This window comes from Actinophytocola sp. (assembly GCF_050699915.1).
In the GTDB taxonomy this organism is placed as follows: domain Bacteria; phylum Actinomycetota; class Actinomycetes; order Mycobacteriales; family Pseudonocardiaceae; genus Actinophytocola.
Genome location: NZ_JBOHGA010000014.1, coordinates 1 through 54,695, shown reverse-complemented (window position 1 = coordinate 54,695; position 54,695 = coordinate 1). Strand labels below are relative to the sequence as shown.

Here is a 54,695-nt window from a genome sequence, read left to right as displayed (position 1 = left end):
GCCCCGGGCCGTTGCGCGGGCCGACCGGCACCGGCGGCACGGCCCGCGGCATCAGCGCCTGCCGGGCGGCCGCGACCAGCTCGCGGCAGTTCGCGTACCGGTTCTTCGGGCTCTTCGACATCCCGCGGCGGATCACCTCGTCGATCGCCGGCGGCAGCTGGACGAACTCGGTCAGCGCGGGCACGTCGCGGTTGAGGTGGCCCTGGATCACGTCGGGCACCGGGCCCTGGAACGGCGGCCGGCCGGCGAGGCACGCGAAGAGCACGCACGCCAGCGAGTACGCGTCGGTGCGGCCGTCGACCGGTTCGCCGCGCAGGTGCTCGGGCGCGGCGTAGGTGGGCGAGCCGAGGAAGTCGCCGCCGCGGGTGCGGTGGCCGGTGGCGCCGCGGCGGGTCAGTCCGAAGTCGGCGACGTAGATGTGCTCGCCGGCGGACTCGCGGCTGGTCACCAGCACGTTGGCCGGCTTGACGTCGAGGTGCACCAGGCCCCGCTCGTGCAGGTTGTCCAGCGCCTCGGCGACCTGGCCGAGCAGCGCGAGCGCGCGCTCGGGCTCGAGCGGGCCGCTCTTGATCAGGCTGGCCAGGTCCGAGCCGTCGACGAGCCGCATGGCGATGTAGAGCAGGCCGTCGACCTCGCCGAAGTCGTAGAGCGGCACGACGTTCGCGTGGTCGATCGCGGACGTGTTGCGGGCCTCGTCGACGAAGCGCTCGCGGAACTCGGGGTCCTCGGTGAGGTGCTCGGCGATGACCTTGAGCGCGACCTTGCGGCCGAGGCGGATGTCGGTGGCCTTGTACATCACGCTCATGCCGCCCTTGCCGAGCACACCGTCGATCCGGTAGTGCCCCAGGCGACGCCCGGTGAGGTCCTCGGCCACCACTCATCCATTCACTCGTCGGGGCCGGTCGCGCCGACCGGACACCCCGCAGCCCGGCCGAGAGAAGCGACCGTCCCTCGCCATGGTCGAGCCTAACGTTCGACGTCGCAGCCGTGCGTGCGGTTCGGCCCGATCCGGGACCTGGCCGTTACCGGCCGCCGCCGTTTCCGCCCAGCCAGGACGCCATGGTCCGGGCGTTGCGGGTCTGCACGAGCAGCTGCCCGGGCCCGGCGAAGTCCAGCAGCAGACCCTCGCCGGTGCGCACCGACTGCGGCAGCTGCGGGCTGACCGCGCGCAGCCGGCACTGGGTCTGCTCGCTGTAGGCCAGCAGGTAGCTCGGGTCGACCGTGACGAGCTCGCCCGTCTCCAGCGGCAGCACGTCGAGCGAGCCGCAGCACGCCAGCACCAACGCGCCGTCGCCGGACAGGTGCTCGAGGAAGCCGACGTCCGCGCCGAACAGGCCGCGAAACCCCGGCCACTGCGCATCGGTCCGCACGGTCGCCGTGGCCGCGAGCCAGCTCCCCCGTGCGACGCACCAGCCGCCCATCCCGTCGAGCTCGATCGTGTGCACGTCCCCGGGCAGCGCCGGCGCGACGTCGACCCAGCCGCCCTCGGCCGGCGCGGTGAACACGGCCCGGCGCGGCTTGCCCCGCGAGCTGGCGCGGGCCGGCGCCACGGCGATCCCGAAGCTCGAGGCGAGCATCGCGCCGTAGTCCGCCTGCACCGCCTCGCCGGGCGCCAGCAGCAGCCGGGCGACGCCGAACGCCGGGGTGTGCCGAGTCCGGACCTGCACGAGCCACCCCTTACGAAACGTGAGTCGTCCACCGAGTGATGCGCAGTCTGGCACGCGAGCCACGGGCGCGGCCGTCGTGCAGGATTCAGGACGTGACTGCTCCCCTCTCGGTCGACGAGTACCGCCTCCGGCTCGCTTCGCTGGTGCCGGCGGCGCCGGTGGTGCCGACCCCGCTGGCCGAATGCGTCGGGCGGGTGCTCGGCGAGGACGTCGTGTCGCCGGTGGCGCTGCCGCCCTTCGACAACTCCGCCATGGACGGCTACGCGGTGCGCGCGGCCGACGTCGCCGGCGCGGACCGGGGCGCGCCCGTGCGCCTGCCCGTGCCGGAGGACATCCCGGCCGGGCGGACCGACGTCGTGGCGCTGCGGGCGGGGACCGCGCACCGGATCATGACCGGCGCCCCCGTGCCGCCCGGCGCGGACGCGATCGTGAAGGTCGAGGACACCGACGGCGGCGAGCGGGAGGTGACCGTGCGCGCGGCGGTCGAGCCGGGCACGCACATCCGACTCGCGGGCGAGGACGTCGCCGAGGGCGTGACCGTGCTGCGCGCGGGGACCGTGCTCGGCTCGGCGCAGCTGGGCCTCGCGGCGGCGATCGGGCGAGCGGAGCTGCCGGTGCACCGGCAGGTCCGGGTGCTGGTCCTGTCGACCGGCTCCGAGCTCGTCGAGCCGGGGAAACCGTTGCGCCACGGGCAGATCTACGAGTCGAACAGCGTGCTGCTCGCCGCCGCGGTGCGTGAGGCCGGGGCGGCGCCGACCGTGCTGCGCTTCGTCCCGGACGACGTCGACGCCTTCCACGCCACCATCGCCGCGCAGGAGGGCGCCGACCTGCTGGTCACCTCCGGCGGAGTCAGCGCCGGGGCCTACGAGGTCGTCAAGGACGCGCTGGCCGGGCAGGGCGTGGAGTTCCTGCGGGTGGCGATCCAGCCCGGCGGGCCGCAGGGCTGCGGCCGGCTCGGGTCGCTGCCGGTGGTGACCCTGCCCGGCAACCCGGTGTCGACGGCGCTGTCGTTCGAGCTGTTCCTGCGGCCCGCGCTGCTCGCCGCGATGGGCCACCGGGACGTGGCCCGCCCCCGGGTCCGGGCGACGACGACCGAGGCGCTGCGGTCGCCGCGCGGCAAGCGGCAGTACCGGCGGGCGCATCTGGAAGGCACGTCGGTGACGCCGATCGGCGGGCCGGGCTCGCACCTGCTGGCGTCGTTCGCGGCGGCGGACTGTCTGCTCGAGGTGCCGGAGGACGTGACCGAGCTGCCCGCAGGGGCGGAGACCGACGTGCTGTTGCTGCGCTGAGCTGGGGCGGCGACAGTCGGTGACGAGTCCCCTACGGTTCGCCATTGCTTACCAGGCGCGCACGGCCGTACACTCACCGATGCCCGTAGGTCCACCGGCCGGCGGTGCATGTCGTCGGGGGATGCACCGGCCGGCCGGAGTGTCGACCCGGTGTGGATCAAGTAGCTCCCCAATCGTCACATTCCGTGCACGGCGTAGCGTGGTGCGCATCCGATGACCGCACTCATGCGAGGAATGTCCGGCCACAATGACCGAATCTCCTGAGCCATCCCGTGAGTCGCAGGGCGATGGCAGACTCGCCCACATCATCGCGCTGACCAGGAGCGTCGTACCGCCCATGCATCCGGCGGGCCGGCCGTTCGTGTTCGGCGCCGCCGCCGCCACGTTCGTACTGCGCCGGCTCTCGCGCCGGCTCGGGCTGGTGAGCGGCGTGCTCACCGCGGCGATCGCCTGGTTCTTCCGCGAGCCCAAGCGAGTCACCCCGGCCCGGTCGAACCTCGTGGTGGCCGCCGCCGACGGCACCGTCTCGCATGTCGTGCTGGCCGCGCCCCCGGCGGAACTCGGCGTCACCGGCGGCGAGTGGACCCGGGTCAGCGTGTTCCTGTCGGTCTTCGACGTGCACGTCCAGCGCGCGCCCGTCTCCGGCGAGGTCCGGCGCGCGGAGTACCGGCCGGGCAAGTTCCTCTCCGCCGACCTCGACAAGGCCAGCGAGGACAACGAGCGCAACTCGCTGCTGCTCGCCACCCCCGAGGGCCAGCAGGTGGCGGTCGTGCAGATCGCCGGGCTCATCGCGCGGCGGATCGTGTGCCAGGTCGACGCCGGGGACAAGGTTCGCGCCGGCGACACCTACGGCCTGATCCGCTTCGGCTCCCGGGTGGACGTCTACGTGCCGGCCGACTCGCGGGTGCTGGTCGAGCCCGGCCAGCGCACGATCGGCGGCGAGACCGTCCTCGCCGAGCTCCGGACGGTGGACTAGTTGGGCCCGCCGCCCGGCGTACGGCTGCTGCCCAACGCCATCACGGTGCTCGCCATGTGCGCGGGCCTGTCCGCCGTGCAGTTCGCCCTGTCCGGCAACTACCCGGCGGCGATCGCGGCGATAGCGGTGGCCGCGGTCCTCGACGCCCTCGACGGCCGGATCGCGCGGCTGCTCGACGCCACCAGCAAGATGGGCGCCGAGCTGGACTCGCTCGCCGACGCGATCTCCTTCGGCGTCTCGCCGGCGCTGGTGCTCTACATCTGGAAGTTCGACGGCAACCGGCTCGGCTGGGTGATCGCGCTCGTCTTCGCGGTCTGCGCGATCCTGCGGCTGGCCCGGTTCAACACCTTGCTCGACGACACCGAGCAACCGCCGTACGCCAAGGAGTTCTTCGTCGGCGTGCCCGCACCGGCCGGCGGGCTGCTCGCACTTCTGCCGCTGATCCTGACGATGCAGGTCGGGCAGGACGGCTGGTGGTCGACGACGCCGGTGGTGATGGGCTGGACGGTCGCCATCGCCGCGCTGCTGATCAGCCGGATCCCGACGCTGTCGGTGAAGACGGTCCGGGTGCCGGCCCGCATGGTCGCGCCGCTGCTGGTGCTCGTCGGGCTGGCCGCGGCCGCGGTGATCACCTACCCGATGCTGGCGCTGGCGTGCGCGCTCGTGGTCTACCTGGCACACGTGCCCTACGCGGTGCGGCGCAACCACTGGCTCGCCAACCACCCCGAGGCGTGGGACGTGCCGCCGAAGGAGCGCCGGGCGATCCGCCGGGCGCACGGGTCGAACCGCCGGCTCGGGTTGCGGCCGCCGATGCGCAAGGTCGCGGGCGCGGCCCGGCGCGCGGTGTCGGCGGCCCGCCGGGGCAACGGCTCGGGCGACGGTCACCGGGGCGGCACCGTGCTGCTCCCGACCGACTCGAGCCGGGTGCGCCGCGCGGTGCTTCGCGGCCGCGGCTGGCGGCGCACGGGCCTGCGCCGCAACCAGTCCCGGCCCGGGTCCGGCGAGCAGTAATCTCGGGTCTCATGTCACCACAGATCACGCTCACCGCTCGGCTTTCGCCGTCGGCGTTGGACACCCGCCGCGGCGTGGTGCGGCTGCATCCCGAGGTGCTCGACGCGCTCGGGCTGGAGGCCTGGGCCTGCGTGCGGCTGACCGGCGCCCGCGTGAGCGCCGCGATCGCCGCAGAGGCCGACGGGGCCGGCGCGCCCGGTGTGGTGCTGCTCGACGACGTGACCATGTCCAACGTTGGCGTGACCGAGGGCGCGGAGGTCGTGGTGGAGCCGGCGGACGTGGCGGCCGCGCGCACGGTCACCGTCGCCGGCTCGCGGCTCGCGGCGACCTCGCTGCCGCCGGAGACCGTGCGGCTGGCGCTGATCGGCAAGGTGCTGACGGTTGGCGACGCGGTATCGCTGCTCCCGCAGGACCTGGCGCCGCCGCCGGGCTCGGACCTGCCCGCCGTGCGCGGCAAGCTGTCCCGGGCCATCGGCATGACCTGGACGAACGAGCTGCTGACCGTGACCGCGACCGAGCCGCCCGGTCCGGTCGCCGTCCAACCGTCCACTGTGGTCGGCTGGCGGGACGGGGCGCGGACCGGCGAGGCCGCCCCGGTGGCTCAGCTCGCCGGCCCCGGCGGCACGGTGTCGGTCCCCGCGCGGGAGCCGGTCGCCGAGGCCGCGGGGATGGACACTGCGTCGCCGGTCGCGCCGCCGCCCCCGGTCACCGACCTGGTCGGCGCGCGCGAGGCCGCGGACCGGCTGGCCGAGTGGTTCGAGCTGGCGTTCAACCGCCCGGAGCTGCTGGCGCAGCTGGGCGCGGCGGTGCAGCTCGGCGCGCTGGTCACCGGGCCCGAGGGCGTCGGCAAGACCACGATGGTCCACTCGGTCGCGCACTCGGTCGACGCCGAGGTGGTCGAACTGGCCGGGCCGACGCTCGCCGCGCTGGAGGCCAACGCGGGCGCGCGCCGGCTGTCCGAGGCCATCGCCCGGATCAACGCCGGGATCGGTGCCGACGAGACCCCGCAGCGGCCGTCGGTGCTGCTGATCACCGACCTCGACGCGCTGCTGCCGGCGAGCAACCCGCCGCCGGTGGCCACCGTCGTGATCGACACGCTGCGGACCGCGATCCGCACGCCGAAGCTGGCCATCGTGGCGACCACCGCCCACCCGGAGGCGCTCGACCCGCGGGTGCGCGGCGTGGACCTGCTGGACCGCGCGCTGTCGATTCCGCTGCCGGGCGCCACGACCCGCACGGAGCTGCTGCGGGTGCTGTTCCGGGACGTGCCCGTCGAGTCCGATGTGGACTTCGGGGAGGTGGCCGAGCGGACGCCGGGGTTCGTCACCGCGGACCTGATCGCCCTGCGCCGTGAGGCGGCCGTGCGCGCGGCCGTGCGGGTGAAGGCGGCCACCGACCCGGTGGTCACCGGGGCGGACCTGCTCGGCGCGCTGGAGACCGTCCGCCCGATCTCGCTGTCCACTTCGGACAGCCTGCAGACCGGCGGGCTGACGCTGGACGGCGTCGGCGACATGGTCGAGGTCAAGCAGGCGCTGACCGAGGCGGTGCTGTGGCCGCTGCGCTACCCGGACTCGTTCGCCCGCCTCGGTGTCGACCCGCCGCGCGGGCTGCTGTTGTACGGCCCGCCCGGCGGCGGCAAGACGTACCTGGTCCGGGCGCTCGCGGGCACCGGCAAGCTGAACGTGCTGTCGGTCAAGGGCGCCGAGCTGATGGACAAGTGGGTCGGCGAGTCCGAGCGGGCGGTGCGGGAGCTGTTCCGCCGAGCCGCGGAGGCCGCGCCCGCGCTGGTGTTCCTCGACGAGGTCGACGCGCTGGCGCCGCGACGCGGGCAGTCCGCCGACTCCGGCGTGACCGACCGGGTGGTCGCGGCCCTGCTCACCGAGCTCGACGGCGTGGAGCCGATGCGCGACGTGGTCGTGCTCGCCGCCACGAACCGGCCGGAGCTGATCGACCCCGCGCTGCTGCGGCCGGGCCGGCTCGAGCGGTTGGTGTACGTGCCGCCGCCGGACGCCGAGGCGCGGGCGGAGATCCTGCGCGCGACGGCCCGGAACACCCCGCTCGCGGACGACGTGGACCTCGCCGAGGTGGCCCGGGAGCTGGACGGCTACTCGGCGGCGGACTGTGCGGCGCTCATCCGAGAGGCCGCGCTGACCGCGATGCGCGAGTCGCTGGAGGCGTCGGTCGTGACGGCCGCCCACCTGGCGACGGCCCGCGGCACGGTGCGCGCGTCGCTGGACCCGGCGCAGCTGGCCGCGCTCGAGGCGTACGCCAAGGCGCGGTAGCTACTTGCCAGTGCTACTTGCCAGTGCTACTTGCCATCGTTCTCGCCGCCGAGGCCCTCGTAGTCGTTGGTGACGATGACGATCACGCCGGCCGCGAAGCCGCCGATGCCGCGGAAGCGTTCCTCGACCCGCATGCCGAAGTCGCCGGCGATGTCCTCGGCGGCCTGCTGCTCGGCGGTGCCGGACCGGTAGTAGACGGTCGTGGTCGGGATCGTGCCGTACGGGTAGTTGTCGACCTGGACGACGTTCCAGCCGACCGCACGCAGGTCCTCGGCGGCCTGCGACGCGAGGCCCTCGACCGTGCTGTTGTTGTAGATGCGGACCGGCTGGGTCTTGCCGGGCTCGCCGTTGCCGTCGCCGCCGGGCGGCGGGGCGGGCGGTGAGTCGCCCGGCCGGGTGGTGGTCGTGGTCGGCTCGCCCGTCGGCGAGGAAGACGTCGGCTCCGACGTCGAGGTCCCGGACGACGTCGGCGGCCGCTGTTCGGACGAGCCGGGCTCGCTCGGCGACGTCCTCGTGGGTGGTGGCTGTGCGTTGTCGTCGCCGTTGCCCGTGCCGCCGCCGAAGACCGAGATCAGACCGATCACCAGCGCGATCACCGCGAGCCCGAGCAACGCCATGCCCGCGACCCGCAGCGGGCGCGTGGGGCTGGGCGACTCGGGTGAGCTCATCGACCCAGCCGCGGGGCCGAGCGGGCGCGCTGGCGGCCGCTGCGCAGCCGGCGCAGGCGCTTGACCAGCATCGGATCGGCCTCGAGCGCCTCACGCTTGTCGATCAAGCGGTTGACCAGCTGGTAGTAGCGCGTCGGCGAGACGCCGAACAGCTCGTGGATCGCCTGCTCCTTGAGACCGGGGTACTTCCACCACTGGCGCTCGAACGCGAGGATCTCGCGCTCCCGCTCCGTGAGGCCGGCCTCGGTCGGTGCCGCCGCGCGGGCGTGCGGATCGGAGGGCTGTGCCGGCAGCTCTGCGGCGTCCATCTGGCTCCTCGCCACGGGTCTTCTCGCGAATCACACGCCTGTGATTCGCCTCCCTCATTACATCACGCTACCCACTGTGGCGGCCCGCCATGTCGGCGAGAGTCGCGCGATCTTTCCTCCCGCGGACGTGGCTTAGGGTCGGCGCCATGGCCATACGCCCGATCGTGATCGTCGGTGAGCCGGTGCTGCACCAGCCGACGCGCCCGGTGGAGACGTTCGACGACGAGCTGAAGACGCTCGTGGCCGACATGTTCGAGACGATGGCCGCCGCACCCGGCGTGGGCCTCGCCGCGAACCAGGTGGGCGTCGACCTGCGCGTGTTCGTCTACGACTGCCCGGACGACGACGGCGTGCGGCACCGCGGGGTCCTGGTCAACCCGGTGCTGGAGACCTCCGAGCGCCCGGAGACCATGCCGGACCCGGAGGACGACCTCGAGGGCTGCCTGTCCGTGCCCGGGGAGCGCTTCCCCACCGGCCGCGCGGCGTGGGCGAAAGTGACCGGCCAGGACGTGTCCGGCGAGCCGGTCGAGGTCGAGGGCACCGGCTTCCTCGCGCGCTGCCTGCAGCACGAGACCGACCACCTCGACGGGCTGCTGTACCTGAACCGGCTCACCGGCCGGTACGCCAGGGAGTCCAAGCGGATGCTCAAGTACAACGGCTGGGGCGTGCCCGGCCTGTCGTGGGACCCAGCCGTGGAGACCGAGCCGGGCGAGGAGTAGCGGCCCGCGGCCGGTTCGCTCGCGGCGAACTCGGAACATCGCCGCCCGGCGCACACTTGCAGTAGGTGCAACTGGCGCAAGGGGCGGTGATCGCGTGTCCGAGGACGAGCTCGACGCCTACTCCCGAACGGTGAGTGCCGTGGCGAAGATGCTCACCCCGCACGTGGCGAGCGTGTCGCTGCGGCGGGGCAGCGGCTCGGCGGTGGTGTTCACAGATGCCGGGCACCTGCTGACGAACGCGCACGTGGTCGGCGGCGGCAAGCGCGGCACGGCGACGTTCTCGGACGGTACGGAGACGCCGTTCGAGGTGGTCGGCTCCGATCCGCTGTCCGATCTCGCGGTGCTCCGCGCGGCCTCGGACGCACCACCGCCAGCGGACCTCGGCGACGCCGACGAGCTCGTGGTCGGTCAGCTGGTGGTGGCGGTCGGCAGCCCGCTGGGCATGGTCGGCTCGGTTACCGCCGGCGTGGTGAGCGGGCTGGGCCGGTCGCTGCCGGTGCGCCAGGGGCAGGCGGCGCGGGTGATCGAGGACGTGATCCAGACGGACGCGGCGCTCAACCCGGGCAACTCCGGCGGCGCGCTCGCCGACTCGCGCGGGCGGGTCGTCGGCGTCAACACCGCGGTGGCGGGCTTCGGCCTCGGTCTCGCGGTCCCCATCAACCGCACGACCCGGCGGATCATCGACACGCTGATGGTCGAGGGCCGGGTGCGGCGGGCCTACCTCGGCGTGGTCGGCGTCCCGGCTCCGCTGCCGGACGAGGTGGCCGAGCGGACGGGCCAGCGCGCGGGCCTGCGGGTGCTCGAGGTCGTGGGCGGCGGGCCCGCGGACCAGGCCGGCCTGCGCAAGGGCGACCTCGTGCTCACGGTGGCCCGCGAGCAGGTCCACGACGCGCAGGGCATCCAGCGGAAGCTCTTCGCCGAGGTGATCGGCACGAACCTGGCGGTCACGGTGCTGCGCAACGGCGCGATGGTGGACGTCTACGCCCGCCCGACGGAGCTCACGGTCGGCTAGCCGCCAGCCGCTCGACCTCCCGCCGGACCAGCGCCACGCGCTCGGGCAGCGGGCCCGCGGGAACGTCGACGAGCTGGAAGCCGAGCCCACGGTAGGTCCGCTCGTGGAGCCGCTCGAAGACCAGCGAGTCCGCCAGGCTGATCCGCCTCGCCTCGGTGTGCCGGACGAAACCCAGGTTGCGGACGAAGAACACCGTCGGCTCGTACTCGTCGCCGGCCACCGCCCGTTCGACCTCCGCCACGAGCACGGGCGGCGTCGCGAAGCCGAGGTAGTGGCAGAGCGCCAGCGTGCACACCGGGGAGCGGTCGAAGAAGACGTCGGCGTCGCCCGCCACCCGAGCGGCGTCCCGGCGCCGGCGCTGCAGTCGCACGACCTGGTCGACGAAGGCGGGCTCGCGCCAGGGTTCCTCCTCACCGCACGCGTTGGCGAGGGCGATGGTGTCCGTCGCGGCCTCCTCGACCACGCGATGACCATCGAGCTCCAACTGACGCAGCACGGCCGTCTTCCCGGAACCCGGGGTGCCGGTGAGGATGTATCCGGGCATGGGCGTACTCCGATCGCACCGAGGGAAATGGTGAGCGGTGGGGTCCGCCGCGAACGTCTGGTGGCTAGCCCGAGACGGCTCGCCAGCCGGGTGGCGGATCCTCGCCGACCCGGCCGTCGACGGCCTCCCGCAGCAGGTCGGCGTGGCCGGCGTGCCGGCCGTACTCCTCGACCAGGTCGTAGACGAGCCGGCGCAGGCTGGCGTGCTGGCCGTCCGGGCCGGAGACGTCGGCGTCCTGGTCCAGCCCGCCGTCGGCGAGGGCCGCGGCCAGCCGCTCGCGGGACCGCTCGACGGCGTCGTCCCAGCTCGCGTAGAGCTCCTCGGGGGTGTCGGCGGCCGCGGAGGTGAACGGCCAGTCGGCGCTGTCCCACTCGTCGACGCGCCACGGCGGGCCGAGCGGCTTCCCGTCCAGCTTGGTGGCGAAGGTGTGGTCCTCCACGACGGCGAGGTGCTTGAGCAGGCCGCCGAGCGTCAGCGACGAGGCACCGATCCGGGTCGCCAGCCCGGCCGCGTCCAGGTCGTCGGCCTTCCAGCGGAACGTCGTGCGCAGCCGCTCCAGCGCGCCGACCAGGTGCTCGGTCTCGGTGCCGGCCAGAGGCGGCTCCCAGGGACTGTCGGTCATAGCGTGACCGTAGTCCGGCGCCACGGCAGCAGCGGCAGGTTCACCAGCTCGACCAGACGGTCCAGCGCCGCCAGCTCGGTGTACCGGCCGGCCAGCACGGCGGCGCGGACCTCGCGGACCTCGGCTCTGGACACCGGCACGCCCGCGAGCACGAACGGCAGCACCAGCCGCAGCGCCGACACCACCGGCACCCGGCGACGCTGCGGCGCGCGTAACGCCAGCGCCGCCGCGCGCAGCAGGTGGTCCGACTCGGCCCACGACCGCCACCGGGACGCGTCCGCCGCCGCGCAGCGCAGGCACACCGGGTCGCCCGCGCCAAGCTCGCCGCCGCACTCCTCGCAGCGCAGCAGGCGCAGCGACCAGTCGACGCACGTCCAGGGGTACGCGTCCGGCGTGGCCGACAGCACCTGCGTCGCGAGCTCCCGTTCGGACTCCGCGCCCGCGCTGGCCCGGGAGGCGGCCAGCAGGTCACGCCAGTCGACGAGCCAGCGCGCCTCGACCTCCTCCGCGCAGCCCAGGCACGACGGGTAGCCGCGGCCGGCCGGCTCGGCGCAGCTCGCGCACGGCGTCACCGTCGGCGTGTCCACCGACCGGTCCGGCACGAGCGCGTCCACCACGGTGGCACCGTACTTGGCGCAGCGGCGCAGCGTCCTCAGCATCGCCCTTGGCATCGCCGCGTCGGCGTGGCTATGGTCGAAGGCACGAGAACTCAACATCTTTAGCGGGAGCTCGCGCCACAGCGGGCTGAGAGGGCAAGTGGTGTCCGTTCGCAGGACCCGGCCTTGCCGACCGCCTGAACCTGACCGGGTAATGCCGGCGTAGGGAGGCTTTCCATGACTGCTCTCGAGGACCGTTCCGTTCAGCCGAGCGTGACCACCGGGCCCATCACCGGCTCCACGAAGGTCCACCGCGACGGCGTCCCGTTCCGGCGGGTGCACCTGACGAACGGTGAGCACGTCGACCTGTACGACACCTCCGGCCCGTACACCGACCCCGAGGCGACCATCGACGTCCACACTGGACTGCCGAGGCTGCGGCAGGACTGGGCGCTGGAACCGGTGAACGGCGCCGTGACCCAGCTGGCCTACGCCAAGGCCGGGATCGTCACCAAGGAGATGGCGTTCGTCGCGACGCGGGAAGGTGTCGAACCGGAGCTCGTCCGCGACGAGGTGGCCCGCGGCCGGGCGGTGATCCCGGTCAACCGCAACCATCCCGAGTCCGAGCCCACCATCATCGGCAAGAAGTTCCTCGTCAAGATCAATGCCAACATCGGCAACTCGGCGGTCTCGTCCTCCATCGAGGACGAGGTGGAGAAGATGGTGTGGGCGACTCGCTGGGGCGCGGACACCGTGATGGATCTGTCGACTGGGAGACGGATTCACGAGACTCGCGAGTGGATCCTGCGCAACGGGTCCGTGCCGATCGGCACCGTGCCGATCTACCAGGCGCTGGAGAAGGTCGGCGGCGACCCCGCGCGGCTGTCCTGGGAGGTCTACCGGGACACCGTGATCGAGCAGTGCGAGCAGGGCGTCGACTACCTGACGGTGCACGCCGGCGTGCTGCTGCGGTACGTCCCACTCACCGCGAGGCGCGTCACCGGGATCGTCTCGCGCGGCGGCTCGATCATGGCCGCCTGGTGTCTAGCGCATCACCGGGAGTCGTTCCTGTACACCAACTTCGTCGAGCTGTGCGAGATCCTCCGCCGCTACGACGTGACGTTCTCCCTCGGCGACGGGCTGCGTCCGGGCAGCATCGCCGACGCCAACGACGAGGCCCAGTTCGCCGAGCTGCGCACGCTCGGCGAGCTCACCCACGTCGCCCGCGAGCACGACGTCCAGGTGATGATCGAGGGCCCGGGTCACGTGCCGCTGCACAAGATCGCGGAGAACGTCCGCCTCGAGGAGGAGCTCTGCGGCGAGGCGCCGTTCTACACGCTCGGTCCACTCGCGACGGACATCGCGCCGGCCTATGACCACATCACGTCGGCCATCGGCGCGGCGCAGATCGGCTGGGCCGGCACCGCGATGCTCTGCTACGTCACGCCGAAGGAGCACCTCGGCCTGCCCGACCGCGACGACGTGAAGACCGGCGTGATCACGTACAAGATCGCCGCGCACTCCGCCGACCTCGCCAAGGGCCATCCGCGCGCGCAGGAGTGGGACGACGCGCTGTCCAAGGCGCGCTTCGAGTTCCGCTGGACCGACCAGTTCAACCTCTCGCTCGACCCGGACACCGCGCGGTCGTTCCACGACGAGACGCTGCCCGCGGAACCGGCGAAGTCCGCGCACTTCTGCTCGATGTGCGGGCCGAAGTTCTGCTCGATGCGGATCACCCAGGACGTGCGTCGCTACGCCGAGGAGCACGGACTGTCCACTGTGGAGGCGATCGAGGCCGGCATGGAGGAGATGGCCGAGCGGTTCCACGACCACGGCGACCGGGTCTACCTGCCGGTGGCGGACGCGTGAGCACGACACCTCCCCGCGTCCTCACCATCGCCGGGTCCGACTCCGGCGGCGGTGCGGGCATCCAGGCCGACCTGCGCACCTTCTTCGCCTGCGGGGCACACGGGATGACCGCGGTCACCGCCGTCACCGTGCAGAACTCGCTGGGCGTACGCGGCGTGTCGGTGCTCCCGGCGGACGTGGTGGCCGCCCAGATCGAGGCGGTCGCCGAGGACATCGGCGTGCAGGCCGCGAAGACCGGCATGCTGGCCACCGCTGAGATCATCGCCGCGGTGGCCAAGGCGTGCGACAAGGTCCACATCGGACGCGACGGCGAGGTCCCGTTCGTCGTCGACCCGGTGGCCGCGTCGATGCACGGCGACCAGCTGCTGCGCGACGACGCATTGGACGCGCTGCGCACCGAGCTGTTCCCGCGCGCCACGCTCGTCACGCCGAACCTGGACGAGGTCCGGCTGCTCACCGGCATCACGGTGCGCGACCGGGCCGGCGCACGGGAGGCGGCGCGGGCGCTGTTCGCGCTCGGCCCGCGGTGGGCGCTGGTCAAGGGCGGTCACCTGCACGACGACCCGGAGTGCGTCGACCTGCTCTACGACGGCTCGACCTTCCTGGAGCTGCCGGCGGCCCGAGTGGACACGAAGCACACGCACGGCGGCGGCGACACGATGGCCTCGTCGATCACCACGGCACTCGCCCGCGGCATGGACGTACCGGCGGCGGTCCGGTTCGGCAAGACGTTCGTGACGCGGTCGGTCCAGCACGCCTACCCGCTCGGCGGCGGCGTGGGCCCGGTGTCCCCGTTGTGGCGGGTCAGGCCGATTTCGGACATATAGCACCTTCGACAAAACCGTCCCCACCAGCGATGGGCGGCGTTTACGCTTCCCTGACGTCGGTCGGTGTACTCGGGAGGGGGCCGGTGGAGATGACCCGTGACCGGGTGCGCGCCCTGGTCGAGCACAGGCGCTTCCAGCTGGTCATCATCTGGGTCATCGTGGCCAACGCGGTGACGCTCGGCCTCGAGACGTCGAAGTACGTGACGGACAACTTCGGCGGCCTGCTGCACGTCGCCGACAGGGTCATGCTCGGCGTCTTCGTGGTCGAGCTCGCGCTGCGGCTGTTCGCCTACCGCCTGCGGTTCTTCACCGACGCCTGGAACGTCTTCGACTTCCTCGTCGTCGGCATCTCGCTGCTGCCGGCCAGCGGGCCGTTCTCCGTACTGCGGGCGCTGCGGGTGCTGCGCGTCTTGCGGCTGATCTCGGCGGTGCCGGCCATGCGCCGGGTGGTGTCGGGCCTGCTCGCCGCGGTGCCCGGGATGGCCTCGATCGGCGCGCTGCTCGGTCTGATCATCTACGTCGCGGGGGTGATGGGGACCAAGCTGTTCGGCGACATCTCGCCGCTCTACTTCGGCGACCTGGGCACCACGCTGTTCACGCTGTTCCAGACGATGACCGGCGAGGGCTGGCCGGACGTGGCGCGCGAGGTCATGGAAGAGGCGAAGTTCGCCTGGATCTTCTTCGTGATCTACATCCTCGTGTCGAGCTTCGCGGTGCTGAACCTGTTCATCGCGGTGATCGTCAGCGGGATGGAGAAGCAGGTCACCGACGACCTCGTCGAGGCGGAGGACCGGCACGCGGCCGACCAGGCGGCGTCGGACCGGCAGATCCTGGACGAGCTGCGGGCGCTGCGCGCCGAGGTCGCCGAGCTGCGGACGGCGGCCTCGCGGGACGCGTCGGAACCGGCCTAGCCGATGCTCACCCGGGAGCGGGCCCGCGCGCTGGTCGACAGCGCGTCGTTCCAGCGGGTGGTCGTCACCGTGATCCTGGTGAACGCGGTGACGCTCGGGCTGGAGACGTCCGACCGGCTGTCCGGCACCTGGCTGCACGTCGCGGACCGGCTGGCGCTCGCGGTGTTCGTGGTCGAGCTGGCGCTGCGGCTCTACGCGGCCGGGTGGCGGTTCTTCCGGGATCCGTGGAGCGTGTTCGACGCGCTGGTGGTGGGCGTCGCGCTGGTGCCGGCGACCGGGTCGCTTTCGGTGCTGCGCACGCTGCGGGTGTTGCGCCTGCTGCGGCTGGTGTCGGTGGTGCCGTCGTTGCGCCGGGTGGTCGCCGGGCTGCTGGCGGCGGTGCCGGGCATGGCGTCGGTGGCGGGGCTGCTCACACTGGTGATCTTCGTGGCCGGAGTGCTGGCCACCGGGTTGTTCGGCCCGATCGCGCCGGGTTACTTCGGGGACCTGGACACCACGTTGTTCACGCTGTTCCAGGTGATGACCGGGGAGGGCTGGCCGGACGTCGCGCGCTCGGTCATGGCGGTCCAGCCGGCGGCCTGGATCTTCTTCGTGGTCTACATCCTGGTGTCGAGCTTCGCGGTGCTGAACCTGTTCATCGCGGTGGTGGTGAGCGGGATGGCGGACCAGGTCACGGACGACCTGGTCGAGACCGGGCAGCGCAACGCGGACGCGCAGGCGTCCTCGGACGCGACGATCCTGGCGGAGGTCCGGGCGCTGCGCGAGGAGGTGGCGTCGTTGCGCCGGGTCACGAGGGGGCGTTGATGGGGGCTTCGCTGGGCGCGAGTCCGGTTCGGGCGCGGGCGAGAGCGCTCGCGGACGCGCCGTGGTTCAGCCGGCTGATCGTCGGCGTGCTGGTGGTGAACGCGATCGCCATCGGCCTGCGCACGGCGTCGTCGGTGTCGAAGTCGCTCGATCCCCTGCTGGTGGGGACCGAGATCGCGGTCGTGGTGATCTTCGTGGTCGAGATGATCATCAAGATCATGGGCCACGGGCGGTCGTTCTTCCGCGAGGCGTGGAACTGGTTCGACCTGATCGTGATCATCCTGTCGATCGTGCCGGCGTCGGGCACGCTGCTGATGCTGCGGACGGTGCGCATCCTGCGGACGTTCCGGCTGATCTCGGTGATCCCGTCGATGCGCCGGGTGGTGAACGCTCTGTTCACGGCGGTGCCGGGGCTGCTGTCGATCCTGGCGCTGCTCATGCTGGTGCTGTACACGTCGTCGATCGCGGCGGTGCAGATGTTCGGCGCGGTGGCGCCCGAGGAGTTCGACGGCCTGGGCGCGTCGCTGCTGACGATGTTCCAGGTGATGACGCAGGGCTGGCCCCCGGTCGCGGACGAGGTGCTGGACGCGCGCCCGCTGAGCTGGATGTTCTTCGTGGGCTACATCGTGGTGACCGGCTTCATCGTGCTGAACCTGCTGATCGCGGTGATCGTCAACGCGATGGAACGCCAGGTGACCGAGGCCATCGTGGCGAAGGAACAGCTGGTGGAACGAGACCACCACGCGGAGCTGATGACCGAGTTGACGGCCCTGCGCGAGGAGATGGCCGCCCAACGAGCGGAGCTGGCCTCCCTGCGAGCGAACCGAGAACCCGACCCGGCCTAGCCGCCGGAGTTGTCCACACCCGAACGCCCTATCCACAAGTCGATCTTGCCGCCCCACCCCGCCGCTCCCAACCGATAAACTGGCGTTTGGAGGGGTGCCCCGGAGCGGGTGGGGGCGTTGCGTTTCTGGCTTTCCGCACGCGCGCGAGTACGCGGTTGTGGGCGGATGTGCAAGGAGTCAGCGGGGCGGGCTCGAGGCCTGGGCCCAGAAGCGTTGCGGCACCCGGCCCGCCGCCCTTGCCAGCCGGCCGCCGTTGACCGCGTGGCGCATGGCCGCGGCCATCTTCTCCGGGTCCGTTGCTCGAGTGACCGACGTGGCCAGCAGGACCGCCGCGCAGCCGAGCTCCATCGCGAGCGCCGCGTCCGACGCCGTGCCGATGCCGGCGTCCAGCACCACCGGCACACCCGCTCGGGCCACGATCAGCTCGATGTTGTGCGGGTTGCGGATCCCGAGCCCGGTCCCGATCGGCGAACCCAGCGGCATCACCGCGGCGCAGCCCGCCTCCTCCAGGCGCAGCGCCAGCACCGGGTCGTCGTTCGTGTACGGCAGGACCGTGAAGCCGTCGGCGACCAACGAGTAGGCAGCGTCGAGCAGCTCGACCGGGTCCGGCAGCAGCGTGCGGTCGTCGGCGACCACCTCCAGCTTGACCCAGTCCGTGCCCAGCGCCTCCCTCGCCAGCCGCGCGGTCAGCACCGCCTCGGCCGCGGTTCGGCAGCCCGCCGTGTTCGGCAGCGGGTCGATCCCCAGGCGCGCCAACAGATCCAGCACACCCGTGCCGCCGTCGGCGTCGACGCGGCGGATGGACACCGTCGTCAGCTCGGTGCCGGACGCGACCAGCGCGCGCTCGAGAACGGCCAGGTTCGTGGCGCCACCGGTGCCGGTGATCAGTCGCGACGAGTACTCGCGCCCGGCGATGACGAACGGATCGTCCACGACCCCGTTTTGAAGATGGGCGAAGGTTCCTTCCACCTCGGGGTCGAGCTTCGAAACGGGGTCGGTCATTCAGCCTCCTTGGACGGCGGTGAGGATCTCGACGTCGGCGCCGTCGGCCAGCACGGTCCGGCCGTGCTCGGCGCGTGCGCACACCTGGCCGTCGACCGCGACCGCGATGCCCGTGGCCGGCGTGCCGAGCGACGCGAGCAGCCCCGCGACCGTGACGCCGTCGGGCACCTCCCGCGCCGTGCCGTTGACCCGCACCCGCAACGTGCTCACCTCCGAGTAGGACAGTGCCGAGCGGGATCCGCGGCGAGGACCTGCGCCGGCGGGTCCTCGCCGGCGACCATCGCTCGCACCGCGGCCGCGGTGATCGGGGCGAGCAGCAGGCCGTTGCGGTGATGCCCGGCGGCGACCAGCACGCCCGGCTCCAGCCAGCCGACCAGCGGCAGGTTGTCCCGGCTGCCGGCCCGCAGCCCGGCGGCGGTCTCGGTCAGGCCGAACTCCGCGATGCCCGGCATGACCCGCTCGGCGTCGGCGAGCAGGTCGAGTACGCCGCCGACCGTGACCTCCGTGTCGAACCCGGCCTCATACTGCGTGGCGCCGAGCACGAGCTCCCCGCCCGGGCGCGGCACCAGGTACACCGGCCGGGACTCGACCAGCGCACGGAGCGTGTGCGTCAGCGGCACAGCGCCCGTGCGCCCCCGCAGCCGCAGGATCTCGCCCTTGACCGGCCGCACGAGCGTGTCCAGCGCCGGGTGCAGCGCCGCGCTCCAGGCTCCCGCCGCGATCACCGCCGTGTCGGTCTCGATGGTCCCGCCCTCGACGTGCACCACCCCCCGCTCGACCGACTCGACGCGCCGCGAGTCGAGCACGACCCCCGCCCGCCTGGCCGCGGTCACCAGGCTGCGCAGCAGCTCGCGGTTGTCCACCGCCAGGTCACCCGGCACGACGAGTCCACTTCGGACCCCTGGGCCGATGGCCGGCTCCCGGCCGCGCAGCTCGCGCCCGGTCAGGCGCTCGACCTCGCGACCAAGCGACGCCAGGTGGTCGGCCAGGACGTCGAGCTGGGCGGCGTCCGCGGCGTCGACAGCGGCGACCAGCGTCCCACCGGTCAGCAGCCGGACGTCGAGCTCGGCCGCGTACTCCGGCCAGAGGTCCAGGGAGGCGACGCCGAGCTCGAGCAGCGCCTCCTCGCCCGGCCAGGACTCGGTGACCGGGGCGAGCATGCCGCCGGCCACCCAGGACGCGCCCCGCGCGGGCGCCGGGTCGACCAGCGTGACGTCGTGCGACTCGGCCAGCCGCCACGCGACCGACAACCCGATTACGCCGCCACCCACGACGACGATGCGATGACTCACAGCACATCACGCTCCCTGCGCCGGCATGATCCGGATCAGGTACGACGGTCGGGATCGGCGGATCCCCTCTCAGCCCGGTACCTCCGGACTCCCGTGCGGACCACCATCCACGGTAGCGCACCGGATAGCGTGACGGCGTGCCTGGACTCGACGCAACGGCCATCCGCCGGCGCCTCGCGGACGCGCGGCTGTACCTGTGCACGGGCCTGCGACCGGACCTCGCGGAGTTCGCCGACGCGGCGCTGGCCGGCGGCGTGGACGTGGTGCAGCTGCGGGAGAAGTCGATCGAGGCGCGCGACGAGCTGGCCGCGCTCGCGGCGCTGGCCGAGGTCTGCGCACGGCACGGCGCGCTGCTCTCGGTGAACGACCGGGCGGACGTCGCGCTGGCCGCGGAGGCCGACGTCCTGCACCTCGGCCAGGACGACCTGCCCGTGCCGTTGGCCCGCCGCATCCTCGGCGACGACGTGGTCATCGGCCGCTCGACGCACGACCGCGAGCAGGCCACCGCGGCCGCGGTGGAGCCGGGAGTCGACTACTTCTGCACCGGTCCGTGCTGGCCGACGCCGACGAAGCCGGGCCGGCCGGCGCCGGGCCTGGACCTGGTCCGCACCACCGCCGAGCAGCGTCCGGACCGCCCGTGGTTCGCGATCGGCGGCATCGACGAGGCACGCCTGCCGGAGGTGCTGGGGGCGGGGGCGACCCGAGTGGTCGTGGTACGCGCGATCACCGAGGCGGCGGACCCCCAGACCGCCGCCTCCCGCCTGGCCGCCGCACTGCGCTGACCTGGGACGGAAAAGAGCGGCGGACGGGCCGGCAGGGTTCGGCCCGTCCGCCGCTGGGCACAAGGCCCACTGGGGAGAGATCAGCCCGTGTACAGGGTGAGCCCGTAGCGGCTCAACACCTCGGGAACCGGCTGGTAGAACGTCGTGCCGCCGGAGCTGCAGTTGCCGGAGCCACCGGAGGTCAGGCCGACGGCCTGCACGCGCGTGCCCGAGCCCGGGTTGGTGACCAGCGAGCCACCGGAGTCACCCGGCTCCGCGCACACGTTGGTGCGGATCATCTGGCTGACGCAGCCCTGGGGGTAGCACACCGTCTGGTTCGTGGCGGTGACGCTGCCGCAGCGCCAGCCGGTGGTCGAGCCGGACCGGCAGACGCCCAGGCCGGTCGAGGCGGACCGCGGACCGGTGACCGTCACGTCGCTGCCGGACGAGTAGCGGTCGACCAGCGGGGTCGACACGGCGGAGGCCGACGTCACGCGGATGATGCCGTAGTCGTTCGTCGGGAACGACGTGCCCGCGCGGGTGCCGATCGTGCCGCCGACGCCGGACCAGTTGGTGCCGATGTTGGTGCAGTGGCCGGCCGTGATGACGTACCGGGTGCTGCCCGAGCGGGCGTTGAAGCCCAGCGAGCAGCGCGAGCCGCCGGTGGTGATCGCCTGGCCGCCGATCAGGTTCCAGACCGGCTTGTACGCCTCGGACACGTGCTTGATCTTCACCGCGCCGGCACCGGCGCTGGAGGCCCACTTCGCGACGTTGACGTCGGAGCCGTGCACCTCGACGACCAGAGATCTGGTCGTCTTGTCGACGTACCAACCAGCCACTGAACTCGGCCGGGTCTCGGCCGACTTGTCCAGCGTGACCTGGGCAGCGGACAGGTCCGCCAGGGTGGGGGCGGCGGTGTCCGCACCCGCCGTCGCCGGGCTGGCCAGGGACAGGGCCACACCGGCGGCGAGCAGGCCTGCGCCTGCCCAGCGCAGGATGGAAGTGCGTTTCATCAGAGGTACTCCCTCGACTTGGGTAGCAGGGAACCCGAAAGCGGCAAGGGGATGGATCCGCTCCCGGGGCAAGAGGGATCTCGGTTTCTTGCCATCCGTATGGATGACGCTGATGAAACTATGTTTCGACGTTGTGTTCGGATATCGCCCGTTCGGGGACAACAGTTGCCATTGTGAGCGCAGTCACGCTACTAACAGTTAGCCAGTTTGTCCGTTTGGAGGCACCGTCACCGTGCCGGTCGGCTCGCCGCCGGTCGTGGTCTCGGGCGCGGTGGTCTCGGGCTCGGTCGGTTCGGTCGGCGGCGCAACGGGCTCCTCGTTCTCGCTGGTCGGCGGGTTCTCGGTGACCGTGACCGTCGACGGATCGGTTGGCGTCGTCGTCGACTCGCGGGTCGCCGGCGGCGCCTGGTCGCGGTCCTGGCCGCCGTCCTGCTGTGTCCGGACGATGCCGCCGACCGTGGTGCCCTTGTCTCCGGACAGCGTCTCACCACGGATCGCCTCGACGCCGGTGACCACCAACATGCCGACCATGAACGCCAGCACGCTCGCCGCGATCAGCGCGGGCCAGCGCAGCTTGCGCCGCGACTCCTCGTCGGGTTCCTCGACTGACTCGAGCTTGGTCGTCGCCTGGTCGAGCGTCGACTGCTCGGTCTCCGCCTGCTCGGTCTCCGCGTGCTCGGTCTCCGCGTGCTCGGTCGTCGCGGGCTCGGTCTCCGTCTCCGCCTTCGCGGAATCGGTTTCGGGTTCGTCGGTCTCGGGTTCCTCGGTCCTCGCCTTGGCCTCGGCCGCTGTCTCCGGTCGCTCCTCGAGGAGCGTCACGCTGGTGCCGCCGGCACGGGCGACGACCAGGTTCCGGACGCTCTGCACGCCCTGTCTCGTGCGTTGGATCGACCTCAGGTAGAGCGCGCCGCCCACCGTGGTCACCATGCTCGCGAGGCCCGCGCCGATGACGGTGCCGGCGACGCCCATCGTCGAGCCGAGGACGGCAGCAGTGATGGCGGCCAGCGCGCCTGACAAGACCTGACTGAACCGGATGCTCTGGGTGTCCTGCTTCTCGCTCATGATCCTTATCTGGTCGGGGCTTCTGTGGGTTCCCAACGTGGACGACGTACGTGTTGCTCCCCCGGTTGGCTCATCGTGAGCAGTACCACAATCCACTATGGACAGTGCATACTCGTGGAGTGGACTTGATTACCGTCGAGGAGATCATCGCCGCCGCCGAGCGGGTGGCGGACACCGCGGTGCGCACACCGCTATTGCCTTGCCACTGGGCGGATCCCGACCGTCCACTGTGGCTCAAACCGGAGAACCTGCAGCCGATCGGAGCGTTCAAGGTCCGCGGCGCGGCCAACGCGATGGCCCGCATCCCGGAGGATGTCCGGCCGCGCGGGGTGGTCGCCTACTCGAGCGGTAACCATGCGCAGGCGGTCGCCTACGTGGCGAAGCGGTTCGGGGTGCCGGCGACCATCGTGGTGGAGGAGAACACGCCGGCGATGAAGATCGAGGCCACCCGCGAGCACGGCGCCGAGGTGGTGATCGTGCCGATCACGGAGCGGGAGGTCGTGGCCGAGCGGCTGGCCGCCGAGCGGGGCGCGACGCTGATCCCGCCGTTCGACCATCCCGACGTGATCGCCGGCCAGGGCACGGCCGGCCTGGAGATCGCGGCCGACCTGCCCTCGGTGGAGCTCGTGTTGGTGCCGGTCAGCGGCGGCGGCCTGGCCTCGGGTGTGGCGACGGCGATCAAGGCGCGGTGCCCCGGCGCGAGGGTGTTCGGCGTGGAGCCCGAGCTGGCCGGCGACGCGGCCGCGAGCCTGGCCGCGGGCCAGCAGGTCCACTGGCCGGCGACGGACCGAACACGGACGATCGCCGACGGCCTGCGGGCCGAGCCGTCGGAGCTGACGTTCGCCCACCTGCGCAAGCTGCTGGACGGCATCGTGACGGTCTCGGAGGACGAGATCCGCTCGACGGTGGCGCTGCTGGCGCACCGAGCGCGCCTGGTAGCCGAACCCAGTGGTGCGGTCGCCACGGCCGCCTACCTGCACCGAGCCGCCGACCTCCCCCGAGGCCGCACAGTGGCCGTGGTGTCGGGCGGCAACCTCCAGCCCGCCGACCTGGCAAACCTCTTGGGTTGAGAGCGTGGAAGGACGCCTTGCAGACGTTGAACGTCCGGAAGGCGTCCTTCCTCGCATTAACCCCGGAAAGGGATGATGTGGGTCGGTGGGCCGACGATTCCGCAGCTCAGGCACTCCCCAGGGCGGGGCGCGTCCGCGGGCTCGCCCGTCCGCCCGACGGGTACCGGCTCGCCCGGACCCGCCTTGGCAACCGCCGGCTCGCGGGCCGGTTCGGCCGGAGCCGGCTCCGGCGTCGCGCGCGGTTCGGGGACGGCCGGGCCCAGCACGTCGTTGCGGACGCCGAGTGCCACTAGCCCACCCGCCACACACAGGCCGGCACACAGCCACATCGCCATCTGCCAGCCCTCGGTCAGCGCCACCGGGTCCGCGTACGCCGCTCCGCTCAGCCCGGCCGCCGCCGGCAGCACCGCCACCGCCAGGAGCCCGCCGGTCCGGGCGATCGCGTTGTTCACCCCGGACGCCACGCCCGCGTGCCGGTCCGCGGCCGACGCCAGCACCGTCGCGGTCACCGGGGCCACCACCGCGACCAGGCCGAGCCCGAAGAGCACCGTCGCCGGCAGGACCACCAACCAGTACGACGCACCCGGCGTGACCTGCGTGTACCAGATCATCGCGACCGCGATCACCATCGGACCGAGCACCAGGAACCACTTCGGCCCGAACCGCTGCGCCGCCTTGCCCGAGCGCGCCGACAGCAACAGCATCAGCACCGAGATCGGCAGCCCGGACAGCCCGGCCACCGTCGGCGAGTAGCCCAGCGAGGTCTGCAGCTGCAGGACGAACAGCATCATCACGCCGCCGAGCGCCGCGTAAACCACGAACGTCAGCGCGTTGGCGACGGTGAACGTGCGGTTCGCGAACAGGTCCGGCGGCACCAAGGGATCGTGCGCACGCCGCTGCACCAGCACGAACGCGACCAGGCACCCGACCCCGACCACGACCGAGCCGAACACCAGCGGATCGCCGAACCCCCGCGCCGGCCCCTCGACCAGCGCCGCGGTCACCCCGGCCAGCCCGAGCGCGCCCAGCACCGAGCCGAAGACGTCCGGGTGCCCGCCCATCTGCTGGTCACAGGACTCCGGCACGTACCGCCGGGTGTACCAGACGCACAGCAGCGCGATCGGCACGTTGATCAGGAACGCGAGCCGCCACGACCACACCTGCACCAGCACGCCGCCGACCAGCGGGCCGACCGCGCCGGCGATCCCGCCGAGCCCCGACCACGCGCCGATCGCCCGAGCCCGGTCCGACCGCACGAACGACGACTGGATGATCGCGAGCGCGCCCGGGGTGAGCAGCGCGCCGCCGATCCCCTGCAGCACCCGCGCCGCGACCAGCATCTCCGTCGAGAGGGCCAGCCCGCACAGCACCGAGGAGACACCGAACCAGGCGACCCCGATCAGGTAGACCCGCCGCCGGCCGTAGCGGTCGCCCAGCGAACCGGCGATCAGGATCAGCGCGGCCAGCGACAGCAGGTACCCGTCGAGGATCCACTGCAGGCCGGACACCGAGGCGCCGAACTCCTCGCCGATGCGCGGCAGCGCGATGTTGACCACCGTGCCGTCGAGGAAGGCCATCCCCGTGCCGAGGATCGTCGCCACGAGAACGCCGCGCGCCGCCGGGCTGCCCCAGCGGACATCCCCCAGCGTCTGCGCCGTGGTCATGAGGGCTGCGTCGACGGGCCGCTCCGCCTCATGGCCGATTCAGCTCCGCGACGAACTTGTACCGGTCACCGCGGTACACCGAACGCACCCACTCCACCGGTCGCTCCGTCATGTCGTAAGAATGCCGCGAAAGCAGCAACATCGGCATCCCGACGTCCGCGCCGAGCAGCTCCGCCTCGTGCGGGCCGGCGAGCGCGGTCTCGATCGTCTCCTCCGCGTGGCCCATCTCGACGTCGTAGCGCTCGCGCAGCACCTGGTACAGCGAGCCGCCCGCGGAGACGTACTTGCGCAGGCCGCGAAACCGGCCGAGCGGCAGGTGCGAGGTCTCGATGGCCATCGGCTCGCCGTCGGCCAGGCGGAGCCGCTGCATGCGGAGGATCTTCGCGCCCGCGCGGACCGCCAACAGCGAAGACAGCTCGCCCTCGGCCGGGATCTCCGCGATGTCGAGCAGCCGGGAGGACGGCTCGCGGCCCTGCGCGCGCATGTCCTCTGTGTACGACGACAGCTGGAGTCGTTGCGCCACCTTGGGTTCCGCGGCGAAGGTGCCCTTGCCCTGCACGCGCAGTAGCCGGCCTTCCACCGTCAGGTCGGCCAGCGCCTGCCGGACGGTCGTACGGGACACGTCGAAGTCGGCGGCCAGGGAGCGTTCGGTCGGGATCGGCGAGCCCGGCGGCAGCGAGCTGAGCAGCTCCAACAGGTGCCGCTTGAGCCCCCAGTACTTGGGCTCGCGCAGCGCACGACCGGTGTCGGGCTCTTCCGCGGCCGACGTTTCCAGCATGGCTCCTCCAGACGACGACTTCCCTGTTACAGGATGCCTTCCCAAGCACCGGCGGCGCGATCACACCCTCCGGAATTGGGAATACCGTTACTCCCGTGGCGCCGGACCACCCTACAGCGATAGCATGATTGGTCTAGACCTAGCTGGCGCATCTGGAGGGACGAATGGCCGTTGCGGGCGAGCGGATGGCCGCGGAGATCGCCGAGCAGCCGGCGGTGTTCGACGCGATCGTCGCGCGGCGGGCCGATCTCGCGGCGGTCGCCGAGCGCCTCATGGCACCCCGGCCGCGGTTCGCGCTGCTCGCCGCGCGGGGCTCGAGCGACCACGCCGCGTTGTACACGAAGTACCTGATCGAGGTACTTCTCGAACTTCCGGCCGGACTCGTCTCCCCGTCCACCACCACCCTCTACGGCGCCGAGCCGGACCTGACCGGCGTGCTGTACGTGACCGTCAGCCAGAGCGGCGGCTCGCCCGACCTGGTGGAGGCCACCAAGGCGGCCCGCCGCCTCGGTGCGCTGACCGTGGCGGTGACCAACACCCCGGGCTCGCCGCTCGCCGAGGTCGCCGAACACGCGGTGCACCTCGGCGCGGGCGAGGAACGCGCGGTCGCCGCGACCAAGACCTACACGGCCACGCTGCTCACCACCTATCTGCTCGTCGACGCGGCGCGCGGCGGTTCCGGCGAGGCAGCGGCGGGCCTCGGTGAGCTCGCCGCGGCGACGCTGGACGGGTCGGCCGCCGCGGTGTCGGCCGCCGCGGCGCGCTACCGGGACATCGAGCGCGTGGTGACCACCGGGCGCGGCTACTCGTCGGCCACCGCGGCCGAGGCGGCGCTCAAGCTCGCCGAGACCAGCTACCTCGGCGCCCGCGCCTACAGCGGCGCCGACCTGCTGCACGGCCCGGTCGCCGCGATCGACGCCGGCACCGGCGTCGTGGCGGTGACCAGCAAGGGCCACGGCGGCGAGGCGATGCGCGACGTCGTAGCGGCCGTCGCCGATCGCGGCGCGGAGGTGCTCGCGGTCGGGTCGGCGGCCGGCGAGATGCCCGCGTCCGCGCGGATCGACGTGCCCGCGACGGCCGAGGAGGTCGCGCCGATCATCGAGGTCCTGCCACTGCAGCGGCTCGCGCTGGAGCTGTCGCTGGCCCGCGGCGGCGACCCGGACCGACCACGCGGTCTGTCCAAGGTCACCCGAACCCGGTGACCGCACCGGTGTAGAGCCCTACACTCTCCGAGGTGCGAAGGACGTCGTTCGCCCGCTGGCCGTGTTCCGTCGCAAGAACCATGGACCTGCTGGGCGACCAGTGGACGCTGCTCGTGCTCCGCGAGGCGTACCACGGGGTTCGCCGGTTCGACCGGTTCCAGGCCTCGCTCGGCATCGCCCGCAACACGCTCACCGAGCGACTGGACCGGCTCACCGGCGCGGGCCTGCTCGACCGGGTCCGCTACCAGGACCGGCCGGCTCGCTACGAGTACCCGCTGACCGAGATGGGCCGCGACTTCTTCCCCGCGCTCGCCGCGATCATCCGCTGGGGCGACACGTGGCTCGACGGCGGCGCCGGCCCGTTCACCCTGCTGCGCCACGCCGAGTGCGGCCGGCACACCGCCGCCGAGGTCCGCTGCGCGGACTGCGGTGGCACGCTCGACGCGGACGGGGTGACTTTCGAGCCCGGACCCGGTATGTCCACTGTGGAAGGACCCTCGTGACCTGTGTCGTCGGGGTCGACGCCGGCGCCACGTCCACCCGGGCGCTCGCGGTTCGGTTGGACGGCAGCGTCGTCGGGCGCGGGTCCGCCGGCGGCGGCAACCCCAACTCGCATCCGCCGGAGATCGCGGGCAAGCGGGTCGCGGAGGCGGTCCGGGACGCGATCACCGGCGGCGGCGAGGTCCTGGCGTGCGTACTGGGCATGGCCGGCGTCAGCAAGTTCACCGACCCGGAGGTGGTCGAGAGCTACATCTCGACTCTGCGGCAGGTGGGCGTCGACTGCCGGATCGAGATCGTGAGCGACGCCGAGGTGGCGTTCGCCTCGGGCACCGCGGAGCCGGACGGCGTGGTGCTGATCGGCGGCACCGGCTCGATCGCGGCCCGCATCGTGGACCGGCAGCTGACCTCCTGGGTCGGCGGCCTGGGCTGGATGCTCGGCGACGAGGGCTCGGCGTACTGGATGGGCCGCGAGGCGGTGCGGGTGACGTTGCGGCGGCTGCAGGTCGGCGAACCACCGAGCCCGCTGGGCGAGGAGGTGCTCCGGGCGTCGTTGCCCGGGCGCACCTCGGTCGGCCTGGCCCGCCTCGCGAACCGCCTGATCACCGCGGCGAACGCGGAGCCACCGATCCGGCTGGCCCGCTTCGCCGAGACGGTCAGCGAGTACGCCGCGACCGACCCAGTGGCGGCGCGCATCGTCGAGGAGGCGGCGGAACTGCTGGCCCGGCTCGCGATGGACGCCCGGACCGCGGACGAGCGCTCGCCGATCGTGCTCGCCGGCAGCGTGGTCGGCCCGGACAGCCCGGTCGGCGTGGCGCTGCGCACGACGCTCGCCGGCTACACGCCGGTGCCGGTGACGTTCGCGCCGGACGGGACCGTCGGCGCGGCGTGGCTGGCGGCCCTCGAGGTCGACCCGGAAGCGCCCCGGCCTAGAACGGAACCCTGAGGACGATCGCGGTGGCGTTGTCCTGCCCGCCGGCGACGTCCGCGGCGGCCAGCACGCGCTCGGCCATCGCGCTCGGCTCGATGTGCAGGCGCAGGATCTCCCGGATGCGCGGATAGGGCACCTGGTCGGCGACGCCGTCGCTGCACAGCAGGTACACGTCGCCGGGCGCGGAGACGACGCTCAGTACGTCCGGCTCCGGGCGGGCGGCGTGCCCGACGTAGCGGGTCAGGTGGTAGCGGGCGGCCTCGGCCTGCGGCGAGTCGAGCGGGTACAGCCCGTGCGCCACGCCGAGCCAGGCCATCGTGTGGTCGACGGTGAGCAGCTCGAGCAGGTCGTCGCGGAAGCGGTAGACGCGCGAGTCACCGAGCTGCACGACCCAGAGCGCATCCTCCTCGCCGGCGAGCAGCGCGGTCAGCGTGCAGCCGGCCAGGCCCACCGCGTGCCGGCCGATCTCGGCGACCTGGTCCTGCGCGGCCGCGACCGCGTCCCGGATGGTGCCCGGCCCGATCTTCCCCCGAGCGGACCGGATCCCCTCGACGAACGCGTCCACAGTGGTGCGTCCGGCGAGCGCGCTCCCGTCGGTGTCCCCCATGCCGTCCGCGACGACGGCGAGGAGCGGGTCGAGGTCGAGATGCGCGACGTCGAAGTTCGCCCGGTAGCGACGACCGACCTCGCTAGCGAACGCCCCAGTTAAGCCAATCACGTCCGCATCCTAGGGTGTCGGAGCCCCGGATGGTCCTGCGGAATTTCTCGCTTGAGGACGAAAGCGCTGGCAGCGACGGTAAGTGCGACCAGCGGCCAACTGAGCGCGATCCGGGCGACACCGAGCGCGACCACCCAGCCCGACCACCACAACAGCCCGAACACGATCACTCGCAGCGTGTACTGGCCGACCCAGACCCAGCTCGCCCGGCCGTACGCGCGCACGAGGTCGGGGTCGCGGCGCCAGCGCGTCCGCTGCCCGATGACCAGCCCGACGACCACCCCGAGCAGCGGCCAGCGGACGAGGATGCTGACCGCCCACGCGAGCGCACTGGCCACATTGGACAGCAGCTGGACGAGGAAGAAGTCCTGCGCGCGGCCGGTGTAGAGGGCGACGAGCGCGCCGGCGGCGACCGCGGCGACGCTCGCGAGCACGGCGGTGACCCGGCCGCCGCGGCGGAGCCGGATCGCGCCGACCAGCGCGCCGGCCACCACCGCGGCGAGCGCGCCCCAGCCGATCGACTGGCCGGAGACGAGCCAGCCGAGCACGAAGACGGCCGGCGGGATCGACGCGTCGACCGCGCCGCGCCGGCCGCCGAGCAGCTCGCGCAGCGGCTTCTCGGTCGCCTGGTCGGTCACGGTGCCCAGCCTGCCTCATGCCCTCCGAGTTAGGTAGCCCTTACTAGCGGAAGGGTCGACAACGCCGATGCGCGACGCGTCGGCGAGCGCACCGCGGTCGACGTGCCGCTGCGGCGCGAGGCGCCGTCGTCGACCGCTTGGTCCGAATTGGACAGTCGACTGCGGACGCGCGCGCACCGCGGGTCTCGTGAGTCCGTTTCGCCCCAGTTCGGGCCCGACTGTTGTAACGGGGTGATCACGGCACGAAGCAGTCTGTCCGGAATGCCCGCACGAAGGTTGAGCCCTGGTAACCGACGGTGGCGTAGGTGGGGAACAACACGGCATCCTGACGGTTTAGAGGGATGGGGAGAGGGGAGGGGGAACCGTGCCAGGGTTGTCGAGCTGGGTGGCCATCGGGGACAGCTTCACCGAGGGACTGAGCGACCTCGGACCGGACGGAACCTACGTGGGCTGGGCCGACCGCCTCGCCGCGACGCTCGCCGTGCGGGATCCGGACTTCAGGTACGCCAATCTCGCGGTGCGCGGCAAGCTGTTGCGGGAGGTCGTCGACGACCAGATACCGATCGCGCTCCAGGCCGCACCGGACCTGGTGACGGTCTGCGCCGGCGGCAACGACCTGATCGTCCCGGGCAGCGACATCGACCAGATCGCGGAGGTGTTCGAGCAGGCCGTCGTCACGCTGCGGCAGGCAGGTTGCGAGGTCGTCGTGTTCACCGGGCCGGACCCGAACAAGCAGCCGGTGGTGCGCCGCGTGCGGGGCAAGGTGGCCATCTACAACGGGCACCTGCGGGCGATCGCCGACCGGCACGGGGCCAAGCTCGTCGACCTGTGGGCGATGCCGGTGCTCGTCGACCTGCGCGCGTGGAGCGACGACCGGCTGCACTTCTCCACCGAGGGCCACCGGCGGATCGCCTTGCGCACGGCGGAGGTGCTCGACGTGCCGGTCGCCGAGGACTGGCGCGTGCCGCTGCCGCCGGTCGACCCGACGCCGTGGATCCGGTCCCGCCAGGCCGATCTCGCGTGGACCCGCGCGCACCTGTTGCCGTGGGCACGCAGGCTGCTACGCGGCCAGTCCTCGGGCGACGGTCTGCATCCGAAGCGACCGGAGCTGCAGCCGCTCGCCGACCAGAACCCCGACAACGGCCGGGCGGCGGCAGTCTAGAAACCTAGAGCAAGGCCGAGAAATGCGAGAACCGGCCGGCACAGTCCCCCATCCGCGCCGGCCGGTTCGCGGGCAGCACACCCCCACGTTGGTAGTGCCGCCCCGGCGCTCGCATCAGGCTCCGGGACGCCGAGCACCGCGCGCAGCGTGCCATTCGAGTGAGCCGGACTGCTAAACGTTCGCTAAACGACCAGGCGAACCGTCCGCCCGATCACCACCGGGCCGAGCGCCCGGGTGCCCTCGGAGAACTCGCTCGCCATCCGCGCCAGCCGGACGATCTCCTGGTCCTGCCCGGTCTCCAGCCCGGACTCGACGACCGCGAGCAGGTTCGCCCACTCCTGGTCGATCCAGTCGACCGCGTCCGCCGGCGAGGAAATCGGCACCCGCGGCGCGTCCGGGAACTCCTCGCTCACGCGCGGTTCGTCAGAAACTCCCGAGCGCAGCTGGCTTTTCGCCAGATCCGCACCTACCAGGTAGTAGCGCCGCAGCCGGGCCCGTGCGGCCACCTTGTCCACGTCGGACAGCTCCTGCTCGGCGAGCTCGTGGGCGTGCAGCCGGACGAGGTCGTGCATGAGGAACACGTCGCGGCTGGTCTCGGTGACCACGAAGGACCCGGCGAGCGTGCGCAGCCGGCGGCGGGCCTGGTCGACCTCCACCCCGCACAGCGCCGCGACCGGGTACGGGCCGATCATGGTGCCGGGGAACAGGCCCAGCAACCGCACCGTCTCCGCGAGCTCCGGGCGCAGACCGCGGTAGGTCACGTCCAGCGCGGCGCGCACGCTCGTGTCGGCCTCCTCGAGGTCCAGGGCGGAGAGCCGGCCGCGCTCGTCGGCGAGCTCCTCCACGAGGTCCGCGATCGTCCACTGTGGACCGCCGGTGAGCCGCGCGCCGGCGATGCGCAGCGCCAGCGGGAGGTGCCCGCACAGCCGGGCGAGCTTGCGCCGCAGCTCCCGGTCGCGGCCCTGCGCGGGCGTGCCCGCCATGTGCTCGAGCAGCGCCTCCGCCGCGCCGGCCGCGAGGGTGCCCAGCACCTGCATGCGCGCACCGGTCCACGCGACCAGCGCGTCCAGCCGCACCCGCGTGGTCACCACGACGAGCGAGGCCGAGGCCGCCGGCAGCAGCGGGCGGATCTGCTCGGAGTCCCGCGCGTCGTCGAGCACCACGAGCACCCGGCGGTCGGCCAGGATCGACCGGTACAGCGCGGCGCGCTCGTCGACCTCGACCGGCACGTCCTCCACGCCGACGCCGAGTGCGAGCAGGAATCGGGTCAGTACGTCGCCGGCCGAGGCGGGCGCGTGCTGCGGGTCGAAGCCGCGCAGGCTCGCGAACAGCTGGCCGTCCGGGAACCGGTCGGCGACGCGGTGCGCCCACAGCACCGCGAGCGCGGTCTTGCCCATGCCGGCCGGCCCGGCCAGCACCGCGATCGCAGGCTCGACGGGCGTGGTGTCGGTGGGCGTCTTGTCGGTGGGCAGCAGGCGGGTGAGCCATGCCAGCTCGTCCTCGCGGCCGGCGAACCCGGACGGCGCGCGCGGCAGCTGCGCGGGGACCAGCACGCCGATCCGCGGCGCGATCACCGGTTCCGGCGAAGGTTCGAGCAGGGTGGTGTCGTCGCGCAGCACTCGCAGGTGCAGGCCGCGCAGCTGCGGGCCGGGGTCCATGCCGAGCTCGTCGGCGGCGCGGTGGGCCAGGCGTTGGTAGGCGGCGAGCGCGGTGGCCCGGCGGCCGGAGCGGTAGAGCGCGAGCATGAGCTGGCCGACGAGCCGCTCGCGAAACGGTTGCTCCACGACCAGCGAGGTCAGCTCGCCGATGATCTCGTGGTGGCGGCCGAGCTCGAGGTCGGCGTCGATGCGCGCCTCGAGGACGGCGAGGCGTAGCTCGGTCAGCTCGGGCGCGGTGAGCCGGCCGCCGAGGTCGGCGAGCGCCGTGCCGCGCCAGAGGGCTTGCGCCTGGCGGAGCAGCTCGGCCCGGCGGACCGCCGACGTGCCGCGGGTCTCGGAGAGCAGCGAGCGCGCGATCGTGACGTCGATGAGGGCCTCGTCGACCTCGAGCCGGTAGCCCGGCGGGGCGGTCGCGATCCGGACGTCGACACCCGCCGCGGCCTCGGCGAGTCGTTGGCGCAGGCGCGAGACGTAACCCTGGACCATCGTGCGCGCGCTGGCCGGCGGCTCGTGCGCCCAGAGGACGTCGACGATCCGGTCGAGCGGCACCACCTGGTTCGGTTCGAGAAGCAACATCGCGAGCACGCCTCGCATGCCGGTCCCGCCGAGCGGCACGTCCCGGCCGTGAGCCAGCACCTGCACCGGACCGAGCAGGCAGAACCGAAGCCCGGCAGCCGTCGCGGCGGCTCGTGAGCCGTCGTGGTCGGCCACGGGTCACCACCCCCAGTTATCGCCGGGCGTGCCCGTTCGCCCGGCTGATATGTGCACAAGGTACGGGCAAACCCGCCGCGAAAGCGATCTCCAACGGGCGCGCGTCATCCAGATGGCCTAACGCACTGCTGCCTGCCGGTGACCATCGGCTACGTCGAGGCCGGTCCACCGACGACGCACCGGTTGGCGTCGGACTGCCGGCCTCCAACCCCCAAGATTCCAGCCCACCCCCTGACGATCCCGCCCCACCAACGAGTCATCGGGTGCACGGTCCAACTGGGTCCCTGCCCCTGTGGACAACTTCCACAGTCGCGGGGGCCCCCCGCTTTCCAGTCTATTCGGCGGGTCTGACGGTTTCGGGGCGTCGCGGGTGGGCTGTGGACGAACGGCCGGTGCGAGTGGAGCGCGCCGGCCGTTCGTCCGAAGCGGGTCAGCGGGTCAGCGGCGTGAACTCGCGGTCCGCCATGTGGATCGGGCGGGGTGGGGCGCCGCCGAAGGGCGTCCCGAGTGCGTTCTCCACGCTGTTGAACACCAGGAAGATGTGCCGTTGCGGGAAGGGCGTGATGTTGTTGCCGGACCCGTGCATCAGGTTCGCGTCGAACATCAGGGCCGAGCCCGCCGGCGCGGTGAACTGCTCGATCCCGTACGCGCTGGCCAGGCTGGTCAGGTGCTCGGTGCTCGGCACGCCGATCTCGTGGTCCGTGATCGCCGTCCGGTAGTGCTCCGGCGGCGTCCCGCCCGCGCACGGCACGAACATCCGGTGCGAGCCGGGCATCATCATCAGGCCGCCGTTGAACGGATGGTGGTCGGTCAGCGCGATCGACATGCTCACCGCGCGCGGCACCGGCATGCCGTCCTCCGCGTGCCACGTCTCGAAGTCCGAGTGCCAGTAGTGCCCGCGCCCCTCGAACGCCGGCAGGTACGTCGCGCGGCTCTGGTGCACGTACACCTCGGAGCCGAGAATCTGCCGCGCCCGGTCCAACACCCGCGGGTCCCGCACCAGCTCCGCGATCAGCGCCGACCCCCGGTGCACCCCGAAGATCGTGCGGACCTCGCCGGCCTCGGTGACGACGCCCTCGGCCGTCGGGTCGGCGGACAGCCGGTCGAGCTCGTCGCGGAAGGCCTCGACCTCGCGCAGGCTCAGCAGGTCGTGGTGAATCGAGTAGCCGCGGCTGTCGTGCGCGGCCAGGCGCGCCGGGTCGATCGGACCCGGTGCCGGCCCCGTCGTCCAGACGGTCGGTTCGATGCGGTCGAGCAGCTCGGGGTCGCCGGACATCCTTGTGGGATACGGATCGGCGGTCCCGGTGTCGGTGAGCGTCATGCGCTCGTCTCCTCCATCTCGGGTTCTTCGGCGATCAGCGGGTAGACGCCGTTCTCGTCGTGCACCTCGCGGCCGGTCACCGGAGGGTTGAACACGCACACGGTCCGCATCTCGGTGCGCGGCCGCAGCTGGTGGTGGTCGTGCTTGTCGAGCAGGTAGAGGCTGCCGGGGCCTAGCTGGTACGTCTCGCCGGTCTCCTTGTCGAGCAGTTCGCCCTCGCCCTCGACGACGAACACCGCCTCGATGTGGTTGGCGTACCAGAAGTCGTTGACCGTCCCGGCGTACAGCGTCGTCTCGTGGACCGAGAAGCCGACGCGCTCCTTGGCCAGCACGATCCGCCTGCTGCGCCAGTTCGGCGTCTTGATGTCGCGGTCGGTGTCGTCCAGCTCCCGCACCGTTCGGACCAACATGTACGTCCCCCTCCTAGGCGCAGACGTCGCGCACGGCCGCGGTGAGCCGGTCCAGCCCGTCGGCCAGCTCGTCGTCGGTCACGGTCAGCGGCGGCATGACCTTCGCGACCTCGCCCTCGGGGCCGGAGGTCTCCATCAGCAGCCCGCGGTCGAACGCGGCACGGCACACCTTCGACGCGAGCTCACCGCTCTCGAAGGAGAGCCCTCGGGCGAGACCGCGGCCCTTGGCCCGCAGCGGCGTGGCGGGCAGCGCCTCGACGATCCCGTCCATGACGCGGCCGATCTGCTCGCCCTTCGCGAGGGTGCTCTTCTCGAGCTTGTCGTCGGTCCAGTAGGTGCGCAGCGCCTCGGTCGACGCGACGAACGCCGGGTTGATGCCGCGGAAGGTGCCGTTGTGCTCGCCCGGCTCCCAGATGTCGAGGTCCGGGCGGAGCAGGGTGAGTGCCAGCGGCAGCCCGAAACCGCCGATCGACTTGGACAGGCACACGATGTCCGGGGTGATGCCGGCCGACTCGAAGCTGAAGAACGGGCCGGTGCGCCCGCAGCCCATCTGCACGTCGTCGACGATCAGCAGCATGTCGTGGCGGCGGCACAGGTCGGCGAGACCGCGCAGCCACTCGTCGCGCGCGACGTTGATGCCGCCCTCGCCCTGCACGGTCTCGACGATCACGGCGGCCGGCTCGTTGAGACCCGAGCCGCTGTCGTCGAGCAGCCGCTCGAACCACAGGAAGTCCTCGACCTTGCCGTCGAGGTAGTTGTCGTACGGCATCGGGGTGGCGTGCACCAGCGGGATGCCGGCGCCGCCGCGCTTCATCGAGTTCCCGGTGACCGAGAGCGCGCCGAGGGTCATGCCGTGGAATGCGTTGGTGAAGTTGATGACCGACTCGCGGCCGGTCACCTTGCGGGCGAGCTTGAGCGCCGCCTCGACCGCGTTCGCGCCGGCCGGGCCGGGGAACATGATCTTGTAGTCCAGCTCGCGGGGCTGGACAACCAGGTCCATGAACGTCTCGAGGAAGTCACGCTTCGCGACGGTCTGCATGTCCAGAGCGTGCGTGACGCCGTCGCGCTCGATGTAGTCGATCACCGCGCGCTTGAGCACCGGGTTGTTGTGGCCGTAGTTGAGCGCGCCCGCCCCGGCGAAGAAGTCCAGGTAGGGAGTGCCGTCCTCGCCGTAGAGCCACGCGCCGGAGGCCCGGTCGAAGACGACCGGCCAACTTCGGCAGTAGCTGCGCACCTCGGACTCGACTGTCTCGAATACGTTCACGATTCTCCTCGAAGGCAGGTACATACGATGGCCGCGCATTTGCGCGTGACCGAAGCGTCCACTTACTGAATGTGACTAGGCGGACATTGATCTGATGTCCGGCGCCTCGACGAACGGCCCGATGCGGAAGCGCGCCTCGGACTCGTGCTCGTCCGGGAACTCGGCGGCGTCGAACGTGCCGGCGCGGTCCATCGCCGCGCTCCACCGCTGCGCCAGCGACGCGAACAGCGCGTTGGAGGCGGCGTTGTCAGGGGTGATCGTGGTCTCCATGTACCGCACGCCGTTCTCGGCGAGGCGGCTGACCAGCGCATCCAGCAGCGCTCCGGCCGTGCCCCGGCCGCGCTGGGAGCGATCCACCGCGATCTGCCACACCACGACCGTGTCGGGGGCGGTGGGCCTGCGGTAGCCGATCACGAAGCCGACCACGTCGTCGCCTACCCGAGCGACGAGTGACGTGTCGGCGAAATCGTGACACCACATGAGGTACGCGTAGGACGAGTTCAAGTCGAGCTTTCCGGAATCGCGTGCGATTCGCCAGATAGCTCCTCCGTCCTTTGTGGACGGCTGCTCGAGCTCTCGTTCCGACGTTCCCCCTATGTCATCGTTGGCACGGTTGGCGTGCTTTCCGGACATATCAAAGTAACGTAACAGAGAACGTTCCCGCGATCAGAACCTCCAGGTCAGGGAGCCCGATCCACCTGCGGATTCGGAATATACCGTGTGACAACCCTCGCAGTTTCGTTGCGATCACAATGCGTTTCGTGGTATATAGCCCGGTGACCATTAGGATCTTCCTCGTAGACGACCACGAGATCGTCCGGCGCGGCATCGCCGACCTCTTCGAGGATCATCCCGATCTCAGCATCGTCGGCGAAGCGGCGTCGGTCGCCGAGGCCATGACCCGCATCCCGACGAGCGACGCCGACGTGGCCGTGCTCGACGTGCGGATGCCCGACGGCAACGGCGTCGAGCTGTGCCGGGACCTGCGCTCACTGCTGCCCGAGCTGCGCTGCCTGATCCTGACGTCGTACTCCGACGACGAGGCCCTGCTCAACGCGATCATGGCCGGCGCGTCCGGGTTCGTGCTGAAGGAGGTCCTCGGCAACGACCTGGCCAGCGCGATCCGCACCGTCGGCACGGGCGGCTCGCTGCTCGACGCTCGGACGACAGAGGCGCTGATGAAGCGCCTCCGCCGGGGTCGCGAGGGCGAGGGCCCGCTCGCGGACCTGACCGACCAGGAGCGCGCGGTGTTCGACCTGATCGGCGAGGGCATGACGAACCGCCAGATCGCGGAGCGCCTGTTCCTCGCGGAGAAGACGGTCAAGAACTACGTGTCGCACCTGCTCGCGAAGCTGGGCATGCAACGCCGCACGCAGGCCGCGGTCCTGGCGGCGGAGCTCAAGTCCCGCAAGCCGCCGGAGTCCTGAGAGTTGTCCACAACCGGCTGAGTTGTCCACAACAACCACGTCAACCCCCTACCCTGTCGGCCCCCGCCGGTAGAGTGGATGACGGGGTGCCCCCGGAGAGGGTGGGGGCTTTCGGTACTCGAGTTCTGCACGCGCGCGTGTGCGCGGGAAACGCTGGTGCGGGCGCACTTCGTGGTCGATCACACTTCGCGGGTGGCCGGAGAGCGTGCTGAGCCAGCGGCTCTGTCCAGTGAGGTGTTGGGCTTTCCGCCTGAGGCGCGCGTGCTCATCGTCAACTGCGACTTCGGGATGCACGACGCGATCGACGTCGCGGTGCTGGACCTCGATCGATCGGGGCATCGCCAGCTCGTGCAGCCTGATGGTGCCGTGCCCGCCGGCACCGCACGCCCTGCGCCTGCGGCTCCGAGGAGTCGCGGGCGATCGACGCCGGCTGGCGCGTGCACCGACTACGAGTTCCCGACCTCGCCCGAGACCCGCGAGCTGCTGCGCCGCGAAGGCATCGTCGTCATCGACTACACAGCGGTCCGGCAGGCCTGGAGCTGACGACCGTCAGGCTCGGGCCAGTGGGACTCGCCAGGTCAGGCGGGTGCCGCCAGTCAGGCCCGGTGCCACCAGGAGCGAGCCGCCCAGTTTCGCCGCTCTGCGGTCGATCCCGAGCAGGCCCGAGCGAGCCACGCCGGCCGGCACACCGACGCCGTCGTCGGCCACGTCGATCACCAGGTCCTCGGCCGCCTCGACGGTGACCACGATCGACGTCGCCTGCGAGTGGCGCAAGGCGTTGCTGACCGCCTCGCGCAGGACCGCCGTCGCGTGTGTCGCCAGCTCCTCGTCGACCAGCGTGTCGACCGCACCCGAGATCCGCACCGACGGCGACACGTCCGCCGACAGCTCCTCGACGATGTCCAGCAGCTTCCTGCGCAGGCTCGCCGTGGCCTCGCCGCCGGCCGTGTGCAGGTCGAAGATCGACGTGCGGATCTCCCGCACCGTCTCGTCCAGCTGCTCCACCGCGCGCGCCACCCGCCCGCGCACCTGCGGGTCGGCGATCCGGCGCACCGTCCCCTGCAGACCCATCCCCGTCGCGAACAACCGCTGGATCACGTGATCGTGCAGGTCACCGGCGATCCGGTCGCGGTCGGCCAGCACGTCGAGCTGCCGCTGCGCCCGGTGCTTCTCGGCCAGCTCCATCGCGAACGCCGCCTGGTCCGCGAACGACGCGAGCAGCGGCACCTCGTTGCGCACGTACCGCGCCGCCCCCTTCTCGCGCATCGCGAGAAGCACGCCGCGCACCACGTTCCCCGCGCCGAACGGCACCACCACCGCCGGGCCGAACTCGCCGGCCCCGGGCCAGCCGTCGGGCGCCACGCTCGCCAGGTTCGCGACGATCTCCGACGTCCGGCTCCGGAAAACGCCCGCCACCAGCGGCTGGGCCGCGTTGATCCGCACCCCGGTCAGGTCGATGCCGCGCTCCCCCGCGCCCGCCCGGGCCATCACGTGGCCGGTCACGTCCGCGAGCAGGATCAACGCGCAGTCCGACCGGGACAGCTCTCGCGTCTTCTCGGCGATCATGTCGAGCGCGTCCTGGCTCGACGCCCCGCCGAGCAGCAGCGCGTTGACCTCGCGCGACGCCTCGAGCCAGCGCTCGCGCATCCGCGACTCTTCGAACAGCCGGGCGTTCTCCACCGCTACGCCGGCCGCGGCCGCCAGGCCCTTCAGCACCACCTCGTCGTCGGACGTGAACTCGCCGCCGCCGAGTTTCTCGGTCAGGTAGAGGTTTCCGAAAATCTCGTCTCGGACACGAATCGGGGCGCCGAGGAAGCTGCGCATCGCCGGGTGGTTGGGTGGGAAGCCGACCGACGCCGGGTGCTCGGCGAGGTCGGCGACGCGGACCGGGTGCGGGTGCTCGATGACCGCGCCGAGCAGGCCGCGGCCCTCGGGCAGGTCGCCCATCAGCGCCTGGGTCTCGTCGTCGACGCCGACGTGCACGAACTCGGCCAGCCGCTCGTCGTCTTCGGTACTGAGCACGCCGAGCGCGCCGTACCGGGCGTCGACCAGCTCGACGGCGGTGCGCACGATCCGCTTCAGCGTGCCCTCGAGCTCGAGGCCGGCGCCGACCGCGACGACCGCGTCGAGCAACCCCTGCAGCCGGTCCCGGGTGCGGACGATCTCCTCGAGCCTGCTCTGCAGGTCGCCCAGGAGGCCGTCGAGGATCAGCCCGTCCGGCTGAGCGCCCGCGCGCTCGCGAACCGACGACCGACTGTGTTGCTCCGGCATGGGCGACCCCGGCTGTCCTGCGAACATGGGACGGGCCCGCCTCCGTGGAGGAAGGCCCTCGGCATTCGGCCTATCGGCGAGTATCGACGCAGCGTTACCAACACTGCGGAGCGTGATCAGCACGTTGCGTCGAGCTTGGCCCAAGACGTAACGCCAGAGCCGAACGTCACGACTGGCACGGTGTACTTGTGCCCTGGCGCCGGCGCCTCCCGGCGCCTCATGCTCAATCCGGCTCGGGGACGGACATGGAGGTGACCGGGTGCTCTGCGGGCCGCTCGTCCTGGCGGAGCTGACGCGACCGGAGTCCCTGCGACTGCTGGACCAGGTCTCGATCGGGCGAATCGTCTACACCATGCGTGCCTTACCGGCGATCGTGCCGGTGTGCCACCTGGTGGACAACGGGATGGTCGTGGTGCGCACGCACATCGGCGCCGAGTGCGCCGGTTCCGTGGTCGCCTACCAGGCCGACGAGCTCGTGGCGGTCAACGGGGGCGCCGGCGGGTGGACCGTGACGGTCACCGGCGTCGCGCGACGCGTGCTCGACCCGGACGAGCTCGCCGGGTACGAACAGCGGCTGCGCCCACTCGTGGCAGCCGAGGGCGTCGAGACGATCCGCATCTATCCGGAGATCGTCACCGGTTATCGGCTGTCGTCCACTACCACCGTTTGACGGTTACGGCCGCGCGTTCGGCCACGTTACGTTCCAGCACATGCGTCGTCACGCTCTGGTCACGCTGGCCGCGGTCGCCGCGCTGGCGGCCGGCCTGCTCACCACCTCGTCGCCGTCCGCCGCACCGGTCGTGCGCGCCGCGCCGGCCACGGACGTGATCGTCCACCTGTTCCAGTGGCCGTGGGCGTCGGTCGCGTCCGAGTGCCGCGATGTGCTGGGGCCCAAGGGTTTCGCGGGCGTACAGGTGTCGCCGCCGCAGGAGCACGTCGTGCTGCCGGGCCTTCCGTGGTACCAGGACTACCAGCCGGTGAGCTACCAGCTCACGACGCGGCGCGGTGACCGTGCCGCGTTCGCGTCGATGGTGGCGGAGTGCCACTCGGCTGGGGTGAAGATCTACGTCGACGCGGTGGTCAACCACATGGCCGGCGGTGCGTCCGGCGGGCCCGGCAGCGGCGGGTCGACGTTCTCGCACTACGACTACCCGGCGGTGCCGTTCGGCGACGGGGACTTCCACCACTGCGGGCGCAACGGCAACGACGACATCGTGAACTGGGGCGACCGGTGGGAGGTCCAGAACTGCGAGCTCGTGGACCTGTCCGACCTGAAGACCGAGACGCAGTACGTGCGGGACAAGGTCGCCGGGTACCTGAACGACCTGGTCTCGCTCGGCGTGGACGGGTTCCGGGTCGATGCCGCCAAGCACGTGCCCGCCGGTGATCTGTCGGCCCTGTACGACATGGTGAACGGGGACCCGTACATCTACCAGGAAGTCATCGAGGGCGGGCCCGGCGAGATCAGCCCGACCGAGTACACCGGCCTCGGCGACGTGACCGAGTTCCGGTACGGGGAGCAGGTGAGCGCCGCCTTCCGGGACGGCAACCTGCCGCGCGCCGCCGCGGTGGCGGACTCGATGCTGCTGGCGAGCGACGACGCGGTCGCGTTCATCGACAACCACGACACGCAACGCAACGGAAAGCCCGTACTGACCTACAAGGACGGCTCGACCTACGCGCTCGCGGAGGCGTTCATGCTGGCCTGGCCGTACGGGCATGCTCAAGTAATGTCGAGCTTCACGTTCGGCGGCGCGGAGCAGGGCCCGCCGGCGGCCGGGTCGGGGCAGACGTCGCCGGTGTCCTGTGGCAGCGGCTGGGAGTGCGAGCACCGCTGGCGCACGACGGCCAACCTGGTCGGCTTCCGCAACGAGACGTGGGGCACGGCCGTGACGAACTGGTGGACCAACGGCGGCGACCAGCTCGCCTTCGGCCGCGGGGACAAGGGTTTCGTGGTGTTCAACCGGTCGGGAGGCCCACTGACGCAGACCTTCCAGACGAGCCTGCCGGCGGGTACCTACTGCGACGTGGCGCAAGGCGACCCGGGCGCGGGCTGCCCGACGGTGACGGTGGGCGCGGACGGTCGAGTCGAGGCGACCGTTGGCGCGAACAGCATGCTGGCGCTGCACATCGGCGCCCGCTCGTAGCACCTGTCCACAGCCCCGCTCGACCGCCTCGAAACTGTCAGACCCCTTGAATACACTGGGAAGCGGGGGGCCCCGCGTGGCCGGGAGGTTGTCCACAGGGGTGATCCACCTCTGTGGAAACGTCGGCCTGCTCGCGTAGGCTGGTGATCGGGGGCCGGAGGCCAGACCCTCGTCGGCTAGTCGACGACGCGGACGGTGATCGAGCCCAGGCGGTCGAACTCGGCCAGGTAGGTCTCGCCGGCGGACATCGGGACCGCGGCGTGCAGGGCGCCCGTCATGATCAGGTGGCCTTCTTCCAGCGCGACTCCGCGCGCGCCCAGCGTGTTGGCGAGCCACGCCACCACGCCGACCGGGTCGCCGAGGGCGGCCGCGCCGGCGCCGGTGTCCACCAGCTCCCCGTCCCGGGACATCACCATGCCGACCAGTCGAGTGTCCACATCGGACAGCGGGGCCAGGCGCGAAGACCGCGCCACGGCGCCGCTCGAGGCCAGGTCGGCGATGGTGTCGGCGAGCCGGATCCGCCAGTCGACGACGCGCGAGTCGACGATCTCCACGGACGCACCCACTCCGGCCACCGCGGCACGCGCGTCCGACACCGTCACCCCGGGCCCCTGCAGCCGCGAGCCCAGCACGAACACGATCTCCGCCTCGATCTTCGGCTGGATGAACGCGCCGGCCGAGACCTCCGCGCCATCCGAGTACACAGTGGACTCCAGGACCGGCGCGAAGTCCGGCGAGTCCACGCCGAGCATCCGCTGCATCGGCCGCGACGTCAGCCCGACCTTGTGCCCGACGATCCGGTCGCCGTCCGCCAGCAGCAACCGCACCAGCTCCTGCTGGATCAGGTAACCCTCGTCGGCGCCGAGCGTGGGGTCGGCGTCGGTGAACGGCTGGACGGGAACGCCGGTTCGACGCGCCTCGTAGAGCTGCTCCGCCATCGCCCGCGCGTCCACCGCAGCCTCCCGTTCGCCGACAGCACCAGCCAGACCGAGCCCGCGCACGCGACCAGCCCGACGACGCCGAGCCAGCCGATCCGCTCGCCGAACATCGACAGCGCCCACAGCATCGTCGTCGGCGGGGTGAGGTAGAGCAAGGTGCTGGCACCGGTCGCGCCGAAGATCCGCAGCGCGAGCAGGTAGCAACCGTAGCCGCCGAACGTCGACAGCACGACCACCCACGCGACCGCCCACCAGAAGCCCGCTCCGGCCGGCGGGGCGAGCCGGCCGGCGAGCGCGGCCGAGGCGACGAACACCGCCGCGGACACCAGGCAGTGGATCGTCAGCGAGTCCAGCAGCGGCGTCGCGAGCCGCCAGCGCCGTTCCAGCAGCGTGCCCGCGGACAGCGCCAGCATGCCGCCCGCGACCAGGGCGTACCCGAGCGGTGGCCCGCCAACGGCCGCGTCCCCGGCGACGACCAGGCCGACCCCACCGACGCCGGCGGCGAGCCCGAGCCACTGCCGCGGGCGGACCCGCTCGCCGAGCACCGGGCCGGCCAGCGCGCCGACGACCAGCGGCTGCAGTACCGCGATCAGCGCCGCCACCCCGGCCGGCACGCCGAGCCCGACGCCGGTGACGACGCCGGCCAGGTAGAGGCACTGGCAGAGCAGGCCGAGCAGCGCCTGGCGGGGAAGGTCGGCTCGGCGCCACCGCGGGCGGCGCACCACCACGATCGCGACGAGGATCGCCGCGGCGGCGAGGTAGCGCCACGCGAGCAGCGTGTCCGCGGGCGCCTCGGCGGTGCCCAGCCGGGCTCCGACGAACCCCGAGCTCCACATGACGACCAGGCCGGCCGCGGCGACGAGAGCTGTCATGAGACGAGGTAAACACACCGGTCGGTATACTGTCAGTGGAGGTGCGTCATGACGACCCTGACTCCGGCCGCGGAACGCCTGCTCACGGCGGCCGGCGAGCTGTTCTACACGCGCGGCATCCACGCCGTGGGCGTCGACCTGATCGCCGAGACCGCCGGCACCACGAAGAAGACGCTCTACGACCGGTTCGGCTCGAAGGACCAGCTGGTCGCGCTGTACCTGCGGCGGCGGTTCGAGCGGTGGTGCGAGTTCGTCGAGCGGTGGCTCGACGAGCACGGCCGCGACCCGGAGCGGGTGCTGGACGCGCTGGAGTCGTGGCTGCGCGACAACACGCATGGGTGCGCGTTCGTCAACGCCCACGCGGAGATCGGCCGCGCCGACCATCCGGCGATCGGGGTCGTGCGGGCGGAGAAGCAGTGGATGCGGTCGCTGTACGAGCGGCTGGCGGGGTCGGCGGAGCTCGGTGCGCGGCTGCACCTCGTGCACGAGGGGGCGATCATCGCCTGGTCGGTCGGCGGCCAGGCGGACGCGCTGGACCACGCGCGGGCCGCGGCGCGCGATCTGGTCTCCCGCGCGAGCTGATCACCGGGGTATAACCGACGCGTGGACTACGTGCGGCTGGGCCGCTCCGGGTTGCAGGTGTCGCCGATCTGCCTGGGCATGATGAGCTACGGCGACCCGCAGCGGCGGGACTGGTTCCTCACCGAGGAGCAGGCTGAACCGATCGTGCGGCGCGCGGTCGACGCCGGCGTGAACTTCTTCGACACGGCCGACATGTACTCCGCCGGCCTGACCGAGGAGATCACCGGCCGGCTGCTGGGCAAGCTGTTCGCGAACCGGGACGACTACGTCCTGGCGACCAAGTGCTTCTTCCCGACCGGGCCCGGCCCGAACGACCGCGGGCTCTCGCGCAAGCACGTGATGTCCGCGATCGACGGTTCGCTGCGCCGGCTCGGCACCGACTACGTCGACCTGTACCAGATCCACCGCTGGGACGAGGGCACGCCGGTCGAGGAGACGATGCGGGCGCTGCACGATGTTGTGCAGTCGGGGAAGGCGCGCTACCTCGGCGCGTCGACGATGCCGGCGTGGCGGTTCGCGAAGGCGCAGTACGCGGCGCGGGCGCACGGGTGGACGCCGTTCGTGTCGATGCAGAACTACTACAACCTGCTGTACCGCGAGGAGGAGCGGGAGATGGTGCCGCTGTGCCTCGACGAAGGTGTCGGGCTGGTGCCGTGGAGCCCGCTGGCGCGCGGCATACTGGCCGGCAACCGGGATCGGGGTGGGGTGCGGAGCACGACGCGGGCGGGCAGCGACGCGTTCGCGGACGAGCTGTACTCGGAGGAGGACTTTGACGTGGTCGACGCGGTCCGCGCGGTGGCTTCTTCTCGGGGGGTGGCGCCGGCGCGGGTCGCGTTGGCGTGGCTGCTGGGCAACCCGGCGGTGACGGCCCCGATCATCGGCGCGACGAAGCCGCACCATGTCGACGACGCCGTTGCCGCGGCTGAGCTGTCGTTGACCGTCGAAGAGCGGGCGATGTTGGAGGCGCCGTACCGTCCGCACGAGGTGCAGCCGAAGAACTGACTTACCGCAGTTGGTCGCGGCGGCGGGTCAGGTAGGGACATCCTGTTCCGTCAAGGACCCCCACGAGCCGGCGAACAGCTCGTAGGTCCGCCGGCCGAGCAGGAACGCGTCGGCGCGCCGGTAATGGTCGTCAGCTTCATGTTCGCGCTTTCCCTACTTGGTGCCGACTCCTCGTGGACGGCCTCACCCCCGCTACGAACACCACCGTCCCGATCCGACAACCCCGCCCGGATCTCTGCCCGCTAACGGATCTCGTCCACGTGGCGGATGTTGGCCACGTCCGTGTCGTCCGGACTCGGTTCGCCCGCGAACCAGCCGTCCAGGATCTCGGTCAGCAGCGGGGTGCTGGTCAGCCGCAGCGAGAGAGCCAGCACGTTCGCGTCGTTCCAGCGGCGGGCGCCGCGAGCGGTCTCGGCGTCGGCGCACAGGGCCGCTCGCACGCCGCGCACCTTGTTCGCCGCGATCGACGCGCCCGTGCCGGTCCAGCAGGCCACGATCGCCTGCTCGGCGCGGCCCTCGGCGACGTCCCGCGCGGCCGCCTCGCTCGCCCACGCCCAGTCGTCGCGCTCCTCGTCGTTCAGCGCGCCGTGCAGGACCGGCTCGTGGCCCCGGCCGCGCAGCTCCACCACGATCGCCTCGGCGACGCCCACCCGCTCGTCCGCCGCAACAGAAATCCTCATGCCTACAGTTTCCGGTACATGATGTGCAGCCCCACGAAACCCTTCGTCGCGTGCTCGAAGCCCTCGGGCATCGTCGCCATCACCTCGAAACCCAGAGACCGCCACAGCGCGACCGCGCGCGTGTTCGTCTCCACCACCGCGTTGAACTGCATCGCCCGGAAGCCGTCCGCGCGCGCCTGCTCGAGCACGTGCTCGCCGAGCGCGCGGCCTATCCCACGACCCCCGTGCTCCGGCGACACCATGAAGCTCGCGCCCGCGATGTGCGCCGCCGGCCCCATGTGGTTCGGGCCCATCTTCGCGGTGCCGAGCACCGTGTCGCCGTCGACCGCGACCACGGTCCGGCCCGGCGGCGTCGCCATCCACAGCTCGCGGGCGCGCCCCTGCGTGACGTCCCGGTCCCACGTATAGGTGTCGCCGGCCGCGACGATCTCCCGCAGGAACGGCCAGATCTGCGCCCAGTCTTCGCTGGTAGCCTCACGAATCCGCATGCCGCAAGGATGTCACGCTGCGCCAACCGGTTTCGGCGGAGCGAACACGATCGGGCGTTACCCTTCAGTCGGTCTGCCCTCCGTCGACTTAGAGGTCCACTGTGGAGGCATGACTTCCTTCCGGCTGGGCGGCGTGCTGCTGGCCGCCGTCACCCTGTTCTCGACCGTGCTGGCCGGCACCGCGACCGCCGACCATCGACCGTCGTCCCGGCTGAGCCTCACCGTCGAGGGACCGCGCGGCGCGAGCACCACCGTGCGCCTCGAATGCCGACCGGCGGGCGGCTCCCACCCGACCCCGCGCAGCGCCTGCCGCGAGGTGGCCCGCGCGGGCGGCGACTTCGACCAGCTGCCCGGCTCGCCCGAGATGATCGCCTGCACCATGGAGTACCGCCCGGTCACCGCCTCCGCGCGGGGCCGCTGGAACGGCGAGCGAGTGCGCTGGCAGCGCCAGTACCCCAACCCGTGCACGCTGCTCTCCGAGACCGGCGTGGTGTTCGCCTTCTAGAGTCAACACAGCTAGGTGACCGGCACGATCCGCGCCGACCGCAGCTCGCCGCCGGCGATCTCGAGCACGCCGACCGTGCCGTGGGGCTGGCGGCGGCGGTCGGTCGGCGAGCCGGGGTTGAAGATCCGCACGCCGTCGCCCGTCTCGTCGAGCGGGATGTGCGAGTGGCCGAACACCACGAGGTCGGCGGACGGGAAGCGACGACGCATCCGCCGCGTGCGGCCGACCTTGTCGCCGCTGTCGTGGATCATGGCGACCCGCAGGCCGTCGAGGTCGAGCTCCAGCGTCTCCGGCGCGCCCCACGCCGCCACCTCGGGACCGTCGTTGTTGCCGCTCACGGCATGCACGGGCGCGAACTCCGCCAGCTCGTCGAGCACGGCGGGCACGCACACGTCCCCGGCGTGCAGGATCATGTCGGCGCCGCGCAGCTCGTCGGACACCCGGGGCGGGCACGACCGCCACCGGCGCGGCGCGTGTGTGTCGGCGAGGACGACGACTCGCAACGGGCCTCCTTATATAAGGTTCCACTGTTATTGTGGACCGGTGCACGCCTTCGACGTCCTCGGCGACCCTGTCCGCCGCCGCATCCTGGAGCTGCTGGCGGGCGGCGAGCGGGCGGCGGGCGAGGTCTCCTCGGTCGTGCAGGAGGAGTTCGGCATCACCCAGCCCGCGGTCTCCCAGCACCTGAAGGTACTCCGCGAGAACGGTTTCGCGTCGGTCCGCGCCGAGGGCACCCGGCGCCTCTACGCCGTGGACCCGACGCCGCTGCGCGAAGCCGACAAGTGGATCGAGGTCCACTTCCGCCGACTCTGGACCCCGCACCTGGACGCCCTGGCCACCGAGATCGCGCGCGGCAAGCGGGAGCGCCGGAAATGAGGAAGGGCCCGCGCACGGCGTGCACGGGCCCAGCGACCCCCGGTCAGCCGGCCGGCCGCGCCCCCATCCGGTCCACGACCGCCCATTCCAGCGAGGAGTCCACCAACACCGTGCCCCGCTTGATCCCGTCGTCGCGCCCACCCACCGCGACCTCCCGCTCGCCGATGATCTGGCCCGTCCCCGGGTCGACGATGATCTCGCGCCGGACCCACTGGTCGCGCACGGCGAACGACGTGCCAGTGGCGCCGTCGAGGTTGGGCACGTTCTCGGTGATCTCGATCGTCCGTATTTTCGCGAGCGCGCGGTAGCACGCCATCCGCAGGTCGGCGGGCACCGTCCGCTCATCCAGGAACCCGGTCAGGATCTGGAAGTCCAGCGAGTCGGGGGTGAACTTCTCGGCGCCGGCGGTGATCTCGCGCACCATGGCGAGCAGCTCGTCGGGATCCCGCGGCAACGACGCCATGAACTCCTCGTTCGCATGGCGGAGGCTCGGGATGAACTCGCACCGCCTGCGGTCGTCGGCGAAGTAGTCGCCGCACGCGGCACGGAACGTCTCGACGGTCCGCCCCGGCGGCACCATTCCCTCGGCGTGGGCCTGCTTCTCCGAGCCGCTCAGCAGCACGCTGCGGCCGGTCGTCTCGCGGCGCTCCATCCACACCTGCCGCTCCTGTGCCGGCACCCAGACCTGGTAGCGGTACTCCGACTTCCACTCGTACTTCGAGTCGAACGTGGTCGAGAACCACTGCCGCTCGTTGACGTAGCGGAACTGGCCGGGGCGCAGCGGCACGTCGGTCGCGTGGATCCGGTCCACCGGGTCGCCTGGTTCGGCCGGTTCGTTGATCGCCGGCTCACCGGACCGCGCGAGGACGGCCACCACCACGCTCGCGACGACGACCACCGCCGCGGCCGCGGCGGCCACGATCGCCCACCGGCGTCGTGGCCGGGGTGCCGGTTCCGGCGAGACTCGCTCCGCGGCACCGGCCGCGGCCAGGAGCTCTTCGCGGGCACCGTGCAGTGACCGAACCTCGGTGTCCACATCGGACCGCAGGGTGGCGAGCGCGGCGTCCAGCTGGTCGTCGGACCAGATCTCGTGCACGTTGTCAGGCATCGTCGACCTCCCCGGCCGCGGTGTTCGAAGCATTGGCGCGCAACCACTTGCGCACCCGGTGCAGTCGCGATCGGACGGTACCGACCGGGATGCCGAGGGCGTCGGCGACCTCGTTCGAGTCCAAGCCAGCCCACGACGTCAGCAGCAGCACGTCCCGGTCCGCTTCGGACAGTTGGGCGAGCGCGCCGGCGAGCCGGGCGGCCATGGCGGCCGCGTCGACGCGCTCGGCGACCCGGTTGTCGTGACTCGCGTCCTGGCCCGTCGCCCGGCCTGCCGAGCGGGCGACCGCCCGCAGTCCGCGGACCTCCTGGCGGACGTGGCGGCGCAGCAGGTTGGTGGCGATCCCGTAGAGCCAGGCGCGCACCACGCCGCGCCGCGGGTCGTAGGAGTGCCGCTGGTTGAGCGCCACCAGGAAGGTCTCGCTCACCAGGTCGTGCGCGGCGTCCGCGCCGACGCGCCTGGCCAGGTAGTGGTGCAGCGGGCGGGCATGGGCGTCGAACAGCCGGCCGAACTCGACCGCCGGCTCCGGCCCGCCCAGGTAGGGGCGATCCCGGTCGACCGGTGGCTCGTCCTGCGACTGTTGGGTCATCGTCCTCACATCAAGTCTTACCCGATGCGCCCGGACGCGTTCACGCGGTCAGCCAGACAACAACTGCGCGCAGCGGATCAGGCCCAGGTGCGAGTACGCCTGCGGGTGGTTGCCCAGCGAGCGCTCCGCCACCGGGTCGTACTCCTCCGGGAGCAGGCCCGTGGGCCCGGCCGCGTCGACGATCTGCGCGAACAGGTCCTCCGCCTCCGTGCGGCGGCCGGTGAGCAGGTAGGCCTCGATCATCCACGCCGCGCACAGGTGGAAGCCGCCCTCGTTGCCCGGCAGGCCGTCGTCTCGGTGGTAGCGGTACACCGTGGAGCCGCTGCGCAGCTCGGCCTCGGTGGCGGTGACCGTGGCGTGGAAGCGCTCGTCGCTCGGGTCCAGCAGGCCGACCATGCCGATCAGCAGCGTCGCCGCGTCGAGGTCGGTGCCGTCGTAGGCCGTGGTGTACGAGCGGATGTCGTCGTTCCACCCGTTGGTCAGCACATCCGTCGCGATCTGGTCGCGCAGGCCCGGCCAGCTCGGCTCGGGCTCGCGGCCGTAGAGCTCCGCCAGCTTGACGGCCCGGTCGATCGTCAGCCAGCACATGACCTTCGAGTACACGTGGTGGCGCGGCCGGTGCCGCTCCTCCCAGATGCCGTGGTCGGGCTCGTGCCAGCGTCGCGCCACCGCCTCGGCCATCGCGCAGACCATCCGCCAGTCGTCGTCGGTCAGCTTGCCCCGGGCCTCCGACAGCGCGGCCACGAGGTCCACGACCGGGCCGAAGACGTCCAGCTGCACCTGCTGGTTCGCCAGGTTGCCGACGCGCACCGGCCGCGAGCCGGCGTACCCGGGCAGCGTGTCGATCACGGCCTCGGCGGGCAGTGTGGTGCCGGCGATCGTGTACAGCGGGTGCAGCAGCTCCGGGCCGGGCAGTGTCGCGAGCACGCCGTGCAGCCAGCGCAGGAAACCCTCCGCCTCGTCGGTCGAGCCGACCGAGACCAGCGCCTTCGCGGTCATCGCGCCGTCGCGCAGCCAGCAGTAGCGGTAGTCCCAGTTGCGGATGCCGCCGAGCTCCTCGGGCAGCGACGTGGTGGCCGCCGCCATGATCGCGCCGGTGTCCCCGTGGCACAGGCCGCGCAGCGTCAACGCGGAGCGGGCCACCAGGTCCTTCTCCACCGGCGGCAGCGAGAGGCCGTCGAGCCAGTCGGTCCAGTGCGCCGCCGCGCGGGCGGCCCGGTCGCGCTCGGGAATCTGGTGCGGCGCCAGGTCGTTGGTCCCGCACCGCAGCTCCAGCACGACCGACCGCTCTGGCGTGGGCGTGATGATCGCGCGGGCCGTGTCGTGCATGCCGTCCGAGGTGATCTCCCAGTCGACGCCGGGGGCGCGCAGGGTGACCGGGTCGGAGGTGCCGAGCACGCGCAGACCATCGTCGGACGGGACCAACCGCACCTGCACCTGGGCGAACTCCGGCCGCGGCGCGAACTCGACGACCGCCTGCGCCGTGCCGGACACGACCCGCACGAGGTCCGTGCGGTGGTCGCGCACGTCATGGTCCAGGTAGTCCGTGACCAGCAGGCCCGACCAGCGGGTCTCCGCGGTCATCGTGCCCGGCAGGTAGCGCTGGCCAAGCGGCAGCCCGCCGCGCTCCGGGGTGATCGAGAAGTGGCCGGCCGACGCGCCGCCGAGCAGGTCGGCGAACACCGCCGCGGAGTCCGGCTCGGGGTGGCAGAGCCAGGTCAGCCGGGCCTCCGGGGTGAGCAGCGCGACCGACCGCTCGCTCGCGAGCATGGTCAGCCGCTCGATCGGCGGGGCCTGCTCTCCGTAGAGCCAGTTTCGCCGCTCCTCCAACACGAACGCGAGCACCATGCCGACCTCGGTCGGGTCGGCGATGCGGAACCCGGCGAGCGTCTCGCCCGGCCCGACCTTGACGCCCAGGTCCGGCCCGGACAGGCGGGCGAAGGCCTTCTCGTCGGTGACGTCGTCGCCCACGAACACCGCCGCGGTGGCGCCGACCTGGTGGCGCAGCACGTCCAGCGCACGGCCCTTGTCGGTCTGCACGACGGCGAGCTCGATGACCTGCTTGCCCTCGGTGACCTGCACGCCATCCCACGTGCAGGGCCCCGTGCGGACCGCGTCCTGCACGCGCCGGGCGATGTCGGGCTCGGCGCGGCGGGTGTGCACGGCGATGCTGGCCGGCTTGACCTCGAGGAAGATCCCCTCGTCGGTGCCGGTCAGCCGCTCCAGCTCGATCTCCAGCCGACGGTGGAGGTTGCGGGCCCGGTCGTCGAGCGCGTGCACGAAGCCGATGTCGAACTCCGAGCCGTGGCTGCCGACCAGGTGCACCTCCGACGGCAGGCGGGAGAGCGTCGCGAGATCGCGCAGCGCCCGCCCGGAGATGACCGCCGTGGTGGTCTCGTGCAGGCCGGCGAGCGAGCGCAGGGCGCCGACCGACTCGGTCATCGGCCGGGCCTGCTCGGGGTTGGGCACGATCGGCGCGAGCGTGCCGTCGTAGTCGCAGGCGACCAGCAGGCGGGGCGTTCGGGCGATCTGGACGATCGCGCGCGCCAGCTCAGCGGGGAGGGCCTCGGCGGTCATGGCGCGGACCTCGTGCTCGTGCGCAGGGGTTCAACGATCACGGACGTTCGACTCTCTCGCAAAGGGGTGTGTGCCACTCGGCGTCTCTCAGGCTGGCACACGGCGGCAGAGCCGAACTGTATCGCCCGTCCCGGACTCTGGGTCGCGACCCGGGAGATCAGGTGAGCGCCTCCTGGGTGGCGGGGTGCAGGGCGTCGAGGAACGAGCGGGCCCAGCGGTCGACGTCGTGGGTGAGCACCTGGCGGCGCAGCGCGCGCATCCGCCGCCGGCCCTCGGCCGGGTCGATCTCCAGCGCCGAGCGCATGGCGGTCTTGACCCCGTCGAGGTCGTGGGGGTTGACCAGGAACGCGCTCGTCAGCTCCGCCGCGGCGCCGGCGAACTCGCTGAGCACCAGCGCGCCGCCGAGGTCGTGGCGGCAGGCGACGTACTCCTTGCAGACCAGGTTCATCCCGTCCCGGACCGGCGTCACCAGCATCACGTCGGCGGCGGAGAAGAACGCCACGAGCTCCCGGCGGTCGATGGACTGGTGCAGGTAGTGCACGATCGGCCGGCCGACGCGGGCGAACTCGCCGTTGATGCGGCTGACGACCTGCTCGATGTCGCCGCGCATCCGCTGGTAGTGCTCGACCCGCTCCCGGCTCGGGGTGGCGAGCTGGATCATCGCCACGTCGGCCGGGTCGACCCGGCCCTCGGTGAGGAGCTCCTGCAGCGCGTACAGGCGCAGGTCGATGCCCTTGGTGTAGTCGAGCCGGTCGACGCCGAGGATGATCTTCTTCGGGTTGCCCAGGTCGGCGCGGATCTGCTTGGCGCGCTGGATGCACTCGCGGCTGCGGGCCATGGTGTCCAGGCCGGAGGAGTCGATCGAGATGGGGAACGCGCCGACCCGCACCGGTCGGTCGCCGACCTGGACGACGCCGGGCCGGGTGCGCACGCCGACCGCGCCGCGGCTGGGCTCGAGGCCGATGAGTCGCCGGGCGAGCCACAGGTAGTTCTGGGCGCCGCCGGGGCGGTGGAAGCCGACGAGGTCCGCGCCGAGCAGCCCGCGGATGATCTCGGCGCGCCACGGAAGCTGCATGAACAGCTCGGTCGGGGGGAACGGGATGTGCAGGAAGAAGCCGATGCGCAGGTCGGGCCTCTGGTCGCGGAGCATGGCCGGGACGAGCTGGAGCTGGTAGTCCTGCACCCACACGATCGCGCCCTCGGCGGCGATCTGGGCACAGGCGTCGGCGAACCTTCGGTTGACCTTGACGTAGCTGTCCCACCAGCCGCGGTCGAACACCGGGGTCTCGACGACGTCGTGGTAGAGCGGCCACAGCGTGGCGTTGGAGAAGCCCTCGTAGTAGTCGCGCACCTCGTCGGAGGTCAGCCGCACCGGGTGCAGCCAGATGCCGTCGTCGGCGAACGTGTCGACCTCGACGTCGGGCACACCGGGCCAGCCGACCCAGGCGCCGCTGTGCGAGCGCAGGAACGGGGCGAGCGCGCTGACCAGACCCCCGGGGCTGTGCTTCCACCGCTTGGTCCCGTCGGGCAGCCGCTCCAGGTCCACCGGCAGCCGGTTGGCCACGACGATGAAATCGGCGCCGCCACTGCTGGAAAGTTCGGTGCTGCCTTCGGTCGCGCTGTCTTGGCTCACGCCGGGCGTGCCTCCCTCTCAACCCCAACTCGTACCCGACAGTAGTCGCGTCCCTCGCGGCGTGGGTGATGGAAAGTCCCGTGTCACACGAGGTCCCCGTGTCGCAGACGGTCTCAGTCGAGGCGCCGCCGCGTCGGGCGCAGCGGGCCGGCCATCCGCGGGCCGGCCAGGCGGCGCTCCAGCCGGCCGAGCCCGTAGCGGACGGGCTGGGCGAGGTACTCCCCCAGCACCACGCCTGCGGCGAGGGCGAGCGCCACCGACGCGGCGACCATCAGCGTGGGCAGCCCGGTGATCGTGCGCACCACGGCGAGCTCGTACAGCGCCCGGTAGGTGAGCAGGCCGGGCAGCAGCGGCACCATCCCGGACACGGCGACGACCAGCGGCGGGATCCGCAGCCGGCGGGAGATCAGGCCACCGGCGAACCCGATCACGGTGGCGGCGACCGCGGAGGCGGCGATCGGGCCGACCCCGCCCAGCGCCAGCGCGCTGTAGCCGCCCGCGCCCGCGGCACCGGCCACCGCCGCGACCAGCACCGAGCGCGGAGTGGCATAGCTGGCCAGGGCGAACAGGCCGGCCGCGGCGCCACCGGCCACGGTCTGCAGAGGCAGCCGCTGCACGGACGGGGCGAGCGGGTCGGCCAACCCCTGTGGGGGCATGCCCAGCTCGACGGCCGCGTTCAGCGCGAGCACGACGCCGGCGATCAGGCCGGCGGTCATCAGCGACACCTCCATGGTGCGGCCGGCCGCGGTGACGTTGTAGCCGGTGATCGCGTCCTGCACCACGGAGACCACCGACAGGCCGGACAGCAGCACGGTGATCGCCGCGGCCACCACCACGGTCGGCCGCGTCTCGCCGAGCACGCCGGTGGCCAGCAGGGCGAGTGCCGCGCCGGTAG

At 72.2% G+C, this 54,695-nt stretch carries 57 protein-coding genes and 1 riboswitch; of the genes, 25 read left to right on the top strand and 32 right to left on the bottom strand.

The genetic code is table 11. The annotated features are described in order from the left end of the window. Both ACRDSK_RS04635 and ACRDSK_RS04630 read right to left on the bottom strand, forming a co-directional pair. Positions 1-874, bottom strand: an 874-nt coding sequence (locus ACRDSK_RS04635) for a serine/threonine-protein kinase (protein WP_431438638.1), incomplete at its 3' end; no start/stop codon positions are given. Between the two features lie 148 nt (positions 875-1,022). Beyond that, on the bottom strand, positions 1,023-1,667 hold the full coding sequence (locus ACRDSK_RS04630) for an AIM24 family protein (protein WP_431438637.1): 645 nt from the start codon (positions 1,665-1,667) through the stop codon (positions 1,023-1,025). 92 nt (positions 1,668-1,759) lie between these two features. Here ACRDSK_RS04630 and moeA point away from each other — a divergent pair, with 92 nt between their 5' ends. The 4 genes from moeA to ACRDSK_RS04610 all read left to right on the top strand — a co-directional run bounded on the left by moeA (position 1,760) and on the right by ACRDSK_RS04610 (position 7,225). After that, a complete protein-coding gene (gene moeA, locus ACRDSK_RS04625) occupies positions 1,760-2,956 on the top strand; it encodes a molybdopterin molybdotransferase MoeA (RefSeq protein ID WP_431438636.1) in 1,197 nt (398 codons plus the stop codon). Positions 2,957-3,203: 247 nt separating this feature from the next. Continuing rightward, positions 3,204-3,932, top strand: a complete 729-nt coding sequence (locus ACRDSK_RS04620; RefSeq protein ID WP_431438635.1) for a phosphatidylserine decarboxylase — start codon at positions 3,204-3,206, stop codon at positions 3,930-3,932. 54 nt (positions 3,933-3,986) lie between these two features. After that, positions 3,987-4,943 (top strand): CDP-diacylglycerol--serine O-phosphatidyltransferase, encoded by a 957-nt coding sequence (pssA, locus tag ACRDSK_RS04615; RefSeq protein ID WP_431438642.1) that lies wholly within the window; start codon positions 3,987-3,989, stop codon positions 4,941-4,943. 11 nt (positions 4,944-4,954) lie between these two features. Further along, the gene (locus ACRDSK_RS04610) at positions 4,955-7,225 is read left to right on the top strand and encodes an AAA family ATPase (RefSeq protein WP_431438633.1); all 2,271 of its coding nucleotides are present in this window, start codon (positions 4,955-4,957) and stop codon (positions 7,223-7,225) included. 26 nt (positions 7,226-7,251) lie between these two features. Here ACRDSK_RS04610 and ACRDSK_RS04605 read toward each other — a convergent pair whose 3' ends face one another. Beyond that, positions 7,252-7,893, bottom strand: coding sequence for a LytR C-terminal domain-containing protein (locus ACRDSK_RS04605; RefSeq protein ID WP_431438632.1), 642 nt, complete (start codon positions 7,891-7,893; stop codon positions 7,252-7,254). Continuing rightward, entirely contained in the window at positions 7,890-8,201 is a 312-nt protein-coding gene (locus ACRDSK_RS04600) for a DUF3263 domain-containing protein (RefSeq protein ID WP_431438631.1), read from the bottom strand. The genes ACRDSK_RS04605 and ACRDSK_RS04600 overlap by 4 nt, the downstream gene beginning before the upstream one ends. Positions 8,202-8,347: 146 nt before the next feature. On the opposite strand from ACRDSK_RS04600, the gene ACRDSK_RS04595 reads away from it, so the two are divergent. Further along, positions 8,348-8,920: a peptide deformylase gene (locus ACRDSK_RS04595; protein ID WP_431438630.1), complete on the top strand. Its 573-nt coding sequence runs from the start codon at positions 8,348-8,350 to the stop codon at positions 8,918-8,920. Positions 8,921-9,068: 148 nt separating this feature from the next. Then, on the top strand, positions 9,069-9,932 hold the full coding sequence (locus ACRDSK_RS04590; RefSeq protein ID WP_431438641.1) for a S1C family serine protease: 864 nt from the start codon (positions 9,069-9,071) through the stop codon (positions 9,930-9,932). Here ACRDSK_RS04590 and ACRDSK_RS04585 read toward each other — a convergent pair. From ACRDSK_RS04585 to ACRDSK_RS04575, 3 genes are all read right to left on the bottom strand, one after another. Continuing rightward, complete coding sequence (locus ACRDSK_RS04585) at positions 9,919-10,476, bottom strand: AAA family ATPase (protein WP_431438629.1); 558 nt, start codon at positions 10,474-10,476, stop codon at positions 9,919-9,921. The two genes, ACRDSK_RS04590 and ACRDSK_RS04585, sit on opposite strands and share 14 nt — an antisense overlap. 64 nt (positions 10,477-10,540) lie before the next feature. Continuing rightward, positions 10,541-11,098 (bottom strand): DUF664 domain-containing protein, encoded by a 558-nt coding sequence (locus tag ACRDSK_RS04580; protein ID WP_431438628.1) that lies wholly within the window; start codon positions 11,096-11,098, stop codon positions 10,541-10,543. Continuing rightward, positions 11,095-11,757: a hypothetical protein gene (locus ACRDSK_RS04575; RefSeq protein ID WP_431438627.1), complete on the bottom strand. Its 663-nt coding sequence runs from the start codon at positions 11,755-11,757 to the stop codon at positions 11,095-11,097. Before ACRDSK_RS04575 ends, ACRDSK_RS04580 begins: the two co-directional genes overlap by 4 nt. A 174-nt stretch (positions 11,758-11,931) precedes the next feature. Here ACRDSK_RS04575 and thiC point away from each other — a divergent pair, with 174 nt between their 5' ends. The 5 genes from thiC (at position 11,932) to ACRDSK_RS04550 (ending at position 16,950) form a co-directional block, all read left to right on the top strand. Continuing rightward, the gene (gene thiC / locus ACRDSK_RS04570) at positions 11,932-13,563 is read left to right on the top strand and encodes a phosphomethylpyrimidine synthase ThiC (protein ID WP_431438626.1); all 1,632 of its coding nucleotides are present in this window, start codon (positions 11,932-11,934) and stop codon (positions 13,561-13,563) included. After that, the gene (gene thiD / locus ACRDSK_RS04565) at positions 13,560-14,390 is read left to right on the top strand and encodes a bifunctional hydroxymethylpyrimidine kinase/phosphomethylpyrimidine kinase (RefSeq protein WP_431438625.1); all 831 of its coding nucleotides are present in this window, start codon (positions 13,560-13,562) and stop codon (positions 14,388-14,390) included. Before thiC ends, thiD begins: the two co-directional genes overlap by 4 nt. 89 nt (positions 14,391-14,479) lie before the next feature. Beyond that, positions 14,480-15,301 (top strand): ion transporter, encoded by an 822-nt coding sequence (locus ACRDSK_RS04560; RefSeq protein ID WP_431438640.1) that lies wholly within the window; start codon positions 14,480-14,482, stop codon positions 15,299-15,301. Positions 15,302-15,304: 3 nt separating this feature from the next. Then, positions 15,305-16,105 (top strand): ion transporter, encoded by an 801-nt coding sequence (locus ACRDSK_RS04555; protein ID WP_431438624.1) that lies wholly within the window; start codon positions 15,305-15,307, stop codon positions 16,103-16,105. Continuing rightward, positions 16,105-16,950 carry an ion transporter gene (locus tag ACRDSK_RS04550; RefSeq protein ID WP_431438623.1) on the top strand — a complete coding sequence of 282 codons (846 nt, stop codon included), beginning with the start codon at positions 16,105-16,107 and terminating at the stop codon, positions 16,948-16,950. The genes ACRDSK_RS04555 and ACRDSK_RS04550 overlap by 1 nt, the downstream gene beginning before the upstream one ends. Before the next feature lie 177 nt (positions 16,951-17,127). On the opposite strand, the gene ACRDSK_RS04545 is transcribed toward ACRDSK_RS04550, so the two are convergent. From ACRDSK_RS04545 to thiO, 3 genes are all read right to left on the bottom strand, one after another. After that, positions 17,128-17,883 carry a thiazole synthase gene (locus ACRDSK_RS04545; protein ID WP_431438639.1) on the bottom strand — a complete coding sequence of 252 codons (756 nt, stop codon included), beginning with the start codon at positions 17,881-17,883 and terminating at the stop codon, positions 17,128-17,130. Between the two features lie 69 nt (positions 17,884-17,952). Next, positions 17,953-18,162, bottom strand: a complete 210-nt coding sequence (gene thiS / locus ACRDSK_RS04540; RefSeq protein WP_431438622.1) for a sulfur carrier protein ThiS — start codon at positions 18,160-18,162, stop codon at positions 17,953-17,955. Further along, positions 18,159-19,244 (bottom strand): glycine oxidase ThiO, encoded by a 1,086-nt coding sequence (thiO, locus tag ACRDSK_RS04535; protein ID WP_431438621.1) that lies wholly within the window; start codon positions 19,242-19,244, stop codon positions 18,159-18,161. The genes thiS and thiO overlap by 4 nt, the downstream gene beginning before the upstream one ends. Further along, a riboswitch (TPP riboswitch) is annotated at positions 19,240-19,349 on the bottom strand. Its footprint overlaps the gene before it by 5 nt. Positions 19,350-19,381: 32 nt before the next feature. Here thiO and thiE point away from each other — a divergent pair. Then, a complete protein-coding gene (gene thiE / locus ACRDSK_RS04530; protein ID WP_431438620.1) occupies positions 19,382-20,026 on the top strand; it encodes a thiamine phosphate synthase in 645 nt (214 codons plus the stop codon). An 80-nt stretch (positions 20,027-20,106) separates the two neighbouring features. Here the strand turns inward: thiE and ACRDSK_RS04525 are convergent, their stop codons facing one another. Beyond that, positions 20,107-21,018, bottom strand: coding sequence for a S1 family peptidase (locus ACRDSK_RS04525; protein ID WP_431438619.1), 912 nt, complete (start codon positions 21,016-21,018; stop codon positions 20,107-20,109). A 198-nt stretch (positions 21,019-21,216) separates the two neighbouring features. Beyond that, a complete protein-coding gene (locus ACRDSK_RS04520) occupies positions 21,217-22,080 on the bottom strand; it encodes a hypothetical protein (protein WP_431438618.1) in 864 nt (287 codons plus the stop codon). A gap of 119 nt (positions 22,081-22,199) precedes the next feature. On the opposite strand from ACRDSK_RS04520, the gene ACRDSK_RS04515 reads away from it, so the two are divergent. Next, complete coding sequence (locus tag ACRDSK_RS04515) at positions 22,200-23,150, top strand: threonine ammonia-lyase (protein ID WP_431438617.1); 951 nt, start codon at positions 22,200-22,202, stop codon at positions 23,148-23,150. A gap of 56 nt (positions 23,151-23,206) precedes the next feature. Here ACRDSK_RS04515 and ACRDSK_RS04510 read toward each other — a convergent pair whose 3' ends face one another. Together ACRDSK_RS04510 and ACRDSK_RS04505 are read right to left on the bottom strand one after the other, a co-directional pair. Then, complete coding sequence (locus ACRDSK_RS04510) at positions 23,207-24,814, bottom strand: DHA2 family efflux MFS transporter permease subunit (protein ID WP_431438616.1); 1,608 nt, start codon at positions 24,812-24,814, stop codon at positions 23,207-23,209. 28 nt (positions 24,815-24,842) lie between these two features. Next, positions 24,843-25,592, bottom strand: coding sequence for a GntR family transcriptional regulator (locus ACRDSK_RS04505; RefSeq protein WP_431438615.1), 750 nt, complete (start codon positions 25,590-25,592; stop codon positions 24,843-24,845). A 164-nt stretch (positions 25,593-25,756) separates the two neighbouring features. Here ACRDSK_RS04505 and ACRDSK_RS04500 point away from each other — a divergent pair, with 164 nt between their 5' ends. The 3 genes from ACRDSK_RS04500 to ACRDSK_RS04490 are packed head-to-tail and all read left to right on the top strand — an operon-like array spanning position 25,757 to position 28,238. Beyond that, positions 25,757-26,794 carry an SIS domain-containing protein gene (locus tag ACRDSK_RS04500; RefSeq protein WP_431438614.1) on the top strand — a complete coding sequence of 346 codons (1,038 nt, stop codon included), beginning with the start codon at positions 25,757-25,759 and terminating at the stop codon, positions 26,792-26,794. Between the two features lie 32 nt (positions 26,795-26,826). After that, positions 26,827-27,297, top strand: a complete 471-nt coding sequence (locus tag ACRDSK_RS04495) for a winged helix-turn-helix transcriptional regulator (protein ID WP_431438613.1) — start codon at positions 26,827-26,829, stop codon at positions 27,295-27,297. After that, a complete protein-coding gene (locus ACRDSK_RS04490; RefSeq protein ID WP_431438612.1) occupies positions 27,294-28,238 on the top strand; it encodes an N-acetylglucosamine kinase in 945 nt (314 codons plus the stop codon). Before ACRDSK_RS04495 ends, ACRDSK_RS04490 begins: the two co-directional genes overlap by 4 nt. On the opposite strand, the gene ACRDSK_RS04485 is transcribed toward ACRDSK_RS04490, so the two are convergent. Both ACRDSK_RS04485 and ACRDSK_RS04480 read right to left on the bottom strand, forming a co-directional pair. Beyond that, the gene (locus ACRDSK_RS04485; RefSeq protein WP_431438611.1) at positions 28,222-28,941 is read right to left on the bottom strand and encodes a PP2C family protein-serine/threonine phosphatase; all 720 of its coding nucleotides are present in this window, start codon (positions 28,939-28,941) and stop codon (positions 28,222-28,224) included. The two genes, ACRDSK_RS04490 and ACRDSK_RS04485, sit on opposite strands and share 17 nt — an antisense overlap. Next, positions 28,938-29,579, bottom strand: a complete 642-nt coding sequence (locus tag ACRDSK_RS04480; RefSeq protein ID WP_431438610.1) for a DUF3159 domain-containing protein — start codon at positions 29,577-29,579, stop codon at positions 28,938-28,940. Before ACRDSK_RS04480 ends, ACRDSK_RS04485 begins: the two co-directional genes overlap by 4 nt. A gap of 364 nt (positions 29,580-29,943) precedes the next feature. On the opposite strand from ACRDSK_RS04480, the gene ACRDSK_RS04475 reads away from it, so the two are divergent. Beyond that, positions 29,944-30,741 (top strand): SGNH/GDSL hydrolase family protein, encoded by a 798-nt coding sequence (locus ACRDSK_RS04475; RefSeq protein ID WP_431438609.1) that lies wholly within the window; start codon positions 29,944-29,946, stop codon positions 30,739-30,741. 182 nt (positions 30,742-30,923) lie between these two features. On the opposite strand, the gene ACRDSK_RS04470 is transcribed toward ACRDSK_RS04475, so the two are convergent. From ACRDSK_RS04470 to ectA, 5 genes are all read right to left on the bottom strand, one after another. Continuing rightward, positions 30,924-33,110: a BTAD domain-containing putative transcriptional regulator gene (locus tag ACRDSK_RS04470; RefSeq protein WP_431438608.1), complete on the bottom strand. Its 2,187-nt coding sequence runs from the start codon at positions 33,108-33,110 to the stop codon at positions 30,924-30,926. A 430-nt stretch (positions 33,111-33,540) separates the two neighbouring features. Further along, entirely contained in the window at positions 33,541-34,431 is an 891-nt protein-coding gene (thpD, locus tag ACRDSK_RS04465; protein WP_431438607.1) for an ectoine hydroxylase, read from the bottom strand. Further along, positions 34,428-34,841: an ectoine synthase gene (locus tag ACRDSK_RS04460; protein WP_431438606.1), complete on the bottom strand. Its 414-nt coding sequence runs from the start codon at positions 34,839-34,841 to the stop codon at positions 34,428-34,430. Before ACRDSK_RS04460 ends, thpD begins: the two co-directional genes overlap by 4 nt. Positions 34,842-34,854: 13 nt before the next feature. Next, on the bottom strand, positions 34,855-36,105 hold the full coding sequence (gene ectB / locus ACRDSK_RS04455; RefSeq protein ID WP_431438605.1) for a diaminobutyrate--2-oxoglutarate transaminase: 1,251 nt from the start codon (positions 36,103-36,105) through the stop codon (positions 34,855-34,857). A 75-nt stretch (positions 36,106-36,180) separates the two neighbouring features. Continuing rightward, on the bottom strand, positions 36,181-36,738 hold the full coding sequence (gene ectA / locus ACRDSK_RS04450; protein ID WP_431438603.1) for a diaminobutyrate acetyltransferase: 558 nt from the start codon (positions 36,736-36,738) through the stop codon (positions 36,181-36,183). A gap of 143 nt (positions 36,739-36,881) precedes the next feature. Between ectA and ACRDSK_RS04445 the strand changes: the two genes are divergently transcribed. Beyond that, the gene (locus ACRDSK_RS04445) at positions 36,882-37,532 is read left to right on the top strand and encodes a response regulator (RefSeq protein ID WP_431438602.1); all 651 of its coding nucleotides are present in this window, start codon (positions 36,882-36,884) and stop codon (positions 37,530-37,532) included. A gap of 156 nt (positions 37,533-37,688) precedes the next feature. Continuing rightward, positions 37,689-38,075 carry a hypothetical protein gene (locus ACRDSK_RS04440; protein WP_431438601.1) on the top strand — a complete coding sequence of 129 codons (387 nt, stop codon included), beginning with the start codon at positions 37,689-37,691 and terminating at the stop codon, positions 38,073-38,075. A gap of 6 nt (positions 38,076-38,081) precedes the next feature. Here the strand turns inward: ACRDSK_RS04440 and ACRDSK_RS04435 are convergent, their stop codons facing one another. After that, the gene (locus ACRDSK_RS04435; RefSeq protein ID WP_431438600.1) at positions 38,082-39,803 is read right to left on the bottom strand and encodes a GAF domain-containing protein; all 1,722 of its coding nucleotides are present in this window, start codon (positions 39,801-39,803) and stop codon (positions 38,082-38,084) included. A gap of 259 nt (positions 39,804-40,062) precedes the next feature. Here ACRDSK_RS04435 and ACRDSK_RS04430 point away from each other — a divergent pair, with 259 nt between their 5' ends. Together ACRDSK_RS04430 and ACRDSK_RS04425 are read left to right on the top strand one after the other, a co-directional pair. Then, positions 40,063-40,473 (top strand): pyridoxamine 5'-phosphate oxidase family protein, encoded by a 411-nt coding sequence (locus ACRDSK_RS04430; protein WP_431438598.1) that lies wholly within the window; start codon positions 40,063-40,065, stop codon positions 40,471-40,473. Positions 40,474-40,513: 40 nt separating this feature from the next. Then, positions 40,514-41,950, top strand: coding sequence for an alpha-amylase (locus ACRDSK_RS04425; RefSeq protein ID WP_431438597.1), 1,437 nt, complete (start codon positions 40,514-40,516; stop codon positions 41,948-41,950). A 176-nt stretch (positions 41,951-42,126) separates the two neighbouring features. Here ACRDSK_RS04425 and ACRDSK_RS04420 read toward each other — a convergent pair whose 3' ends face one another. Beyond that, complete coding sequence (locus ACRDSK_RS04420) at positions 42,127-42,888, bottom strand: 2-keto-4-pentenoate hydratase (protein WP_431438596.1); 762 nt, start codon at positions 42,886-42,888, stop codon at positions 42,127-42,129. Further along, positions 42,792-43,760, bottom strand: a complete 969-nt coding sequence (locus tag ACRDSK_RS04415) for a DMT family transporter (protein ID WP_431438595.1) — start codon at positions 43,758-43,760, stop codon at positions 42,792-42,794. The genes ACRDSK_RS04420 and ACRDSK_RS04415 overlap by 97 nt, the downstream gene beginning before the upstream one ends. 48 nt (positions 43,761-43,808) lie before the next feature. On the opposite strand from ACRDSK_RS04415, the gene ACRDSK_RS04410 reads away from it, so the two are divergent. Continuing rightward, complete coding sequence (locus ACRDSK_RS04410) at positions 43,809-44,342, top strand: TetR/AcrR family transcriptional regulator (protein WP_431438594.1); 534 nt, start codon at positions 43,809-43,811, stop codon at positions 44,340-44,342. Between the two features lie 21 nt (positions 44,343-44,363). After that, positions 44,364-45,344, top strand: coding sequence for an aldo/keto reductase (locus ACRDSK_RS04405; protein WP_431438593.1), 981 nt, complete (start codon positions 44,364-44,366; stop codon positions 45,342-45,344). Positions 45,345-45,586: 242 nt separating this feature from the next. Here the strand turns inward: ACRDSK_RS04405 and ACRDSK_RS04400 are convergent, their stop codons facing one another. Both ACRDSK_RS04400 and ACRDSK_RS04395 read right to left on the bottom strand, forming a co-directional pair. Next, a complete protein-coding gene (locus tag ACRDSK_RS04400; RefSeq protein WP_431438592.1) occupies positions 45,587-46,024 on the bottom strand; it encodes an RpiB/LacA/LacB family sugar-phosphate isomerase in 438 nt (145 codons plus the stop codon). A 2-nt stretch (positions 46,025-46,026) separates the two neighbouring features. Beyond that, positions 46,027-46,512 carry an N-acetyltransferase family protein gene (locus ACRDSK_RS04395; RefSeq protein WP_431438591.1) on the bottom strand — a complete coding sequence of 162 codons (486 nt, stop codon included), beginning with the start codon at positions 46,510-46,512 and terminating at the stop codon, positions 46,027-46,029. A 109-nt stretch (positions 46,513-46,621) separates the two neighbouring features. Between ACRDSK_RS04395 and ACRDSK_RS04390 the strand changes: the two genes are divergently transcribed. Next, complete coding sequence (locus tag ACRDSK_RS04390; RefSeq protein WP_431438590.1) at positions 46,622-47,017, top strand: SSI family serine proteinase inhibitor; 396 nt, start codon at positions 46,622-46,624, stop codon at positions 47,015-47,017. A gap of 11 nt (positions 47,018-47,028) precedes the next feature. Here ACRDSK_RS04390 and ACRDSK_RS04385 read toward each other — a convergent pair whose 3' ends face one another. After that, the gene (locus tag ACRDSK_RS04385) at positions 47,029-47,520 is read right to left on the bottom strand and encodes a metallophosphoesterase family protein (protein WP_431438589.1); all 492 of its coding nucleotides are present in this window, start codon (positions 47,518-47,520) and stop codon (positions 47,029-47,031) included. 40 nt (positions 47,521-47,560) lie between these two features. Here ACRDSK_RS04385 and ACRDSK_RS04380 point away from each other — a divergent pair, with 40 nt between their 5' ends. Further along, entirely contained in the window at positions 47,561-47,893 is a 333-nt protein-coding gene (locus ACRDSK_RS04380; protein WP_431438588.1) for an ArsR/SmtB family transcription factor, read from the top strand. A 43-nt stretch (positions 47,894-47,936) separates the two neighbouring features. Here ACRDSK_RS04380 and ACRDSK_RS04375 read toward each other — a convergent pair whose 3' ends face one another. The 5 genes from ACRDSK_RS04375 to ACRDSK_RS04355 form a co-directional block, all read right to left on the bottom strand. Beyond that, a complete protein-coding gene (locus ACRDSK_RS04375; RefSeq protein ID WP_431438587.1) occupies positions 47,937-49,001 on the bottom strand; it encodes a CU044_5270 family protein in 1,065 nt (354 codons plus the stop codon). Next, the gene (locus tag ACRDSK_RS04370) at positions 48,994-49,590 is read right to left on the bottom strand and encodes an RNA polymerase sigma factor (RefSeq protein WP_431438586.1); all 597 of its coding nucleotides are present in this window, start codon (positions 49,588-49,590) and stop codon (positions 48,994-48,996) included. The genes ACRDSK_RS04375 and ACRDSK_RS04370 overlap by 8 nt, the downstream gene beginning before the upstream one ends. 48 nt (positions 49,591-49,638) lie before the next feature. Continuing rightward, entirely contained in the window at positions 49,639-52,167 is a 2,529-nt protein-coding gene (otsB, locus tag ACRDSK_RS04365; protein WP_431438585.1) for a trehalose-phosphatase, read from the bottom strand. 157 nt (positions 52,168-52,324) lie between these two features. Then, on the bottom strand, positions 52,325-53,800 hold the full coding sequence (locus tag ACRDSK_RS04360) for an alpha,alpha-trehalose-phosphate synthase (UDP-forming) (RefSeq protein WP_431438584.1): 1,476 nt from the start codon (positions 53,798-53,800) through the stop codon (positions 52,325-52,327). Between the two features lie 113 nt (positions 53,801-53,913). Next, a partial coding sequence (locus ACRDSK_RS04355) for a threonine/serine exporter family protein (RefSeq protein WP_431438583.1) occupies positions 53,914-54,695 on the bottom strand: 782 nt, incomplete at its 5' end.

Excerpts from the sequence above, each read along its gene's own strand:
- ACRDSK_RS04620 (WP_431438635.1), top strand. The coding sequence starts at position 3,204 with ATGACCGAATCTCCTGAGCCATCCCGTGAGTCGCAGGGCGATGGCAGA.
- pssA (WP_431438642.1), top strand. The coding sequence starts at position 3,987 with ATGTGCGCGGGCCTGTCCGCCGTGCAGTTCGCCCTGTCCGGCAACTAC.
- ACRDSK_RS04610 (WP_431438633.1), top strand. The coding sequence starts at position 4,955 with ATGTCACCACAGATCACGCTCACCGCTCGGCTTTCGCCGTCGGCGTTG.
- ACRDSK_RS04605 (WP_431438632.1), bottom strand. The coding sequence starts at position 7,893 with ATGAGCTCACCCGAGTCGCCCAGCCCCACGCGCCCGCTGCGGGTCGCG.
- ACRDSK_RS04600 (WP_431438631.1), bottom strand. The coding sequence starts at position 8,201 with ATGGACGCCGCAGAGCTGCCGGCACAGCCCTCCGATCCGCACGCCCGC.
- ACRDSK_RS04595 (WP_431438630.1), top strand. The coding sequence starts at position 8,348 with ATGGCCATACGCCCGATCGTGATCGTCGGTGAGCCGGTGCTGCACCAG.
- ACRDSK_RS04590 (WP_431438641.1), top strand. The coding sequence starts at position 9,069 with ATGCTCACCCCGCACGTGGCGAGCGTGTCGCTGCGGCGGGGCAGCGGC.
- ACRDSK_RS04585 (WP_431438629.1), bottom strand. The coding sequence starts at position 10,476 with ATGCCCGGATACATCCTCACCGGCACCCCGGGTTCCGGGAAGACGGCC.
- ACRDSK_RS04580 (WP_431438628.1), bottom strand. The coding sequence starts at position 11,098 with ATGACCGACAGTCCCTGGGAGCCGCCTCTGGCCGGCACCGAGACCGAG.
- ACRDSK_RS04575 (WP_431438627.1), bottom strand. The coding sequence starts at position 11,757 with ATGCTGAGGACGCTGCGCCGCTGCGCCAAGTACGGTGCCACCGTGGTG.
- thiC (WP_431438626.1), top strand. The coding sequence starts at position 11,932 with ATGACTGCTCTCGAGGACCGTTCCGTTCAGCCGAGCGTGACCACCGGG.
- ACRDSK_RS04560 (WP_431438640.1), top strand. The coding sequence starts at position 14,480 with ATGACCCGTGACCGGGTGCGCGCCCTGGTCGAGCACAGGCGCTTCCAG.
- ACRDSK_RS04555 (WP_431438624.1), top strand. The coding sequence starts at position 15,305 with ATGCTCACCCGGGAGCGGGCCCGCGCGCTGGTCGACAGCGCGTCGTTC.
- ACRDSK_RS04550 (WP_431438623.1), top strand. The coding sequence starts at position 16,105 with ATGGGGGCTTCGCTGGGCGCGAGTCCGGTTCGGGCGCGGGCGAGAGCG.
- ACRDSK_RS04525 (WP_431438619.1), bottom strand. The coding sequence starts at position 21,018 with ATGAAACGCACTTCCATCCTGCGCTGGGCAGGCGCAGGCCTGCTCGCC.
- ACRDSK_RS04520 (WP_431438618.1), bottom strand. The coding sequence starts at position 22,080 with ATGAGCGAGAAGCAGGACACCCAGAGCATCCGGTTCAGTCAGGTCTTG.
- ACRDSK_RS04510 (WP_431438616.1), bottom strand. The coding sequence starts at position 24,814 with ATGACCACGGCGCAGACGCTGGGGGATGTCCGCTGGGGCAGCCCGGCG.
- ACRDSK_RS04505 (WP_431438615.1), bottom strand. The coding sequence starts at position 25,592 with ATGCTGGAAACGTCGGCCGCGGAAGAGCCCGACACCGGTCGTGCGCTG.
- ACRDSK_RS04500 (WP_431438614.1), top strand. The coding sequence starts at position 25,757 with ATGGCCGTTGCGGGCGAGCGGATGGCCGCGGAGATCGCCGAGCAGCCG.
- thpD (WP_431438607.1), bottom strand. The coding sequence starts at position 34,431 with ATGACGCTCACCGACACCGGGACCGCCGATCCGTATCCCACAAGGATG.
- ACRDSK_RS04460 (WP_431438606.1), bottom strand. The coding sequence starts at position 34,841 with ATGTTGGTCCGAACGGTGCGGGAGCTGGACGACACCGACCGCGACATC.
- ectA (WP_431438603.1), bottom strand. The coding sequence starts at position 36,738 with ATGTCCGGAAAGCACGCCAACCGTGCCAACGATGACATAGGGGGAACG.
- ACRDSK_RS04435 (WP_431438600.1), bottom strand. The coding sequence starts at position 39,803 with ATGCCGGAGCAACACAGTCGGTCGTCGGTTCGCGAGCGCGCGGGCGCT.
- ACRDSK_RS04425 (WP_431438597.1), top strand. The coding sequence starts at position 40,514 with ATGCGTCGTCACGCTCTGGTCACGCTGGCCGCGGTCGCCGCGCTGGCG.
- ACRDSK_RS04420 (WP_431438596.1), bottom strand. The coding sequence starts at position 42,888 with ATGGCGGAGCAGCTCTACGAGGCGCGTCGAACCGGCGTTCCCGTCCAG.
- ACRDSK_RS04415 (WP_431438595.1), bottom strand. The coding sequence starts at position 43,760 with ATGACAGCTCTCGTCGCCGCGGCCGGCCTGGTCGTCATGTGGAGCTCG.
- ACRDSK_RS04410 (WP_431438594.1), top strand. The coding sequence starts at position 43,809 with ATGACGACCCTGACTCCGGCCGCGGAACGCCTGCTCACGGCGGCCGGC.
- ACRDSK_RS04400 (WP_431438592.1), bottom strand. The coding sequence starts at position 46,024 with ATGAGGATTTCTGTTGCGGCGGACGAGCGGGTGGGCGTCGCCGAGGCG.
- ACRDSK_RS04395 (WP_431438591.1), bottom strand. The coding sequence starts at position 46,512 with ATGCGGATTCGTGAGGCTACCAGCGAAGACTGGGCGCAGATCTGGCCG.
- ACRDSK_RS04390 (WP_431438590.1), top strand. The coding sequence starts at position 46,622 with ATGACTTCCTTCCGGCTGGGCGGCGTGCTGCTGGCCGCCGTCACCCTG.
- ACRDSK_RS04375 (WP_431438587.1), bottom strand. The coding sequence starts at position 49,001 with ATGCCTGACAACGTGCACGAGATCTGGTCCGACGACCAGCTGGACGCC.
- ACRDSK_RS04370 (WP_431438586.1), bottom strand. The coding sequence starts at position 49,590 with ATGACCCAACAGTCGCAGGACGAGCCACCGGTCGACCGGGATCGCCCC.
- otsB (WP_431438585.1), bottom strand. The coding sequence starts at position 52,167 with ATGACCGCCGAGGCCCTCCCCGCTGAGCTGGCGCGCGCGATCGTCCAG.